45 protein-coding genes and 1 pseudogene (1 of these 46 cut by a window edge) are annotated in these 57,671 nt (G+C 67.4%); 17 read left to right on the top strand and 29 right to left on the bottom strand.

The features are described 5' to 3' along the window. Window positions 1-700: the start of a M14 family zinc carboxypeptidase gene (locus AACH06_RS13260; protein ID WP_341426172.1), read on the bottom strand. The gene continues 1,025 nt to the left of window position 1, outside the view; 700 of the gene's 1,725 nt are visible here — the first part of the coding sequence; its start codon is at window positions 698-700; its stop codon lies beyond the left edge, outside the window. An 85-nt stretch (window positions 701-785) separates the two neighbouring features. Beyond that, window positions 786-1,022, bottom strand: coding sequence for a hypothetical protein (locus AACH06_RS13255; protein WP_341426171.1), 237 nt, complete (start codon window positions 1,020-1,022; stop codon window positions 786-788). Window positions 1,023-1,163: 141 nt separating this feature from the next. Here AACH06_RS13255 and AACH06_RS13250 point away from each other — a divergent pair. Further along, window positions 1,164-2,112, top strand: a pseudogene (locus tag AACH06_RS13250) (IS481 family transposase). Window positions 2,113-2,280: 168 nt separating this feature from the next. On the opposite strand, the gene AACH06_RS13245 reads toward AACH06_RS13250, so the two are convergent. The 4 genes from AACH06_RS13245 to AACH06_RS13230 all read right to left on the bottom strand — a co-directional run bounded on the left by AACH06_RS13245 (window position 2,281) and on the right by AACH06_RS13230 (window position 7,471). Continuing rightward, on the bottom strand, window positions 2,281-3,978 hold the full coding sequence (locus AACH06_RS13245; protein ID WP_341426170.1) for a glycoside hydrolase family 9 protein: 1,698 nt from the start codon (window positions 3,976-3,978) through the stop codon (window positions 2,281-2,283). A 258-nt stretch (window positions 3,979-4,236) separates the two neighbouring features. Beyond that, window positions 4,237-5,088, bottom strand: coding sequence for a carbohydrate ABC transporter permease (locus AACH06_RS13240; RefSeq protein ID WP_341426169.1), 852 nt, complete (start codon window positions 5,086-5,088; stop codon window positions 4,237-4,239). Between the two features lie 13 nt (window positions 5,089-5,101). After that, window positions 5,102-6,028 (bottom strand): carbohydrate ABC transporter permease, encoded by a 927-nt coding sequence (locus AACH06_RS13235; RefSeq protein WP_341426168.1) that lies wholly within the window; start codon window positions 6,026-6,028, stop codon window positions 5,102-5,104. A 117-nt stretch (window positions 6,029-6,145) separates the two neighbouring features. Then, window positions 6,146-7,471, bottom strand: a complete 1,326-nt coding sequence (locus AACH06_RS13230; RefSeq protein ID WP_341426167.1) for an extracellular solute-binding protein — start codon at window positions 7,469-7,471, stop codon at window positions 6,146-6,148. Window positions 7,472-7,651: 180 nt separating this feature from the next. On the opposite strand from AACH06_RS13230, the gene AACH06_RS13225 reads away from it, so the two are divergent. The 3 genes from AACH06_RS13225 (at window position 7,652) to AACH06_RS13215 (ending at window position 13,029) form a co-directional block, all read left to right on the top strand. After that, window positions 7,652-10,357, top strand: a complete 2,706-nt coding sequence (locus AACH06_RS13225) for a TonB-dependent receptor (RefSeq protein ID WP_341426166.1) — start codon at window positions 7,652-7,654, stop codon at window positions 10,355-10,357. 10 nt (window positions 10,358-10,367) lie between these two features. Next, a complete protein-coding gene (locus AACH06_RS13220) occupies window positions 10,368-11,609 on the top strand; it encodes a DUF5009 domain-containing protein (protein WP_341426165.1) in 1,242 nt (413 codons plus the stop codon). 178 nt (window positions 11,610-11,787) lie between these two features. Continuing rightward, window positions 11,788-13,029, top strand: coding sequence for a family 8 glycosyl hydrolase (locus AACH06_RS13215; protein WP_341426164.1), 1,242 nt, complete (start codon window positions 11,788-11,790; stop codon window positions 13,027-13,029). 51 nt (window positions 13,030-13,080) lie between these two features. Here AACH06_RS13215 and AACH06_RS13210 read toward each other — a convergent pair whose 3' ends face one another. From AACH06_RS13210 to AACH06_RS13200, 3 genes are all read right to left on the bottom strand, one after another. Beyond that, window positions 13,081-13,839 carry a GntR family transcriptional regulator gene (locus AACH06_RS13210; protein ID WP_341426163.1) on the bottom strand — a complete coding sequence of 253 codons (759 nt, stop codon included), beginning with the start codon at window positions 13,837-13,839 and terminating at the stop codon, window positions 13,081-13,083. 25 nt (window positions 13,840-13,864) lie between these two features. Then, a complete protein-coding gene (locus AACH06_RS13205) occupies window positions 13,865-14,572 on the bottom strand; it encodes a DUF6445 family protein (RefSeq protein WP_341426162.1) in 708 nt (235 codons plus the stop codon). An 85-nt stretch (window positions 14,573-14,657) separates the two neighbouring features. Beyond that, entirely contained in the window at window positions 14,658-17,294 is a 2,637-nt protein-coding gene (locus AACH06_RS13200) for a TonB-dependent receptor (protein WP_341426161.1), read from the bottom strand. 604 nt (window positions 17,295-17,898) lie between these two features. Between AACH06_RS13200 and AACH06_RS13195 the strand changes: the two genes are divergently transcribed. Beyond that, complete coding sequence (locus tag AACH06_RS13195) at window positions 17,899-20,628, top strand: TonB-dependent receptor (protein ID WP_341426159.1); 2,730 nt, start codon at window positions 17,899-17,901, stop codon at window positions 20,626-20,628. 113 nt (window positions 20,629-20,741) lie between these two features. Here AACH06_RS13195 and AACH06_RS13190 read toward each other — a convergent pair whose 3' ends face one another. The 3 genes from AACH06_RS13190 to AACH06_RS13180 are packed head-to-tail and all read right to left on the bottom strand — an operon-like array spanning window position 20,742 to window position 24,237. Continuing rightward, window positions 20,742-21,419, bottom strand: coding sequence for a glutathione S-transferase (locus AACH06_RS13190; protein WP_341426158.1), 678 nt, complete (start codon window positions 21,417-21,419; stop codon window positions 20,742-20,744). Beyond that, on the bottom strand, window positions 21,416-22,879 hold the full coding sequence (locus AACH06_RS13185) for a sensor domain-containing diguanylate cyclase (protein ID WP_341426157.1): 1,464 nt from the start codon (window positions 22,877-22,879) through the stop codon (window positions 21,416-21,418). Before AACH06_RS13185 ends, AACH06_RS13190 begins: the two co-directional genes overlap by 4 nt. Window positions 22,880-22,929: 50 nt before the next feature. Further along, window positions 22,930-24,237, bottom strand: a complete 1,308-nt coding sequence (locus tag AACH06_RS13180; RefSeq protein WP_341426156.1) for a TIGR03862 family flavoprotein — start codon at window positions 24,235-24,237, stop codon at window positions 22,930-22,932. 53 nt (window positions 24,238-24,290) lie between these two features. Here AACH06_RS13180 and AACH06_RS13175 point away from each other — a divergent pair, with 53 nt between their 5' ends. Further along, complete coding sequence (locus AACH06_RS13175) at window positions 24,291-25,610, top strand: sensor domain-containing diguanylate cyclase (RefSeq protein ID WP_341426155.1); 1,320 nt, start codon at window positions 24,291-24,293, stop codon at window positions 25,608-25,610. 34 nt (window positions 25,611-25,644) lie between these two features. Here AACH06_RS13175 and AACH06_RS13170 read toward each other — a convergent pair whose 3' ends face one another. Continuing rightward, window positions 25,645-26,037, bottom strand: a complete 393-nt coding sequence (locus AACH06_RS13170) for a DUF2917 domain-containing protein (RefSeq protein ID WP_341426154.1) — start codon at window positions 26,035-26,037, stop codon at window positions 25,645-25,647. 149 nt (window positions 26,038-26,186) lie between these two features. Here AACH06_RS13170 and AACH06_RS13165 point away from each other — a divergent pair, with 149 nt between their 5' ends. Beyond that, entirely contained in the window at window positions 26,187-27,704 is a 1,518-nt protein-coding gene (locus tag AACH06_RS13165; protein ID WP_341426153.1) for an aminotransferase-like domain-containing protein, read from the top strand. Between the two features lie 44 nt (window positions 27,705-27,748). Here AACH06_RS13165 and AACH06_RS13160 read toward each other — a convergent pair whose 3' ends face one another. From AACH06_RS13160 to urtA, 8 genes are all read right to left on the bottom strand, one after another. Further along, on the bottom strand, window positions 27,749-27,988 hold the full coding sequence (locus AACH06_RS13160) for a hypothetical protein (protein ID WP_341426152.1): 240 nt from the start codon (window positions 27,986-27,988) through the stop codon (window positions 27,749-27,751). After that, complete coding sequence (locus AACH06_RS13155) at window positions 27,985-28,470, bottom strand: MarR family winged helix-turn-helix transcriptional regulator (protein WP_341426151.1); 486 nt, start codon at window positions 28,468-28,470, stop codon at window positions 27,985-27,987. The genes AACH06_RS13160 and AACH06_RS13155 overlap by 4 nt, the downstream gene beginning before the upstream one ends. Before the next feature lie 87 nt (window positions 28,471-28,557). After that, complete coding sequence (locus AACH06_RS13150; protein ID WP_341426150.1) at window positions 28,558-29,943, bottom strand: Ig domain-containing protein; 1,386 nt, start codon at window positions 29,941-29,943, stop codon at window positions 28,558-28,560. A gap of 127 nt (window positions 29,944-30,070) precedes the next feature. Next, window positions 30,071-30,763, bottom strand: a complete 693-nt coding sequence (urtE, locus tag AACH06_RS13145) for an urea ABC transporter ATP-binding subunit UrtE (protein WP_341426149.1) — start codon at window positions 30,761-30,763, stop codon at window positions 30,071-30,073. Window positions 30,764-31,053: 290 nt separating this feature from the next. Then, the gene (urtD, locus tag AACH06_RS13140) at window positions 31,054-31,935 is read right to left on the bottom strand and encodes an urea ABC transporter ATP-binding protein UrtD (protein WP_341426148.1); all 882 of its coding nucleotides are present in this window, start codon (window positions 31,933-31,935) and stop codon (window positions 31,054-31,056) included. Next, window positions 31,932-33,116 carry an urea ABC transporter permease subunit UrtC gene (gene urtC, locus AACH06_RS13135; RefSeq protein ID WP_423222025.1) on the bottom strand — a complete coding sequence of 395 codons (1,185 nt, stop codon included), beginning with the start codon at window positions 33,114-33,116 and terminating at the stop codon, window positions 31,932-31,934. Before urtC ends, urtD begins: the two co-directional genes overlap by 4 nt. Then, the gene (urtB, locus tag AACH06_RS13130) at window positions 33,113-34,699 is read right to left on the bottom strand and encodes an urea ABC transporter permease subunit UrtB (protein ID WP_341426147.1); all 1,587 of its coding nucleotides are present in this window, start codon (window positions 34,697-34,699) and stop codon (window positions 33,113-33,115) included. Before urtB ends, urtC begins: the two co-directional genes overlap by 4 nt. Before the next feature lie 157 nt (window positions 34,700-34,856). Further along, window positions 34,857-36,149, bottom strand: coding sequence for an urea ABC transporter substrate-binding protein (urtA, locus tag AACH06_RS13125; RefSeq protein ID WP_341426146.1), 1,293 nt, complete (start codon window positions 36,147-36,149; stop codon window positions 34,857-34,859). 381 nt (window positions 36,150-36,530) lie between these two features. On the opposite strand from urtA, the gene AACH06_RS13120 reads away from it, so the two are divergent. The 8 genes from AACH06_RS13120 to AACH06_RS13085 all read left to right on the top strand — a co-directional run bounded on the left by AACH06_RS13120 (window position 36,531) and on the right by AACH06_RS13085 (window position 45,784). Further along, the gene (locus AACH06_RS13120) at window positions 36,531-37,451 is read left to right on the top strand and encodes a response regulator (protein WP_341426145.1); all 921 of its coding nucleotides are present in this window, start codon (window positions 36,531-36,533) and stop codon (window positions 37,449-37,451) included. Window positions 37,452-37,553: 102 nt separating this feature from the next. Next, window positions 37,554-38,483 (top strand): hypothetical protein, encoded by a 930-nt coding sequence (locus AACH06_RS13115; RefSeq protein ID WP_341426144.1) that lies wholly within the window; start codon window positions 37,554-37,556, stop codon window positions 38,481-38,483. 124 nt (window positions 38,484-38,607) lie between these two features. Continuing rightward, a complete protein-coding gene (locus AACH06_RS13110) occupies window positions 38,608-39,420 on the top strand; it encodes a DUF3348 domain-containing protein (RefSeq protein WP_341426143.1) in 813 nt (270 codons plus the stop codon). Window positions 39,421-39,427: 7 nt separating this feature from the next. Beyond that, on the top strand, window positions 39,428-41,932 hold the full coding sequence (locus tag AACH06_RS13105) for a DUF802 domain-containing protein (protein ID WP_341426142.1): 2,505 nt from the start codon (window positions 39,428-39,430) through the stop codon (window positions 41,930-41,932). A 1-nt stretch (window position 41,933) separates the two neighbouring features. Beyond that, window positions 41,934-42,623 carry an OmpA family protein gene (locus tag AACH06_RS13100; protein ID WP_341426141.1) on the top strand — a complete coding sequence of 230 codons (690 nt, stop codon included), beginning with the start codon at window positions 41,934-41,936 and terminating at the stop codon, window positions 42,621-42,623. Continuing rightward, window positions 42,620-43,594: a DUF2894 domain-containing protein gene (locus AACH06_RS13095; RefSeq protein ID WP_341426140.1), complete on the top strand. Its 975-nt coding sequence runs from the start codon at window positions 42,620-42,622 to the stop codon at window positions 43,592-43,594. Before AACH06_RS13100 ends, AACH06_RS13095 begins: the two co-directional genes overlap by 4 nt. Window positions 43,595-43,699: 105 nt before the next feature. Next, window positions 43,700-44,704 (top strand): NAD-dependent epimerase/dehydratase family protein, encoded by a 1,005-nt coding sequence (locus tag AACH06_RS13090; RefSeq protein ID WP_341426139.1) that lies wholly within the window; start codon window positions 43,700-43,702, stop codon window positions 44,702-44,704. Between the two features lie 84 nt (window positions 44,705-44,788). Next, the gene (locus AACH06_RS13085; RefSeq protein WP_341426138.1) at window positions 44,789-45,784 is read left to right on the top strand and encodes an NADPH:quinone reductase; all 996 of its coding nucleotides are present in this window, start codon (window positions 44,789-44,791) and stop codon (window positions 45,782-45,784) included. A 57-nt stretch (window positions 45,785-45,841) separates the two neighbouring features. Here the strand turns inward: AACH06_RS13085 and AACH06_RS13080 are convergent, their stop codons facing one another. Genes AACH06_RS13080 through AACH06_RS13065 form a run of 4 tightly spaced genes read right to left on the bottom strand, consistent with a single transcriptional unit; the run spans window position 45,842 to window position 48,181 of the window. After that, a complete protein-coding gene (locus AACH06_RS13080; RefSeq protein WP_341426137.1) occupies window positions 45,842-46,192 on the bottom strand; it encodes a DUF1330 domain-containing protein in 351 nt (116 codons plus the stop codon). After that, window positions 46,189-46,683, bottom strand: coding sequence for a nuclear transport factor 2 family protein (locus AACH06_RS13075; protein ID WP_341426136.1), 495 nt, complete (start codon window positions 46,681-46,683; stop codon window positions 46,189-46,191). Before AACH06_RS13075 ends, AACH06_RS13080 begins: the two co-directional genes overlap by 4 nt. Then, window positions 46,680-47,126 (bottom strand): GlcG/HbpS family heme-binding protein, encoded by a 447-nt coding sequence (locus tag AACH06_RS13070; RefSeq protein WP_341426135.1) that lies wholly within the window; start codon window positions 47,124-47,126, stop codon window positions 46,680-46,682. Before AACH06_RS13070 ends, AACH06_RS13075 begins: the two co-directional genes overlap by 4 nt. 44 nt (window positions 47,127-47,170) lie before the next feature. Next, a complete protein-coding gene (locus AACH06_RS13065; protein WP_341426134.1) occupies window positions 47,171-48,181 on the bottom strand; it encodes a zinc-binding alcohol dehydrogenase family protein in 1,011 nt (336 codons plus the stop codon). A gap of 94 nt (window positions 48,182-48,275) precedes the next feature. Here AACH06_RS13065 and AACH06_RS13060 point away from each other — a divergent pair, with 94 nt between their 5' ends. Next, window positions 48,276-49,223 (top strand): LysR family transcriptional regulator, encoded by a 948-nt coding sequence (locus AACH06_RS13060; RefSeq protein ID WP_341426133.1) that lies wholly within the window; start codon window positions 48,276-48,278, stop codon window positions 49,221-49,223. 13 nt (window positions 49,224-49,236) lie between these two features. After that, the gene (locus tag AACH06_RS13055) at window positions 49,237-49,662 is read left to right on the top strand and encodes a hypothetical protein (protein WP_341426132.1); all 426 of its coding nucleotides are present in this window, start codon (window positions 49,237-49,239) and stop codon (window positions 49,660-49,662) included. A gap of 41 nt (window positions 49,663-49,703) precedes the next feature. Here AACH06_RS13055 and AACH06_RS13050 read toward each other — a convergent pair whose 3' ends face one another. From AACH06_RS13050 to AACH06_RS13035, 4 genes are all read right to left on the bottom strand, one after another. Beyond that, on the bottom strand, window positions 49,704-50,678 hold the full coding sequence (locus tag AACH06_RS13050; RefSeq protein ID WP_341426131.1) for a response regulator: 975 nt from the start codon (window positions 50,676-50,678) through the stop codon (window positions 49,704-49,706). Next, window positions 50,659-54,243 carry a hybrid sensor histidine kinase/response regulator gene (locus tag AACH06_RS13045; RefSeq protein ID WP_341426130.1) on the bottom strand — a complete coding sequence of 1,195 codons (3,585 nt, stop codon included), beginning with the start codon at window positions 54,241-54,243 and terminating at the stop codon, window positions 50,659-50,661. Before AACH06_RS13045 ends, AACH06_RS13050 begins: the two co-directional genes overlap by 20 nt. Window positions 54,244-54,413: 170 nt before the next feature. Beyond that, window positions 54,414-56,573: a PAS domain-containing protein gene (locus AACH06_RS13040; protein ID WP_341426129.1), complete on the bottom strand. Its 2,160-nt coding sequence runs from the start codon at window positions 56,571-56,573 to the stop codon at window positions 54,414-54,416. 84 nt (window positions 56,574-56,657) lie between these two features. Continuing rightward, window positions 56,658-57,584: a recombination-associated protein RdgC gene (locus AACH06_RS13035; RefSeq protein WP_341426128.1), complete on the bottom strand. Its 927-nt coding sequence runs from the start codon at window positions 57,582-57,584 to the stop codon at window positions 56,658-56,660. Window positions 57,585-57,671: the final 87 nt, after the last annotated feature.

Raw genomic sequence — 57,671 nt, 5'->3', positions numbered from 1 at the left:
CCCGCTCGGCCATGTCGGCGTACAGCGCCGGCAGCATCTCCTCGCGAAGATGCTGCCCGGTGTGGCCACCCAGCTTGTCAGGCTGCGTGGGGATGAGGGTCATCACATGCTGGTAGTCGGCACCGTTCGAGGTATGGGTGTCGACCATCACGTCCGGGTCCCAGCGGGTGAACACCTTGGCGAACGTGCGGGCGTTCAGGCTGTCGGCCTTGATGAAGTCACGGTTCAGGTCGAGGTGGCGCGCGTTGCCACGAAAGCCGAACGCCTCCGGGCCGTTCTGGCTCACGCGGCTGGTGTTGGCGCGGTTCACTGCCCCGTCGACGTTGTAGACGGGGATGTAGATCAGCACCACCCGCCCCAGGGCCGCACGGCGTGCCGGATCGAGGCACAGATCGCGCACCATCGCCATGCAGGCGTCGATGCCCTCAGGCTCTCCAGGGTGGATGCCGTTGTTGTTGAAAAAGACGGGGCGACCTTCAGCCCGGGCGCGCTCGGGGTCGAAGAGCCCTTCTGGGGAAAAAACGCCCAGATGGATCGGAAGGCCACCGTCCGAGCGGCCCACCTCTTCCAGCTTCAACCACTGCGGGAACGCCGCGGCCAGGCGCTGGTGAAACTCGATGCAGGCCTGCCAGGTGGTGGTCTGGTTGCGGTTGCCCTGCTCGAACGGGGTGGACCAATCGGGTGTCGTCGTGCTGCTCATCCTGACATTGTGGCGGCGGCGTTGCTCGGCATCGGTGGCCCGGGCAAGCCGGGTGAGTTGGGATGAACGCCGCGAGCGGGACGTGTCAGGCGCGGCCTGAGCGCCGACTGCGTGGCTGAAGCTTGTCGAGTTCGGCGATCTGCTGCTTCAGCAGGATCAGCAGGGTGCGCGCGTGTTCCACGGGCAGGCGCACCGAGCTGGTGGGCTGGCCTTCGTCGCGGGCCTGGCGCGGCAGCACGAGCGCGTCGACGCCCAGCTCGATCACGCCCTTGTCATGGCGGGCCGACTTCAGCCGCTGCACTTCAATGTCATAAGTCTTCACGGGTTCTCCTGGAGGGCGGTGAGCGGTGATGATCGGCCACTAGTTGTGAAGCTTCAATGGGTTGTATCCGGTGTTCATCCGGGTTGGGTTTGAGAGACTGGAGTCGCCAAACCACGCGATCAACCCAAGACGCCGCACCAGATGAACACCCATAAGCATGCCCGATTGACGTACGCGCGCCGATTCGAGAAGGTCCACCAGATGCTTGCCGGAGCCAGCGCGAGCCAGGCTTGGGGCGGCGCATGGCGTGACCGCCGCGACGGCCAGGAAGTGGTTTACTCGCTATCTTTGTCAGGGCGAAGAGGGCCTGGCCGACGCCTCTTCGAGGCCTGCGCGTTCGCCGCGAACCATCGCCTCGGCCAAGGCCATGCTCATCGTGGAACTGCGCAAGCGCCGCATGACCCAGGCCCGCATTGCTCGCAGCGTTGGAGTGTCTGAATCCACGGTCAGTCGAGTGTTGGCGCGAGCCGGACTGTCCAAGCTCAGTGACCTTGAGCCCGCAGAACCGGTGGTGCGTTACGAGCATGAAGCGCCGGGCGACTTGCTGCACATCGACACGAAGAAGCTCGGACGTATCGTCCGCCCAAGCCATCGGGTGACCGGCAACCGCAGCGACAGCGTCGATGGCGCCGGCTGGGAGATGCTGTTCGTCGCCGTGGACGATCACGCACGTGTGGCCTTCACGGCCATGCATCCCGACGAGACGAAGGAGCAGGCCGTCGCGTTCCTCAGAAACGCGGTGGCGTACTACGCCAAGTTGGGCGTGAGCGTGAAAAGGCTCTTGACCGACAACGGATCGCCGTTCCGCTCGAAGCTGTTCCGGGCCGCTTGCGAAGAATTGGGCGTGAAACACCGCTTCACGCGCGCCTACCGACCGCAGACCAACGGCAAGGCCGTGCGATTCATCCAATCAGCCCTGCGCGAGTGGGCCTATGGATGGATCTATCAGAACTCCGCCCAGCGCACCGAGGCGCTCGCGCAGTGGCAGCACCACTACAACTGCCATCGCCCTCACAGCGGAATCGGCGGCTTGCCGCCTATCTCCAGACTCAGCTCTTCAGGTCACAACGTCTTGACGCCTCACAACTAGCCACCTCGTCGGCGCCACCTTGTCGGCCGGTCGGCTGACTCCATGCCGAGGCGGACAGGGTGCACAGCGCGACAAGCGTTGCCACCAGGCAAGCCAGGAATGGCGGGCGGGAAGGCATGATGGGTGTCGGTCCCCAGGCCCGCGACGCGCGCCGCCCGTTGGTGGCGTTCAGGCCTGTGCGAACGCGAGCGCGAGCATCAGCCACGCGCCGTGCGGCAACCACTGCTCCGTCCAGCGCCAGGAATGCATCGGGTCGGTTTGCGAGGGCCGGCGGAAGTCGATGTCTTCCTCATCGTCGAGACCGGCGGTGATGCCATTGCACACGCCGCCCGGCGCGTTCCAGTAGCGCGGTTCGTAGCGGGGCGCGGGGCCGTTGCCGGCGCCTTGCATCATGCAGATATCGAACGGGTTGCGGCCGAAGATCCAGTCGAGCGTGGCATCGGCGTAGGCCTGCAGGGGGCCCTCGGGGCGCTGGCGAAGCGCCCGGCGGCTCCACAGTGCCGCCGCTGCCAGCGAGGCCAGGCGGGCGTTTTCGCCCTGCCACCAATAGCCGGTTTCGTTGTCGTGCGGCATGAAGAACTGCACCCGCCCGGGCTGGCCCGGCCGCTGCACGAACTGGCGAGGCACGTGAAAGGGGTTGTTCTCGCCTTCAGCGGTGATCGCCATCTCCCACTTCAGGCCACGGTCGAGCGCGGTGCGAAGGGCATCGTCGTCGGCCACACCCGGGCAGGCTTCCAGCGTGCGCAGCAGCGCCACATACGGCAGCCCAGCCTCCACCGCGTGGGTGAAGCTGCGGGTCTTCGCATCGTCGGCCCAGAACCAGCCATCGGCGTGCTGGCGAGCCAGCAGACGCTCGCTGCGGTGGCGCACTGCCGCGCTGTAGATGGCACGCCCCCCGGTGGCGGCGCACAACTCGGCAGCGGCCAGCAGCGCGCAATAGTCGTCGATGATGTTCTCGCGCCCATCGGGCAAATAGCGCACGTTGTGCTTCACCAGATGCGCGAACGCACGTTCTGCGGCCGCCAGGTAGGCACTGCGATGGAAGGCCCCCGAGCGCGGCAGATCGCTCGCGCGGGCCAACGCGGCGATGGCGCTGCCGGCTCCCTGGCGGAAACCGGCCTGCACGGTGGCCAGCAGGTGGCCCTTCTGGGTGGCGTAGGCGCACAAGCGGCGCTGCGCGGCGTCCTTGCTCCATTGGTCGAACACCGTCTGGCAGAAGTAGCCATCGGGGTGCAGCATGCGGCAGAGGAAGTCGGCGCCGTGCAAGGCTTCATCGACCAAACGATCGGCCATCCACACACCGGGGTCTGCCAGGCGAGACCGCGTTTCGAGCAGGTTCCACACCACCTGGGGGGTCTGCTGCGGGTTCAGGTGGTTGGCGTAAGAGAGGTGGGTCAGGTACTTGCTCGCATCACCGGAAGCGTCGTACCAACCGCCGTGCACGTCCAGCCGCTCGGGCGCTGCGGCATCGTCTCGGTGGATGGGGCAGGCCCGGTCCGCCGCATCGAACATGCCCCCGCAGCGCTGCGACTTGATGTAGTGCAGCAGGTCGGACACGTGCTGGGGGTCGTAAAGCCGTTGCGCGATTGCAAACGGTTGCGATTGCAAGGGCAGATCGGTGCCGGGAACGGCCACCACGTAGCGGCCGGGCACGCGCAGTTCGCCGAACTCAGCGGCCCAGTATTGCCAATCGCGCCAGCGCTGGACGGGGCCCAGGGCCTGCCAGGCGCCCTCGAACACGACACGGCGCTCTTCGGCGTGGTAGACGACGAACCGGTCGCCGGGGAGCGCACTGCTGGCTTGCAACAGCACACGCTTGCTCGGCGCCGCCGCGCGGTAGCCGAGGTGGTTGTGCAGGATCTTCATGGTCAAACTTCATTGCCCTCGCGCGGCCACACGGGGCCGCTGGCGTGAGGCGGCCGTGCCGGGCTCACCGGTAGACGCAGCCTCACCCGGCTGCAAGCGGGCAACCCATGGATTTTCCGGCCGCTTCGTCACCCAGCGCCCGCCACCGCCAGCAACGATGTGCAACAACCGGTGATCCCCTTCGACAGCCGAAGCACCACCCGCCACACCATTCGCCACACCACCCACCGAATCACCCGCGGCCTTCATGCCGCCGCTCTACCCCTTCACCGCACCAGCCGCGAGGCCCTGCACAAAGTAGCGCTGCCCGGCGAAAAACACCAGCATCACCGGCAGCGTCGCCACCGCGCCGGCCGCCATCATCAGATCGACCCGGTTCTGGAACTGGTTGATGAACAGGCGGATGCCCACGGGAATCGTCTGCACCTCGGCCGAGCTCGTCAGCACCCAGGCGAAGAACAGCTCGTCCCAGGCGAGCAAGAAGACAAAGGTGGCGGTGGCGATGAGACCGGGCGCACACAGCGGCAACACCACCCGCACGAACGCACCGAGCCGGGAACACCCATCCAGGATGGCCGCCTCTTCCAGCTCGCGGGGCACCGACACGAAAAAGCCCCGCATGATCCAGATGCTGGCTGGCGTGAACAGCGCCACGTACAGAAACACCAGGCCATGCCGCGTGTCCAGCATCGCCACGCCCCACTCGTCGCCGATGTGACGGTACAGCATGTACAGCGGCAAAAAGAAGAGCATCCCCGGCACCACCTGCGTGGTGGTGATGGACATTGACACCGCCTTGGCCCCGCGGAACTGGAAGCGGGCCAGAGCGTAGGCGGCGCAGGCAGCGAAGGCGGTCGAGATCAAAGTGGCCGCGCCACAGACGATGAGGCTGTTGGCAAAGTAGTTGAAGAAGTCGACCTGGTGCCACAGGTCCACATAGTTGCGCCATCGCCATTCGCCGGCGGAGCCGTCCGCCTCGCCCGCCGACGCCTGCTCGCCCGGCAAGTGCAACGACGCCCACAGCAACCAGCCGATCGGCGCCAGCATCAGGCCGACGATGCACCACGTCGCCGCGTCCATCAGCCACGCGCCGGCAGAGCGGGCCCTCATCGCGGCGCGCCCCTCATGATTCCACCGGCCCCAGGCTGCGACGGAACGCCCGCATCCACAACGCCACGACGCCCAACATCACCGCCATCAGCACGAACGACACCGCGGCGCCCTGGCCGAACAACCAGTAGCTGAACGATTGGCGGGTGAGCAGCGGCATCAGCAGGTCGGCCCAATCACCCGGATGGCCGGCCCCCTGGCCGAACATCATCGAGACGATGTTGTACGAGTAGACGTTGTCGATCACTTGGAACAGCGCCTGGATCGCGATCACCGGTTTGAGCATCGGCAGCGTCAGGTGCACGAAGCGTTGCCACCGCCCCGCGCCGTCGATCTCGGCCGCCTCGTAGGGCTCACGCGGCAGGGCCTGCAGCGCCGCCAGGAAGATCAGCATCAACAACGGCGCATTGCGCCACACCGTGGGGATGACGATGGCCCAGAAGCTGTTCGATCCCAGCAACCAGAAGGGGCGCTCGTCCAGCAGATGCAGGCCATCCACCAGCACGCGATTGACCAGCCCCGTGTCGCGCTGGAACAGTTGGCCCCACAGGCAGCCCACCACGTAGCTGGGCACCACCCACGGCAGCAGCAGCAGGGTGCGGGCGACCGACTGGCCCGCAAAGCGGCGGTTCATCAGCAGCGCCAGGCCGAGGCCCAGGCCGATCGACAGGCTGGACACCACCAACGTGAACAGCACCGTGTTGCGCAGCGCCAGCCCCAGGCCGTGGCGCAAGGGGCTGGACGGGTCCATCAGGACACGGCGGTAGTTGTCGAGCCCGATGAACGGCGCATCCAGGTACTGGCCCAAGGTGTACTGATTGAGCTTCAACAGCGACATGTAGAAGCCCTGCACGATCGGCAACAGGTTGACAGCCGCCATCAGGCCGATCGCCGGCAACAGCATCAACCACGGGAACGTGTCGCGAAACCGTGTCTGCATCATGTCAAGGCGTGCGCCGCACCGCCGACCATCCTGTGGCGTGCACGGATCCGGCTTCGCCGGTCCGCTGCGCGAGCCCCCTCGGGGGGCAGGGCCTGGGGGCCCGTGGGGGCACCATCAGTTCGACTCTGAGAGGACCTGGTTCGCCTCGACCGCGGTCGCGTCCAGTGCCTGTTTGACCGCCAGCGGCGAGTACTTGCCGCGAACGCCGGCCACCATGTCGAACATGCTGCCCAGGTTCTTCAGGTACACCGATTCCAGCGGGCCCCAACCGGCCACCGAGGGGTAGTGCCGGCCGTTGCGCACCTGGGCCAGAAACTCGGCGTAGTGCGGATCGGCGGTGAGCACCGGGTCATTGGCGGCGTCGAGCCGAGCCGGCAGCATGCCGGACATCTGGCTGTACTTCACCTGCGCATCACGGCCGGCCAGGAAGGCGGCCAGCTTCCAGGCCTCGGCCTTGTGCTTCGACGACTTCATCACCGCCAGGTTCGAGCCGGAGAAGAAGGTTTGGCTGCCCTTCAGGCCCGCCGGGTACGGCGCGATGCCGAAGTTGCGCGCCGCCAGGCTCTCCAACTGACCGCCTTTGGCCTTGGGCGTCTTCATCTGCTTGAGGATCCACGGCCCCGAGAAGATCACCGCGAACTGGCCATTGAAAAAGCCGTTCTCGATCTGGGTCGAATCCTTCTCCAGCGCACTGGCGGGCACCAGCCCTTCAGCGGCCAGGCCGGTGTAGTACAGCGCCGCCTGAACCGCCTCGGTCGAGTTCACCGCCGAGCGCTTGCGGTCACCCGAGAGGAAGTCGCCGCCAGCGTTCCAGATCCACGGTGCCATGTTGTGCACCACGTTCCAATCGTTCTTGCCAGGGTAGCCCAGCGCAGCGATCTTCTTGCCGTTCACCTCGGTGCCGTTGAGTTTCTGCATCGCCTGCTTGAAGCTGCCCCAGTTGGCAAACGCGTCACGCGGCTCGATACCGGCCTTCTTGAACACATCGGTGCGGTAGAAGGCGGCACGCGCATCGGCATACCAAGGCACGGCATACACCTTGGCGTCGTCGTGGCGATGGGTCGTGCCCCACATCACCGGGAAGAAGGCCGAAGCGCCACCCACCTCTTGCTGCTGCGCCTCGCTGAGCGGCTCGAGCGCCCCCATCGACGAGATGGCGGCCACCCACGTGCTGCCGAGCTCCAGCACATCGGGCCCCTGCCCGGAGGCGGCGGCGGCCGTGATCTTGGCCCAGGCCGATTCCCAGTTCAGCACGGTGACGTTGACGCGCAGCTGCGGCTGTTTGGCCAGATGGGGTTTGAGCAGCTCGCGCATGTCCTGCTGCTGCTGCTCGGTGGTGGCCATGACCCACAAATTCAGTTCGGTGACCTGGGCGCGGGCGGGTAGGCAGGCCAGCGCCACGGCGGCCGCGGCCACGCCGCGGGTCAGGAAAGACAGCATCGACATCCTCGATTTCACAGGCCCCATTTCAGGCCATGGCGCGCCGGCGCACAAGACAGAGATGTACCGCCGACCGTTGGTAGAACTACCGGGGCGGCGAAGTACATCTCAGAATGGCCTCGGCGCAGGTGCAAGGCTCCAATGGCAACCGTCGTCGATGAGGGCATCGAAGGAGTTCGCATGAAGTTGGTCCGCAGTCCGCTCACCCCAATGGCTGCCGCCGTGCTGATCGCTCTGGCCGGCCCGGCCGCCTGGGCGCAGCAGGACGGTTCCGCGCCGCCCGCCCCGGCCGAACCACCCAAGGATGCGCCCAAGGCGGAAGAAGCCGCGCAGCGGGTGGAGGTGACGGGCATCCGCGCCTCGCGCCAGCAATCCTTGAATGTCAAGCGGCAGGCCGATTCGGTGGTCGAGGTGATTTCCGCCGAAGACATCGGCAAGCTGCCCGACAAGAACGTGGCCGACGCGATCCAGCGGGTGCCCGGGGTGAACATCAGCTCGTCGTCCGGGGGTGAAGGCGGCTTCGCCGAGAACGACCGCGTCAGCATCCGAGGCCTGTCGCCCAGCCTCACCCAGACACTGATCAACGGCCACGCGGTGGGCAGTGGCGACTGGTTCGTGCTCGCCCAGACGGAAGCGGTGGGGCGCAGCGTCAGCTACTCGCTGCTGCCGTCCGAGATCGTCAGCCGCATCGTCATCAACAAGAGCATGACGGCCGATCTGCCCGAGGGCGGCGTCTCGGGCGCGGTGGACATCCAGACGCGCAATCCGCTGAGCTTCAAGGAGCCATGGACCGTCGAACTGTCGGCGCAGGCCGTCTACGCCGATCTGTCGAAGAAGACCGACCCGCAGTTCAATGCGCTGCTGAACTGGCAGAACGAGGCCGGCAATGCAGGCGTGCTGCTGCAGGTGTTCTCCGAAACGCGCCACGAACGTCGCGATGGGCAGGAGTTCCTGGGCTACAGCGTCATCGAGGCCGACAGTGCCGTGGCCCAAGCCCACCCCGATCTGGCAGGCGTGATCTACCCCTCGCTGATCGGCTCGGCCTACTTCGAGCAGAAGCGGGTGCGCCAGGGGGGGCTGTTCGATGTGGAGTTCAAGCCGGCCGACAACCTGACGCTGGACCTGAACGGCTTCTATTCCCACATGGCAGCCGACAACTACGACAACAACTTCATGGCCGCCCCGCAGGCCTTGATCGATGGCGGCATCGCCCCGACCCACTACCAGGTCAAGAACGGCACCTTGGTGCAGGCGACCTTCCCGACGGTGGCCTACAACCCGGCGGACCCGTTCACCACGCCAGGCATCGTCGACCGCATCTACCGCCCCGGTGCGGCGGCGCAGACCTACTATGTCGATGCGAACGCCCGCTGGCGTCTGAGTGACGACCTCAAGCTCTCAGGCAAGGCCGGCTACACCCACGGCATCGGCGAAACGCCTGGCGACCTGGGTTATGAATCGGCACTGGCGGGGCATGGCATGGCCTACCAGACCCATGGCTTGTCGAAGCCGGCCGATGTGGCGTTTCCCGGCGGAGACCCGACCGACTTCACCCAGGCCTATCCGCTGGGCGCCTGGTACTCCACCGTGAAGGTGATCGACGAGGAGCGCTACGCCCAGGCCGACGCCGAGTGGGCGATGGACATGGGCGCGTTCGAGTCGCTGAAGTTCGGCCTGCGCTGGAACCAGCACCAGCGGACGCTGAACTTCCCCAACAACGGCGGCTGCGGCTGGGCCGATGGTGGCTGCGGCGCCGTGCCCGTGTGGAACGGGGAACAGTACCCTGGCGATTTCGGCAAGGGCCTGGGAGGCGGACCGGGCTTCCTGTCGCGGGTGTGGCACCTGCGCGGCCCGGCGGTGGAAGACTTCGTGCTGACCTACGCAGCCAAGACCACGCCTTACTGGCCCGGTGAACTCGCGGTGGATGAAGCGGTGACCGCCGGCTACGGCATGGCCAACTTCGAAGGCGAGCAGTGGCGAGCCAATGTGGGCCTGCGTCTGGTGGGTACCCGGCAGACCGTGGACTTCAACGAACCCGACGGCCCGGCACCTGTGGACTCGGAATTCGGCCCATTCACCCATGTGGTGGAGACCCGCCGCTATGTCGATGCCCTGCCCAGCGCGAACGTGCGGTTCAACCTCAGCAAGGATCTGGTGCTTCGTGCGGCCGCCTCGCGCACGATGGCCCGCGCCGACTACAGCGCGTTGGCAGGCGCCATCACGAGTCAGGACGATCTCACCCATTCGGGCACCGGCGGCAACTCGAAGCTGAAGCCCGTCCGCTCGAACAACTACGACGCGACGCTGGAGTGGTACTACGCGCCGAAGTCGTTGCTGTCGGTCGGCGTGTTCTACATGGACATGCCCAGCTATGTGAGCTTCGGCACCTCGCGCCACCTGCTGCTGAACAAGACCACCAAGCAGCTGGAGTGGTACGACATCACGTCGCCGGTGAACGTGAGCGCCCGCAACCAAGGCTTCGAGCTGAGCTGGCAGCAGCCCCTGTGGGGTGGCTTCGGCATGCTGGCCAACTACACCTACGCCGACGGCAAAGAGGGCAATGGCGCGAAGCTGATGGGCTCGTCGCGCGACACCTACAACGCCGAGGCCTACTACGAGAACGACAGCTTCAGCGCCCGCGTGGCCTACACCTGGCGTTCCAGCTTCCTGGTCGGCCTCGATCGTTCGACCAATGAGTACATGGACGCCGAGGCCAACCTGGCGGCCAGCCTGAACTACAAGCTGAACGACCGCTTCACCCTCACCTTCGACGCACTGAACCTGAACAACCCGGTGCTGAAGTACTACGCCGACAACAAGGATCAGCCGCGCGCGTTCTACACGAACGGCAGGCAGTTCTACCTCGGCCTGCGGGTCTCGCTGTGAGGGCCCATCTGTGATCGCCACCACCGCCGCGCTGCCGCGCCCTGCCGTGCTGCCCAAGCTGAACACCTTGCCGACCGGGCGCGTGCTGCCCATCGATGCCTTTCGAGGCCTCACCTTCCTGGTGATGGTCTGGGTCAATGAGATGCATGGCGTGAGCGGCATCTCGCCTTGGTGGAAGCACATGCCGGCCGACGCCGACGCGATGAGCTTCGTGGATGCGGTGTTCCCGGCCTTCCTGTTCATCGTCGGCATGTCGATCCCGTTCGCCATCCATGCGCGCATCGCCAAGGGCGACGGCTGGTGGACCCTGCAGGGCCACATCGCCTGGCGGGCCCTGGCCCTGGTGGTCATGGGGGTGTTCATGGTGAACGCGGAAGAGGGTGTGGTGAACCCTGCCGCCATGCCCTGGCCGGTGGAAGCCTGGTCGCTGCTGTTCTACGCGTCAGTCGGCCTCGTCTGGGGGGTGTACCGGGCCCCCAGCCCCGCCGCCGACCGGGCGCTGCGCGGCGTCGGTGTCGGCCTGATGCTGCTGCTGGCCGGCCTGTACCGCGGCGGGCCGGACGGCACGCAGGGGCTGACGCCACAGTGGTGGGGCATCCTCGGCCTGATCGGTTGGGCTTACCTGATCGGCTGCATGATGTACCAGCTCGCACGCGGGCGCGTGTGGGCCCTGTGGTTGATGCTGGCCGCTTGCACGGCCTACTATGCCGGCCACGCGAGCCTCGGGGCCGACGCCCATGGCATCGGGGCGGTGCTGCTGAGCCAGGATGCCCATGCCGCCCACACCAGCATCGTGCTCGCCGGCGTGATCTGCGCACTGATCTACCACGAGCAGGACCTGCTGCTGTCGCTGCCGCAGCGCCACCTGCGCGCCATCGCCGCCGCCCTGGCCATGCTGATCGCCGGGCTGTGGCTCCGGCAGTGGTTCCCGATCTCGAAGATCTACGCCACGCCCAGTTGGTGCCTGCTGAGCGCCTCGGCCTGCATCGGCATCTATGCGCTGCTGCAGTGGTGCATCACCCAGGCCGGTTTCAGCGGGTGGGTCGCCTGGGTGGAGCCCGCCGCGAACAACCCGTTGGTGACCTACCTCCTGCCCTTCGTCGTCGCCGCCGTCATGGGTTGGGCCGGGTGGTCGTGGCCGTCGGCGCTGCGACAAGGCGCCGCCGGCATCCTCTTCTGTGCGCTGTATGCCGCCCTGGTGCTATGGCTCGTGGCCCGGCTGACGCGCTGGAACGTGAAACTGAGACTCTGAACGAAAGCCCACGATGATTCGAGCTGCTCGCTTCGACTGCGCGACCGCCCTGCCCCTGCACGCCCTGCCCCTGCACGCCCTGCCCCTGCACGCCAGCCCCGCCCACCAGCCGCCGCACACCTGGCTGACGTGAAGACGCCCCGCGCGTGACACCACCCACATCACAATGAGGAGACCCATGAGCATGTTCCGCCCCACCTCCCCCATCCTGGCCCGCCTGGCCTGGGCCTGTGCACTGGCCTGTGCCAGCGCGGCCGCTGTCGCCGGCAACCGCCCGTTCCCGCAGCACGTGAGCTACACCGCGGGCGTGATCAAGCCCACGCATGTGACGCAGGCGCAGATGGACCAATCGGTGCGCAACCTCTACACGGCGTGGAAGTCGAGCTATCTGCGCAGCGACGGCGGCGATGGCAGCTGGATCAAGTACGACAACACGAACTCGACCGTCTCCGAGGCACACGGCTATGGCATGGTACTGGCCGCCTACATGGACGACCAGGCCGTGTTCGACGAGATGCTGCGCTACTTCCGCAACCACCCCACCGATCAATCGGCCGACCTGATGGCCTGGAAGCAGACGCTGCAGGGCGGCAAGATGGTGGATGTGGAGGGCCGCGACTCGGCCACCGACGGTGACCTGGACGTCGCCTACTCGCTGCTGTTGGCCCATGTGCAGTGGGGCTCGGGCGGCAGCCACGACTACCTCGCGGAGGCTCGCAAGGTGATGTCGGCCATCCTGAAGTTCGACGTCAACCCGAAGAAGAACAACCTGACCGTGGGCAGCTGGGTCAGCGGCACCGACCGCAAATACACGCGGCCGTCCGATTTCATGGCCAGCCACATCCTCGCGTTCGCCCGCTGGGACAGCGCCAACAGCGCTCGTTGGGACGCGGTGCACCAGTCGATCATCAAGGCGGTGAACGACCAGTTCACCCACGGCAGCCAGGACACCGGCATCGTCCCCGACTTCATGGTGCTCAAGAACGGCCTGTGGAAGCCCGTGCCCGGCAAGTGGCTGGAGACGCAGCACGACGGCGACTACAGCTACAACGCCTGCCGCACGCCGTGGCGGCTGGCCATGTCGTACATCGTCGATGGCCACACCGGCCTGCTGGCCTCGCAGCAGAAGACTGCCAGCTGGATCCGCACCAAGACCAACGGTGTGGCCACGAATGTGGACGCGGGCTACTACGTGCTCAACGGCACCAATGGCGAATCGTTTCGCAGCTACGACGATCTGCCCTTCACCGCGCCGATGGCCGTCAACGCCATGCTGGGCGGTGCCGCGGCGCAGACCTGGCTCAACAGCCTGTGGACGTCGATCAATGGCGGTGACTACGGCACCACCACTGGTTACTACGGCGACGCCATCCGCCTGCAGGTGATGCTCACCGTGTCCGGCAACTGGTGGCGGCCATGAGAGCCAGCGTGCCGCCCCCAGCGGGGCGGCGCGAACGGCCTCGGAGCGCGATCAGCCGATCGCGCTCAGCTCGGCGATGAAGTCGTAGGTGTCGCCGCGGTAGAACGACTGCGAGAGCTCCACCGCTCGGCCATCGCGCAGATAGCCCAGGCGCTCGACCAAGAGGCCGGCATCGCCCGGCTGAGCCTGCAGCAGCGCCGCCTGCTCGTCGTTCAGCAGCAACGCGCGCAGGCGTTGCAGCGCCCGCACCGGGCGGTGACCATTGGCTTCGAGCGCATCGTAGAGCGACTCTTTCACCGCCTCGACCGCCGGCAGGGCCGACGCGATCACGGTCGCGTACTCCAACGCCATCGGCGCGTTGTCGGCGAAGCGCAGGCGATGGAAGCGATAGACGGTCGAACCCGGGCTCAAGGCGAGCTTCAGCGCCTCTTCAGGCGACACGGTGCCGGTGGTGCGCTTGAGCCACTCGCTGCGCGGCGTGCGGCCCCGTGAGCGCATGTCCTCGGAGAACGAGGTGAGCTTGGCGAAATTCTTGTCGATGCGGGCACTGACGAAGTTGCCCGAGCCCTGGCGGCTGACCAGCAGCCCCTCTTCGGCCAGGCCATCGATGGCCTTGCGCACCGTGATGCGCGACACCCCCAGGTCCGCCGCCAGCTGACGCTCCGACGGCAGCGCATCGTCCGCCGCCAGGAACTGGCTTTCGATCGCATCGCGCAGCGCCCGCTGCAGTTGCTGGTACAGCGGCTGGCTGGCCGACGTGTCCAGGGCGGACAGCAGGCGCTCGATCAAGGAGGGGTGGGGACGGTTCATTGAGCGGGATTGTCGCCGGCCGGCCTCAGAAGTCATAGAAGGTATTCACCGTCAGCCGTCCTCGGCGGGGATCGCTGCTCAAGCTGCAGGCCGGATTGATGCAGGCGCTGTGCAGCAGACTCCCGGGATAGACCACCAGCCGGTTGAAGCGCGCAGGCATCATGCCGAGGAAGGTGAACCGCTCGTCCGATCGGTCGAAATACCGGGCGGCCGGGCGGCGGAGGTTGACCTCCTGATGATAGACGTCGAGGTAGCGCTCACGGTCGGCCGCGGTGATGCGCTGCAACCCGGTGGCGTTGTGACGGTAGAAGCCCGTTCCGCCGTGCTGGGAGTCGCACAGGTACAACAGCACCGCCATGTAGTGGGGGCTGCTGGCATCGAAATGGGGCGTGCACTGCAGGGGGCCGAGTGCTTCCGGCGCGGTGGTGGTCAGCGAAAAGGCGCTCAACCCCACCTTGACGGGCAAGTCCGCCGGGATCGGGAAGTTGGCCTTGATCAGCGGATCGGCCAGCGCGGTGAGCGCCTGGGTGTAAGCCAGCGGCGCCGGCGCCCGTACGCCGGGGTACCCCTTTTTCTCAGTGACCGAGCCGGCCGCCTCGAACGCACTGGCGCATGCGGCTTCGACCAGGGCATGTGGCTGCTGCAGGAAGTCGTCGATGAAGACCACGGTGTGCCCGCCGATGTTCACCGACTGGACATCGCAAGGCATTCGGACAGAGAAGGCAGGAATCATGGTGGCTCGGCGCTGGCCCGAGTATCACGAAAAAAAAGCCCGGCCGAGGCCGGGCTGTGTCGGTGGCTGGAGATCCAGCCCGTTGTCAGAACTTGACGCTGAGGCCCACGCGGTAGGTGGTTTCGCCCTCAAACGACCAGGCCGGGAAGCCGTTCTTCAGCGAAGCGCGCTGCGCCGCTGCGTTGCCCGCCCCGTACTGCACGTCGTCTTCGGCGGTCAGGTTGATCGCCTCCAGCGACAGGCGCAGGTTCTGGTTGATGTTCCAGCCCAAGCTCAGATCCAGGCTGCCGATGGCATCGTGCATGCGATTGCCATACCAGCCCGTCTCGCGGACCATGTACTTCGAACGCCAGCTGTAGGCCAGACGGGCCGAGTAGCTCTCGTTCTCGAAGTAGCCGACCAGGTTGGCGGTGTGGCGCGACGACAGCGTGAACAGGTTCAGCTCGTCCTGGTAGCTGCTGGACGGTGCCTTCGCATCGGCGTAGGTGTAGTTCAACGCCATGCCAAACCCGTTGCCGAAGGCATGGTTGCCCTGCAGCTCGAGGCCGGTGATGCGGCCGCCGCCGGCATTGATGTAGCGGTTGATCGTCCAGCTGTCGACCCCGGTATCCGGGCTGATGACGCCGACCTTCTGGTTCAACGAGGTCTGGGTCGTCACGAAGTTGTCGATCCGCTTGTGGAAGATCGACGCCGCCAGCAGGTTGCCACGCCCGTAGTAGTACTCGACGCCCAGGTCAAACTGGGTCGACTTCTGCGGCTTGAGGCCCGGCGTGCCGTAGTTGAACGCGTCGTTGCTCGCGTTGGTGTCGTCGAAGCCGACCACCGACGTGAGGAACATGTCGTTGAAGTTCGGCCGGGTGATGGCCTGCGCCGCGGCGAAGCGCAGCTTGGTGCTGCGGCTCAAGTCATAGACGGCGTTCAGGCTGGGCAGCAACTCGCTGTAGGTCGCGCTCTGCGTCGTCTTGTCGGTGCTCCAGCCGTTGTTCTGGCCGATGTCGGTCGTGGGCGTGCCATCGAACACATAGCCCGTGGCCGACACCTTGGTGCGCACATAACGCAGGCCGAAGTTGCCGTGCAGCGCATCCTTCTCGAAATCGAACATGCCGTAGATGGCGCTGTTCTTCTCTTGCAGCTGCGCGTAGGCGGAACGGTCTTCCACCCAGTCGGTGATGTTGGCCGAGGCCAGCGACAGCATCGCGTCGATGTTGGGGCGCGGCACGCTCCAGCCGCCCACCACGTCCAGCGAACCGCTGTACAGGTCGGGGGTGTCACCCGGGATGGCGGTGGCGGCGTGCACGCCACGCTCGCCGGTGCGGGTGAAGGTGTGCTTGGTCGCCCGTGCGCCGGTCTTGAACGAGGTCAACGGGCCCCAATTCACGTCGAACTCGCCGTCGGCCTGGAAGAAGTCTTCCTTGTCCGAGTTGGGGCCGCGGCCCGAAGCCCAGGTTTCGGGCGACGAGGTGGCGGGCAGATCGCCCACGCCGATGGTCTGGTCGGACGACGGATTCACCTTGATCTGGTGGCCGCGCGCATCGATGGTGCCTGTCCAGTACGGCAGCGAGGCGCCCGCCGTCCAGCTGCCGTAGGCAAAGTTGGCGGTCTGATCGGTGCCGCCTTCCGCCTTGGTCGAGCCGCCCACGGCGGACACCCGGAAGCCATCGCCGCGGTACGAGCCATCCAGCACCACGCTGTCAGACGACATTGACGCCGAGCGCACCCAGTTCTGCAGGAAGACGTTGTCGGTGGCGGGCGTGGCCACGTCACGGCTGTGCAGCACACACAGGCCCGATTCGTTGGTCTGCTGGCAGGTGCCGGAGTTGCCGGTGAAGATGTAGTGGCTCGTGTTCGAGTTGTTCGCGTCGAGGTTCAGGTGCAGGTAGTTCAGGCCCACATCGAAGCCTTGCGCGGGCCGCGCCTGCAGCGTCACGTTCAGCGCCTGGCGCTCACGCTCTTGCACGAAGGTGGTGGGCGCGACATCGCCCGACCAGCGCATGTCGGCTTCCACGCCGCGGCGGATGTAGTCGCCCTTTTCCCAGGCGCCGGCGATCAGCACGCCGAAGGTGCGCGCCTCGTTCTTCCAGCTGTACAGGCCCGAGACATCGAGCGACGGCTCGCTGATCGAGCCATCGCCGTAGTGGATGCTGCCGAAGACGGCGTTCGCCTCCATGTCCAGCGGCTTGCGGGTCTTGACGATCACCGTGCCGCCGATGCCGCCTTCGGTCAGGTCGGCCTGGGAGGACTTGTACACCTCCATGCCGCCGATCAGTTCCGCGGGCAGCAAGGAGTAGTTGAACGAACGGTCGATGGCCTTCTGGTCATACCAGCCGGTGGAGGCCACGGTCTGGCCGTTCAGCGTGGTGTAGGTCATCTGCGGGTCGGTGCCGCGGATCGACACCGAGGCGCCCTGGCCGAAGTCGCGCCCCACCGACACGCCAGGGATGCGACCCAGGCTTTCGCCGACGTCCGAGTCCGGCAGCTTGCCCACGTCTTCGGCGGACACGGCGTCCACCACCGCATTGGCGTTCTTCTTGACGTTGACCGCTGTTTCGAGCGACGCGCGAATGCCCGTCACCACGATCTTGGTGGCGCCTTGATCGGCGGGTTCAGCGGCGGCCGGTGCGGCGGGCGCGGGCGTTTCCGCCTGCTGCGCCTGAGCGGCCAGGGTGGCACCCATCAGCACGAGCGCAACGGCTGAAGCGATGGGGGTGGGTTTACTTTTCATGCTTATCACCTTCGGGTTGGACCTCTGCATGCACCGCGACCGGGCGATATGACTCCCCAGGGCGCCCCTCGCACCCTGACTGGAGCGGGTTGACGGCGACGGCGCACTCACAACCCTCTACCAGCGATGCATGCCACTATGATACCAATAGATGCCACTTTGGTACCACCTAGTAGAAACGAGCGCATGCCTTTGACCTAACGGGCCAAATGCATGAAACACCTCCAGTGGGTCCATCACACCATCCAGGCTCTCCCTGGGCCCGGCAAACAACTTGCTACAAACCCGCCGACGCTCTTCAAGCCGGCGATGCGACAGTGACATCTTCGGAACACCACCGGGCGACCGGCCCACGCCAACCGGTGGTTGACTGCTTCAGGTGCGCGACAGCACCAAATTGAATACCAATCACGTACCAAACCGAATACCAGATGCACCGGTTTGAGCAAACCGCTCCCAATTGCGATGCTTCACTGGCGCAGTCCACATTCCTCCGCCGCTCTCCAATCAGGCATTCCCCTAGTAGAAAGTGGTAGCTAACTGGCATTCATTGGTAGTACATTGGTACGTATCGGATGTTCGCTTGACAGCTCTGGAGGGGTCTATGAAAGCTCAACTGACACCAATTGCCGCCGCGGCGGCTCTGCTCCTGCTTCACACCGCCACGGTGGCGCAATCGGCGGCCCAGCCCACAGCGGCCGCAGACGACAAAGTCGAGCGCGTCGAAGTGATTGGCATCCGCGCCTCACAGCAGAAATCTCTGCAGACCAAGCGTGACGCCGACGGGCACGTGGACGTCATCACCGCCGAGGACATCGGCAAGATGCCGGACAAGAACGTGGCTGACTCACTGCAGCGCGTGCCCGGTGTGACGATCAGCTCGGCCGGTGCGAACGAGGGCGGCTTTGATGAGAACGACCGCGTCAGCATGCGCGGCACCAACCCCAGCCTGACCCAGACCCTGATCAACGGCCACCCGGTGGCCTCGGGCGATTGGTTCGTGTTGAACCAAAGCGACAACGCCGGCCGCAGCGTCAGCTTCTCGATGCTGCCGTCCGAGATCGTGGGCAGCGTGGTGGTGCACAAGTCGTCGCAAGCCAGCGACGTCGAAGGCGGTGTCGTCGGTAACGTCAACATCATCACCCGCAAGCCGCTGGAGTTCAAAAAGCCCTTCACGCTCGAAATGAGCGCAGGCGTGGTCTACGCGGACCTGCCCGAGCAGACCGACCCCCAGTTCAGCGCACTGTTGAACTGGCGCAACGATGGATCGACCCTCGGCGTGATGGCCCAGGTGTTCTCCGAGAAGCGCCACCTGCGGCGCGACGGTGTTGAAGTCCTCGGCTACAACCAGATCGCCGCAGACAGTGAGGTGGCCAAGGCCCACCCCGATCTGGCCGGCGTGTGGTACCCCCGTTCGACGGGCGTGGCGCTGTTCGAGCAGGTGCGCGAGCGCCAGGGCGGCATGGTCGACGTGCAGTTCAAGCCCCTGGAGAACTGGACCACGGACCTCAGCGGCTTCCTCTCCAAGCTGAACGCCACCAACTACAACCGCAACTACCTGCTGCACGCACCGTTCTTCCTGAACGGTGGTGCGGGGCAGTCCCCCGACGCGGGCTACGTGGTGCGCAACAACACGCTGGTGTCGGCCACGTTCTCACCGGCGCTGAAGCCCGATGGCGTCACGCCCTACTCCTACGGCACTTACGACATGTTGTCTCGGCCGAACGAGCGCGCCGAGACCTCGTTCATCAACTGGGACAACAAGGTCCGCGTCTCGGACGACTTCACCTTCAGCACCAAGCTCGGCCAATCGACCGGCATTGGCGAAACACCCGAGCAGAACCAGGCCTCCTGGGACGTGGGCGGCGGTGGCTCATGGCACCTCAACGGTGTCGACAGCGCACCCAGCTTCTCGATCGGCACGCCGGCGAACAGCCCGGCCGGCTCCGTCCTCGACTGGCTGTGGGGCGCACAGAACGTGCGCATCACCGACACCGACACCTGGGCGCAGTTCGACGGCGAATGGTTCATGGATGCCGGCGTGTTCCGCTCGCTCAAGTTCGGCCTGCGCGCCGCCGAGCACAAGCGCGAATCCGACGGCGTCATTGCGCAAGGCCCCAACTGGGCCGCCGACCCGTTCAACCTCGCCAACTGGCCGCTGGACGACTACAAGAACTACCCCGACAACTTCGGCAAGGGCCTGGGCGGCAACTTCCCGCGCAACGTGTGGTACCTGACGCCGGCCCAACTGGCTGACGCGAACGACCGCCTGGCCAACCGCGACCCGATCGTTCGCGCCTACAAAGAGTGGGATTTCGGTCTGAACGAGAAGAGCAACTCGGCCTACGTGCAAGCCAACCTGGAAGGCGACCACTGGCGCGGGGACGTGGGTGTGCGCTTTGTGGAAACCAAGGAGCACGTGCTGAAGTTCCTGAACATCGGTTTCCCGACCACCCCGCTGCCTGACAACGTGATCACCGGTTCGGCCTTCGGCAACTACGTGCCGACGACCACCGACCACACGTACCACGACATCCTGCCGAGCCTGAACCTGCGCTTCGACATCGCCAAGGATCTGGTCGGCCGCGTCGCCGCGTCCAAGACCATGACCCGGCCCGACTACTCGGCGCTGGCCGGCGCACTCAGCCTGTCGCCGCCGGCGAATCAGGGCGACGTCGGTGGCGGCAGCGGCTCGAACCCGGATCTGAAGCCGATCCGATCGACCAACGTCGATGCCAGCCTGGAGTGGTACTTCGCACCGCGCTCCTTGCTGTCGGCCGGTGTGTTCTACATGAACCTGCAGAGCTACGTGGGCCTGGGTCAATCCGCCCACGAGTACCTGACGTTCGACCAGGCCCATCCGGATGGCTACATGGCACCGTATGTGCTGACGGTGCCGGTGAACAGCAGCGGCAAGGTCAGCGGCATCGAGCTGGCCTACGAGCAGCCGTTCTTCAGCAACTTTGGCGTCGCGGCGAACTACACCTACACCGACGCGAAGGACAAGGACGACAAGCCGATCGTTGGCGCCTCGCGCGACACCTACAACCTGTCCGGCTATTTCGAGAACGACATCTTCAATGCCCGTCTCGCCTACAACTACCGCTCTCACTTCTACAGCGGTCTGGATCGGGCGACGGCGTTCAACCAGGCCGACTTCGGGTCCTTGTCGGCATCGCTCGGCTACAAGTTCAGCGAAGACATTTCGCTCAGCTTCGATGCGCGCAACCTGAACAACCCGAAGCTGAAGTACTACGCGGAGAACCAGGACCAGCCGCGCTCGATCTACATGAACGGCCGGCAGTACTACCTGACGCTGCGCTGGAAGCTCTGATCGTCTGGACCATCACTCCTCGCCCGGTTTGCCGCCGGGCATTTCCAAGGGCGGTTCACACCGCCCTTTTTTGTGGGCGGGCCCAGGCCCGGGGGAAACGCCGAGGCACGCTCTCAGTCCTTGGCGAAGTCGTACGGCCCGCCGCGCTGCAGCGCGCGTTGGTACGCCGGCCTGGCATGGATGCGCTTGAGAAACGCGGCCAGCTTGGGGCGGTTGGCGCCCAGGCCGGCGCGCTGCGCGGCGGCTTCGAGTGGGAAGCTCATCTGGATGTCGGCCGCCGTGAACTGCCGGCCGGCAAACCACTCGCTGCGACCGAGCTCTGCCTCCATGTAGTCCAGCTGGCTTTGGATGTTCGGGTCGACAAAGCTCGACAGCACCTTCTTGGCGATGCCCTTGGCGATCGGCTTGGCAAAGAAGGGCATCGGTGCCGTCATGATGCGGTTGAACACCAGCTTCATCAGCAGCGGGTTCATCGCCGAGCCCTCGGCAAAGTGCAACCAGTAGGTGAACCGCAGTCGCTCGCTCGTACCGGCAGCGGGCCTCAACAGCCCTTCCCCATAGCTGTCGAGCAGGTATTCGATGATCGCGCCGGATTCGGCCACGGTCACGCCGCCATCGGTCAGCACCGGTGACTTGCCCAGTGGGTGCACTGCCTTCAATTCGGGCGGTGCCAGCATCGTGTTCGGGTCGCGCTGGTAGTGCCTGATCTCATAGGGCAGCTCCAGCTCTTCGAGCAGCCACAACACACGCTGCGAGCGCGAGTTGTTCAGGTGGTGCACGGTCAAGGTCATTCGGGAAGGTCCTTTCGTCGGTCGTTCTCGGCATTCGCATGGAACGCCTTCTTCTGCCGGTACATCTGGCCGTCTGCGCGGTGCAACGCCGATTCGAGCCGCTCACCGGGCTGCGACACGGAGATGCCCACCGAAAACCGCAGTGGCTCGCCGCTGTGGAACTGGTTGTTCAGGTCGACCAGTTCGTGCAAGGTCGCGACGAAGTCTTCGGCGGCGCGCTCGTCGCCACCAGGGATGAGCACCGCGAATTCGTCGCCGCCGATGCGGGCCACGGTGGCAGGTGGTCGGGTGGCCTTCGCCAACACCTCACCGACTCGGCGCAACAGCATGTCGCCCGCACGGTGGCCCCGTTCGTCGTTGATCTGCTTGAGGCCATTCAGATCGATGACGACCATGGCCACAGGCTGGGTCTGCTTGCGTTCCAGGCGGTTCAGCTCGTCATCGAAGAACGAGCGGTTGCGCAGCTTGGTGAGCGCATCGTGCTTGCCCAGGAACTCCAGATAGCTCTCGGCGCGCCGGCGGGCCGTGATGTCGGTCAACGACACCTGCACCAGCGACCAATCGTGTTCATGGCCGGGCAGCACCGCGAATTGCAGGTGGACGTGGATCATCTCCCCATCCAGCGCGTAGTTCACCGTCTCACGATGCTGCTGGAGCTTGCCAATCCAGAGATCGATCAACTGCTCGGTGAAAGGCCGCCGCATGTCGTCGCGGAAGATGTCGGGCAGGCGCTTGAGCAGGGTGGCCTTGTCGGGCGCGCGGAACATCGACAGCGTCTGGCTGTTGACATCGACGACTCTGACCTCGGAAATGCACCGGTCGACGAACTCGGGGTGCACATCGGTGAAGACGCGGAAGTCGTCGATGCCTTGGTCTCGCACCTCGTCGATCAGTCGCTTGACGGCACTGAAGTCCTGCACCCACAGAGACACCGGCGAATGCTCGAAGAGGATCTGGGCGTAGCGCTCGCTTCGACGCAGCCGGGCTTGCGCCGCTTCGCGCTCGCTCACATCCTCCAGCGACAGCAGCATGCGCTGCCAGTCTTGCTCATGGCCCGGCAGAACGCGCACTTGCAGGTGGAGGTCGAGCCGCCGGCCATCGAGGGTGTAGTTGACGGTGGGGCCGGCGTAGGTCCGTGCGCCGTTCCACAGCTGCACCAGCTCTTCGACGTGATGGTCGAGCATGTCATCTCGGAACACCCGGTGAAGGTTGGCGACCAAGGTGGCCTGGTCGGCCGCACCAAACAGCTCCAGCGTGCGTCGATTGACACGGACGACCTTCAGCTCTCGGCTGCACAGGGCCACGCGACTGCGGTCGGCACGCAAAAAGGCCCGAAGGTCGTTCACCCCTTCGGCCCGCCATTGCGAGAACAGCCGGGCCAGCCCGCTGAAGTCTTCCAGCCACAGGGACACCGGGGCCAGCTCGAACATCGAGGCAAAGTCGTCATCGTCAGGCTTCATCGCCACACATCCCCGGCCGCCAGGCGCTCAACCCGAGTCTCGCACGCAGGTCAGGGTTCCGTGGCCGCGCGAGCATCGCGCGTGGCCAGCAATCCGCGGGCCGCCACCACCGCGCTGGCGAAGCACGCACTCAGCAAATAGCCGCCGGTCGGCGCTTCCCAGTCGAGCATCTCGCCCGCCAGCGCGATGGTCGGCCGGGCCGGCCAACGCAGTTGCTCATCCAGCCCATCCAGCCGCACGCCGCCCGCGGTGCTGATGGCCTCGTCGATGGGCCTGGCCGCCCGCAGCGTGAGCGGCAGAGCCTTGATGCGGCGCGCCAGCCAGTCCGCATCCCGTGAGTGGGCCTGCCAATCCGCGGCGTCCACGCCCTCGCGCAGCAACCCGGACTTCACGCCATGCAGCCCCGCCTGCTCGCGCAGGTGATTGGCCAGCGACCGCGCGCCTCGCCCCTTTTGCAGCGCTGCGGTGAGATCCTCGAGCGTGCGCTCCGGCAGCAGATCCAGGTGCAGGGTGGCCGAACCGTTGGCATCGATCTCGTCGCGCAGCCAGGCTGACGCGGCGTAGACCAGGCTGCCCTCGATGCCCGTGGCGGTGACGACGCACTCACCCTTGCGCCGGAACTGGTGCCCCAGGCGATCGGTGAATTCGATCGCCACGCCCTTCAACGGCGCGCCGGCATGCTTGCTGGCCAGGTGCTCGCTCCAGCCGATGTCGAAGCCGCAGTTCGCCGGCCGCAGCGGCGACACCGCGATGCCCGCGGCCTGCAATGGCTGGGCCCATCGCCCGTCCGATCCCAGGCGGGCCCAACTAGCCCCCCCGAGCGCCAGCAGCACCGCCTCCGCCTCGCATTCACGCTCGCCCATCGGGGTATCGAAACGAAGGCGATGCAGGGCGCCGTCGGCATGCTGCAGGCTCGCTGCCTGCCACCGGTGACGCATGTGAAAGCGCACCCCAGCCCCCCGAAGGCGGTGCAGCCAGGCCCTCAGCAGGGGCGCGGCCTTCATCTCCGCCGGGAACACCCGGCCCGAGCTGCCGACAAAGGTCGAGATGCCCAGCCCGGCCGCCCAGTCGCGCAGCGCATCGGGGCCAAAGCGGTCCAGCCAGCGCCGCACCTCGTCGGCACGCTCGCCATAGCGCCCGCCGAACGCCGGCAGCGGCTCAGAGTGGGTCAGGTTCAATCCACCTTTGCCCGCCAGCAGAAACTTGCGCCCGACCGAAGGCATGGCATCGAAAAGATCGACGCTCGCCCCGCCGGCCGCCAGCACTTCCGCCGCCATCAAGCCCGCGGGGCCGCCGCCCACCACCGCCACCCGCCAGGGCGCCAGCGTGGACAAATGTGTATTCGTGTGCACTGTCATCAGGGGCGGCAGTCTATGCGCCACGGGCGCCGGCGTCACAATGATTCGATCCTTTGCCCCAGGCCCGAGCCTTGCTGTTGTTCCTCGATGCCTCCACGACCACCGCCCTGCCCGCGGGGCTGGAGGGTGCCGGCGCGGCGGTCGAACGCTGGCCGCTGGCCGACATCTCCGCTGGCGACGCGGGATCGCTGACGGCGGTAGCCGGCCGCCTCAGCCGGCCGGGCGCCGTGATGGTGCTGGACATCACCAACGTCGAGCAGGCCCAAGCCGCGTTGCGTCAGCTGGCCCTCACTCTGGCGCGCCCTGCGCTGTGGCTGGCCTTGTTGCCCGCCGGCCGCGACCACGAGGCCGAGGCCTGGTGGCACCAGGGCGCGTTTGACGCCGTGGCGCGGGATGACACGGCGGCGTTCCTCAGGGCACTGCGCCGCACCCGCGCCCGGCTTCAAGACCCCGTGACCGACGGGCCCGAGTTGGCCACGCTGACCCGGCTGAAGGCGCAGATCCACGCGATGCAGGCCAGCCTCGACAACATTCCCGCCCCGATCTTCGCGAAGGACGCCGACGGGGTGTACACCGGCTGCAACCAGGCCTTTGTGGACTACCTGGGCTTGCCCCGCGAGCAAATCATTGGCAAGACCGTCTTTGACGTGGCCCCGCCTCATCTGGCCGACGTGTACGACCAGGCGGACCGACAGCTACTGGCGAGCGGGGGAAGGCAGGTCTACGAAGCCCAGGTGAAGTGGGCCGACGGCAACCTGCGCGACGTGATCTTTCACAAGGCGGTGTTCCACGATGCCCACGGCGCCGTGGCGGGGCAGGCCGGGGCGATCTTCGACATCACCGAGCGCAAACGGCTCGAATCGGGGTTGCGTGAGCTGGCCCAGACCGACCCATTGACCGGCCTGTTGAATCGCCGCTGCTTCATCGAGCGGGCCGGTGTGCAGCTGGCCGAAGCCCGGCACCTGCGCGAAGCCGTGGCGGTGCTGCTGTTCGACATCGATCACTTCAAGCAGATCAACGACATCCACGGCCACGCGGCCGGCGATGCGATGCTGCGCCACCTCGCGAACCTGGGCCGCCAGCACCTGCGCGGCAACGATCTCTTCGCCCGCATCGGGGGCGACGAGTTCGCCATCGTGCTGGGCGGCGCAAATGACGTGCGTGCGGTGGCGGCCCGACTGCCATCACGGGTGGCGGCCACCCCGCTGTCGTTCGACGGGCGCGAGCTGGCCTGCGGCATCAGCCTTGGCGCGGCCGTGGTCATGGCCGACGACCACGACATCGATTCGGCTTTGCGTCGCGCCGATGCCGCGCTCTACGAAGCCAAGCGCCAGGGCCGCGGCCGGTCGGTGGTGTTCGACGGCCACCGCTGAGTCGGTCTCGCAGGGGCCTGCGGCGCGCCGGCCCTCAGGTGCCGCGCAGGCGGGCCAGCCAAGCGGGCGCCCCGCGGGGCACCTCGGCGACGGCGCCCGGCACCAGCATCACCACCGCGCGCTCACCAGACAGTCGCGGCTCAGCCTCGATCAGCACGCCCTCCACAGTGGCCAGCGGGCTGTTCCAGACCGGCTCCGGCAGCCAGATGCTCTGCCCGGCACGCAAAAAGAGGTCGTCTTCGCACCCCGGCCAGGTGACCCACGCTCCGCCGCGCAGCACCTTGAGCTGGAGGCGTGGGCGTCGGCGAGCCGGCCACCACCGGTGCATCGTCCGGCCAGGTTCACCGTGGGCGGGAGACAAACGCAGCGCACGCCCCGGTGGCAGATGCACGGGCCGCTGCAATGGCGTGGGATCAAACGGGTTCATGGCGCCACGGTAGGCCGGCGGCTGCGGGCCGCCAAGGCACAGAACCGCACAGATGGCGCGCACAGCGGTCACGCCGCCGAGCCTGTACCGGTCGCTCGTGGGGACATCTGTACTGGTCGGGCGGGCGCCGTCCGCCCCACAATCGAGCGATGGAGTTGCCGCCACCTGCCCCATCGGACGCCCCGCTCTATCGCCAATTGGTCGATCGCATCGCGCGCTTGATTCAGGCTGGCGCGCTGCACCGCGGGGACAGGCTGCCCTCGGTGCGGGACATGGCGCAGCAGCAAGGGGTGTCGCTAGCCACCGTGCTGGCCGCCTACCGGGAGCTCGAGGCCCAACGGCTGCTCGAAGCCCGGCCACGCTCAGGCTACTTTGTCGCCGCGCAGTTGCCCCCGCCTGCCCGCAAACGTCCGATGCTCTCGCTGGCGGTGCCCGAGATCACCCAGCCTCCGGCGGAATCCCAAGCTGTGGATGTGACCAGCCTGGTCGAGCGGGTGATGGGCGCCGCGTCAGATCCGAGCATCGTGTCGTTCGGTGCAGCCTGCCCCGGCGGCGACCTGTTCCCCACCGATCGTTTGCGGCGGGCCGTGGTACGCGCCACCCAGCGCCACCAGGCTTCGCTGGCGCGCTATCCCTTCCCGCCCGGTGTGGCGCCGCTGCGAGACGCGATCGCTCTTCGGGCGCTGAATCTCGGTTGCAGCCTGGACCCGAGCCAGATCCTGGTCACCAACGGCTGCCTGGAGTCGATCAGCCTGTGCCTGCGCGCCGTGACCCAGCCGGGCGACGTGGTGGCACTCGAATCGCCCACCTACTTCGGCCTGCTGCAGGCGCTGGAGAGCCTGCACCTGCGGGCACTGGAGATCCCGACCCATCCACGCACCGGCCTCTCGCTGCCGGCGCTGGAGCTGGCGCTCGACACCCAGCCGGTGAAGGCCCTGCTCACCGTGCCGACGTTGTCCAACCCGCTGGGTGCGACGATGCCGCTCGCGGCACGCCGCGCGCTGGTGCAACTGGCGCGCGCCCGGCAGTTGCCGATCATCGAAGACGTGCTCTACAACGAGCTGCACGAGCGGGCCGAGCACCGGCGGGCGTTGAAGTCGTTCGACACCACCGGGCAGGTCATGATCTGCGGATCGTTCTCGAAGACGATCGCACCCGGCCTTCGGCTCGGCTGGGTCGAAGCCGGCCGGTGGTCGGCTCAGGTGCGGCGGCTGAAAGGCGCGCTGAGCGGCGGCCACACCGAGCTGATCGAACACGCGATGACCGAAGCCTTGAGCCAGCCAGGGCTGGAGCAGGCGCTGCGGCAACTGCGCGCCACCATCGGGCACCGCATCCAGCAGGCACGGCGCCTGGTGGCTGCCAGCTTCCCGGCAGGCACGAAGGTGACCTCACCGGAAGGCGGTTTCATCCTGTGGCTGGAGATGCCGGCGGCGCTGAACGCGGTCGAGCTGTTCGAGGCTGCCCTGCGCGAAGGCATCTGCATCGCCCCCGGCCCGATGTTCAGCACCAGCCAGCGCTATCACCACTGCGTTCGGTTGGGCCTGGGCCGCAGTTGGGGCCCCGCCGAGCAGCAGGCGCTGCAACGAGTGGGCGAGCTGGCGCGGCGCATGCTGGAGCAGTCGCGCCCGCCGCTGGGCGACAGCGAGCCCTTGCGCCGCGCGGCGTGAGCGTGGCCTGGGTGGGGCGCCGCCTCTCACCACATCTCGACCCCTCAACTCGCCGCCGCCCGCACCCGGGGGTGCTGCGCCCACGCCGGCATGCGGGCCATGTAGGCCAGCGTGCGCTGCTCGGCCGTCGGTCGGTCGAGTGCGGCGTCTTCACGCAAGGCCCACTGCACCATCCGCTCGAAGCGGGTCTCGAAATCCTGCAGTTGCCCGTGGCTGTCGACGCAATAGGAACAATAACGGCCAGTGTCGATCGACATGCCGCAGCTCTCACACGAATGGCTCATGGTTCAGGGTCTCCGAGGGGTGGGACGAGGGGCACCGGCCGCGCTGCGCTCGAAGGCGGTGGCATGGCCTGAATCAAGTGCTGCATCGCCTGCAGCAGCAGATCGCGCTGCGCCGCGTCGAGCGTCGCGGCGGCGGTGGCCAGGCGGGGCGTGTCGAGCACCTCGATGGCCTCGTCGAGCATCTGCCGTCCCGCAGCGCTGAGCCAGATCTCGGCACGCCGCGCATCGGCAGGGTCGATCTGCCGCGCCAGCCAGCCCTGCGCCTCCAGCGCCGCCACCTTGGCGCTCAAGGTGGACAAGGCCCGGCCAAAGTGCTGAGCCATGTCCGACAGGGTCATGGGCCCGGCCTGCGCCAGGTGCAACAACAGCGCCGTGGTTTCGGGCGAGAGCTTGTCCCGCCCATCGTCGATACGCCGCACGGCCACCCGGTACAGCTCACGGTACAGCGCACCGAACTGCCGCGCAAAACGTTGTTCGTCCATGTCGCGAGTATCGCGACAGCGAATTGCTTCGAACAGACCGAAGCATCGACCGGCGTCGGTGGAAGCACCGACGCCTTTCATCGTCTATCAATCAGCAATGCTATATCCAACGATCGTCGAATGCGACAGCACCATAGAGCCCTTGGTGGCCGTCCATTCAACTTCGACGAGGCAAACGGCCTGGCTTATGGTCGGGGTCCCGGACAGCTGACCGGTCTCCGCATTGATCGTGAAGGGACTGAAGCCACTGCAGGAGCTGCGCGTGTGATCCATCTCGAAGTGCATGACGTATCCGCCATCGCGCAATGCCGTCGGCAGGCTCGGCATCTGAACAAAGGGTTGCCCCACCTTGCCGTTCACGTCGGGATAGACGACCAACGGTGCATCGAACCAGTAGCTGTAGACCGCTCCGACCTCGACCGCCTGACCGGCGTGAGTAATCCGGCCGATAACCGTAACATTGCCGCTTAGGTTGTTGTCGTCAACGGCCATGCCGGAAATCTCGCCGGTCGCTGAATTCAGACTCAACCCGGCTGGCAATTCGTCATTGCCGTACAAGGAGTACTGAATCGAGTCACCGGCCTTCGGCGAATAGCCCGTCCAAGTCGGAGTTACGGGCATCATCGGCTCGCCCCATGCTTGTTGGTCGGTATTCAACTCGTACTTCAGTTCGGGGGGAACCACACGAAACGCCAGGCTGTTCGAAACCGAGCCGTCGAACCCGGACACGCTCAGCTCGATGCCGACGAAGTAGTCTCCCGTTTCCATCGGAACGCCTGACACGACACAACTATGGCGGTCGAGGCTCAGACCGGCAGGCAAGGTTCCGCTGCGAAGCTTGCACGTCGGCTCGTTCCCCTCGAGACCTGAAATGTTCGGACGCATCGTGGTGTCGGACCACAGGTACGCGTCGGACTGCGCAGAATAGCCAAAGTCGACTTGAAGGTCTTGGCTGGCACCGCCACCGCATCCCGACAACCAAAGACCAGAAAAGGAAGTGACAGCAGCCAACGCTGCCCACCGGCGAAAAGAAGGAAACATGCTTGAGAGATGGACATTGCCCTGTCCAGTCCTCTTCCCGAGGACTGCGTGCCGGTGCGCATGGTTCGGCGCACAGACTTGCCTGGCAGGGATTCGCGCGACCGAGATTCTCCCCTGAGCACGACTCAAATGTGACAGATCGTCTGTCGAGAACCGTGAACAGATTGGCCGCCCGCAGGCCGCATGCACAACGATCCAGGGCTTCGTCAGCACCAGCGACAGCGCGTGGGCAAAGCCATCGTTGTAGCTGCCGGCCAGGCGGGTCCTCATCAGCACGACGCACGCTGAGCGTGTACCCGCCGGCGCGGCGGCCACGGCATTGCGCTTGAGCGAGCCAGTCATGCCGCCACCCAAGTAGCCCGACAGCGTGCCACGCACGGTAGCGGCATCGATGTCAGCCGCCAGCGACTTCAGACTCAGCTTGCGGCTCATTGACGACAGGGGGTTGTTTGGCCCGCAGGCAACGAACTGCAGGCCCCGCTCGGCCGGGCCTGGACCGTCGAGCGTGAGGAAATCAGGGGCACCGTAGAGCCCGACCGGGAAGCAGCGGTGCGCGACTTCAGATCGACATCAACGCCCGAACGCCGTTGGCCTCCATCTCGCTGCCACGGCCGCGGGCGATGATCTCGCCGCGCTCCATCACGAGGTACTGGTCGGCCAGCTCGGCGGCGAAGTCGTAGTACTGCTCGACCAGCACGATGGCCATGGTCCGGCGGTCGGCCAGCCAGCGGATGACGCGGCCAATGTCCTTGATGATGCTGGGCTGGATGCCTTCAGTGGGCTCGTCCAGGATGAGCAGCTTCGGGCCCGCCGCCAAAGCGCGGGCGATGGCAAGCTGCTGTTGCTGGCCGCCCGACAGATCGCCTCCGCGTCGGCCGAGCATCTGCTTGAGCACCGGAAACAGCTCGAACAACTCCGCCGGGATCGGTGTGTGGCCCGGCTTGGTGGCCAGGCCCATGCGCAGGTTGTCTTCGACCGTGAGGCGACCGAAGATTTCTCGGCCTTGCGGCACATAGCCGATGCCCCGACGTGCCCGCTCGTAGGAAGTGGCGCGCGTGATGTCGGAGCCGTCGAGCTTGATGCTGCCGCTCTTGACCGGCACCACGCCCATCAGGCTCTTGAGCAGCGTGGTCTTGCCGACGCCGTTGCGACCGAGCACGACGGTGACTTCGCCGAGCTTGGCTTCGAAACTCAGGCCCCGCAGGATGTGCGAGCCACCGTAGTACTGGTTCAGAGAGTCGACACTCAGCACGTCAATGCTCCAGGCCTGCGCAAGCCGATGGTGCCGTGGGACCGGCTCCGTTCATGTCCCCCGCCGCCATCGCCCACCACCGAAGAAGGCCTTGCGTTGAATGGGCACCACCGCGCCGGATCAGGGCAGCGGGGTGCTCTGCGCAGCGAAGTAGAGGAGGAGCTGGCAGCCGAAGGCTGGCGGCGGGGGACACGAGCGGAGCAGAGTGCCCCGCTGCCCCGATCTCGCTGCCACCGCTGCCCACGCCGACTGGCCGGACGCACCCCAGGCGCATGTGCTTTGTCTTCATCTCATCGCCCAAGGTACACCTCGACCACCTGCTGATTCGCCTGCACGTCAGACAAGGTGCCCTCGGCCAGCACACGACCCTCGTGCAGCACCGTCACCTTCTTCCAACCTTCGGTGAGCTGCTCGACGAACTTCATGTCGTGCTCGACCACCACCAGCGAGTGCTGGCCTTCCAGCGAAAGAAAAAGCTCCGCGGTGCGCTCGGTTTCTTCGTCGGTCATGCCGGCCACCGGCTCATCGAGCAGCAGCAGCTTCGGGTCCTGCATCAGCAGCATGCCGATCTCCAGCCACTGCTTCTGGCCGTGGCTGAGCAAGCCCGCGGTGCGCTGCGCCTGCGCGGTGAGGTGGATCAGTGCCATCACCTCGCCGATGCGATCGAGCTGCTCGCCACTCAGCCGAGAAAACAGGCTGGCTCGCACCCGGCGATCGGCGGCGAGCGCCAGCTCCAGGTTCTCGAAGACGCTCAGTTGCTCGTAGACGGTGGGCTTCTGGAACTTGCGGCCGATCCCGATCTGGGCGATGGCGTTTTCGCGCAGGCGCAGCAGATCGATGTTCTGGCCGAAGGTGGCGCTGCCGGCGTCGGGCCGGGTCTTGCCGGTGATGACATCCATCATCGTTGTCTTGCCGGCACCGTTGGGCCCGATGATGCAGCGCAACTCGCCCACGTTGATCGCCAGGCTCAAGGCGTTCAGCGCGCGAAACCCATCGAAGCTGACGGTGATGTCGTCCAGGTAGAGCGCCACGCCGTGCGCGAAGTCGGGCTCGTCGCCCCGCACCGGCCGGCCAAACGAGGCCGAACGGCCGCCCGAGCCACCGCGCGTCTGCTCGTGCTCGCGCCAATGCTGAAGGCGCTCGGCGCCCGCCGTCTGAAGATCGGGGGTCATGCGCCCTCCTCCCCGCGGCGGCCACGAAGCCGCGCTGCCAGACCGATCAGCCCTTGGGGCAGGAACAGCGTCACGGCGATGAACAGCGCACCGAGGAAGTAGAGCCAGAACTCCGGCACCACCTGGGTGAACCAGCTCTTGGCCCCGTTGACGAAGAAGGCCCCGATGATCGGGCCGATCAGCGTGCCACGGCCGCCGACCGCCGCCCAGATCGCCATCTCGATCGACGCCGCGGGGCTCATTTCACTGGGGTTAATGATGCCCACCTGCGGCACGTACAGCGCGCCGGCCACGCCACACATCACCGCCGAGAGCGTCCAGATGGCCAGCTTGTAGGCCAGCGGGTCGTAGCCGGTGAACATGACGCGGCTCTCGGCATCACGAATGGCCTGCAGCACCCGCCCGAACTTGCTCGCCACGATGGCGCGCGCCATGAGAAAGAAACCGATGAGCGTGAGGCCGGTCAGAACGAACAACCCCATGCGCATGCCCGGCGTGGCGATGGGCTGACCCAGGATGCGCTTGAAATCGGTGAAGCCGTTGTTGCCCCCGAAGCCGGTTTCGTTGCGGAAGAACAGCAGCATCGCGGCGAAGGTCATCGCCTGGGTGATGATCGAGAAGTACACCCCCTTGATGCGCGAGCGGAACGCGAAGAAGCCGAACACGAAAGCCAGCAGGCCAGGGACCAAGACCACCAGCAGCATCTGCGCGACGAAGTTGTCCGAGACCGTCCAATGCCAGGGCAGCGTCTTCCAGTCGAGAAACACCATGAAATCGGGCAGGTCGCTGGCGTAGTTGCCATCGCGGCCGATCTGGCGCATCAGGTACATGCCCATCGCATAGCCGCCGAGTGCAAAGAACAGGCCATGGCCCAGCGAGAGGATGCCGGTGTAGCCCCACACCAAGTCCATCGCGAGGGCACAAATGGCGTAGCACATGATCTTGCCGGTGAGGCCAACGGCGTAGTCGCTCAGGTGCAGCGGATGGCCTTCAGGCACCAGCAGATTGGCGATCGGCACCAGCACGGCCACCACCAACATCGCCGCCAGCACGCCCGCCCAGCCCCGCGTCGTCAGCAGCCGCGTGCGGCCGGCGGGCCACGCCACCGGGCCGGGTGTCGGCGTGGCAGCGGGGGCAGCGGGAGCAGCGGCCGCGGTGGGCGTCATCGCGTCGGGCCTCATGCTTCGGCACTCCGGCCCTTCATCGCGAAGAGACCTTGCGGCCGCTTCTGGATGAACACGACGATGAACACCAGCACCATGATCTTAGCCAGCACGGCGCCGGCCCATCCTTCCAGCAACTTGTTCAGCACACCCAGCCCGAGCGCCGCCAGCACGGTGCCGGCGAGTTGGCCCACGCCGCCCAGCACGACGACCATGAACGAATCGACGATGTAGTTCTGCCCCAGGTCCGGGCCCACGTTGCCCACCTGGCTGAGTGCGCAGCCGGCGAGACCGGCGATGCCGGCGCCGAGCGAGAAGGCGTAGGTGTCGATGCGGGCGGTGTTGACGCCCACGCACGCAGCCATGCGGCGGTTCTGGGTGACGCTGCGAACGAACAACCCGAGGCGCGTGCGCGCGATCAGCAGCGCCACGCCCGCCAGCACGAGCAGTGCGAAGACGATGATGGCCAGCCGGTTGAACGGCAGGGTCAGGTTGCTCGTGACGGCCACGCCACCAGACAGCCATGCCGGGTTCTCCACCGGCACGTTCTGCGCGCCAAAGACGGACCGCACGGTTTGCATCAGCACCAGGCTGATGCCCCAGGTGGCCAGCAGCGTCTCCAGCGGCCGACCGTACAGCCAGCGGATCACGCCACGCTCCATCACCGCACCCACCAGCGCCGCCACGGCGAACGAGGTCGGCACGGCGAGCCAAAGATAGTGGTCGAACCACCCGGGGGCGTGCGCCTTGAACAAGTTCTGCACCACGTAGGTGGCATAGGCGCCGACCATCATCAACTCGCCGTGCGCCATGTTGATCACGCCCATCAAGCCGTACGTGATGGCCAGGCCCAGCGCCACCAGCAGCAGGATCGAGCCGAGGCTCAGGCCGGTGAACACCACCCCCAGTCGCTCACCCCATGTGAGGCGGCTCGACACCTGGTCGAGCGATTGGCGCAACACGGCGCGCACATTCGGATCAGGCTCCACGCCATCGATCAGGCGCTCGGCCAGCAGCGCCTTCACGGCCGGCTCGTCGCTGCGGCCCAGCGCACTGGCTGCCTCGATGCGCTTGACCGCGTCGACCGAGGCGACGAGCACGCCGGCCCGCATCAAGCCCAGCCGGGCCTTGAGCGCCGGGTCCGCCTCGCCGGCCCAAGCCTTGTCGAGCAGCGGCAGCTGGCTCTCGTCCAGCGATTGGCGCGCCAGCTCGGCGATGGCCGCCGCCCTCGTCTCGCGCTCGGGCGACAGCAGCTGCAGCGATGCCAGGGCCCCTTGCAGCGCACCGCGCATGCGGTTGTTGTTGACCACGTCTTCGGCATCGGCCGGCACCGGCGCGCCGGCCCCGGTGACGGCATCGACCGCGTGGTCTCCCTCCACGATCAGCACCTGATTCGGCGTCAGCTTGACGGCATCGTCCAGCAGCGCGCGGACGAACCGGGCCAGCGCGCTGTCGCCACTGGCCGCGGCCTCGTTCAGCGCCGCGATGCGTTCGTCCGTCTCACCCGCGGCGATGGCCCGCGCCTGGGGCTGGGTCAAGGCGTGGGCCAGAGGCACCGCCCAGGCCAGCCACAGGCACAGAAGAACACGCAAACCTCTCATGAACACGAGTTCGTTCTTTCATCAGGCCACGCTCGACGCGTGAGACCGACAGCAACGGCAGACAAACGCCCCGGGCGCCAGCAGGGAGGGCTCGCCCCGACGTCTGCCCGAAGGTTGCCCGACGGCGGGATCGGGGGTGCCGAGACCCCCGACCAGATCACTTCGTCGGGACGTTCTTCTTGCCCTTGTTCTCGGGGATGTAGTCGCTCCACGGGTCGGCCTGCACCGGGCCCGGCGTCTTCCACACCACGTTGAACTGGCCGTCGGCGCGCACTTCACCAATGAAGACCGGCTTCCAGAGGTGATGGTTTTCCTTGTCCATCGTGCTGGTGAAGCCACCGGGCGCCTTGAAGGTCTGGCCCGCCATCGCGGCAATGACCTTGTCGGTGTCGGTGGACTTGGCCTTGGCCACGGCCTGGGCCCACATGTTGATGCCGATGTAGGTGGCTTCCATCGGGTCGTTGGTCAGCGGCTTGTCCTTGTGGCCGGCGATGCTCTTGGCCTTGGCGTAGTCGCTCCACTTCTTCACGAACTCGGTGTTGGCCGGGCTCTTGATCGACATGAAGTAGTTCCAGGCGGCCAGGTGGCCCACCAGCGGCTTGGTGTCCACGCCGCGCAGCTCTTCTTCGCCCACCGAGAACGCCACCACCGGCACATCGGTGGCCTTCAGGCCCTGGTTGCCCAGCTCTTTGTAGAAGGGCACGTTCGAGTCGCCGTTGATGGTGGACACGACGGCCGTCTTCTTGCCCTCGCCGGAGAACTTCTTGATCTTGGCGATGATGCTCTGGTAGTCGGAGTGGCCGAAGGGCGTGTACTCCTCCATGATGTCGGCGTCGGCGATGCCCTTGCTGTGCAGGAAGGCGCGCAGGATCTTGTTCGTCGTGCGCGGGTAGACGTAGTCAGTGCCCAGCAGCACGAAGCGCTTGGCCGATCCGCCGTCCTTGCTCATCAGGTATTCCACCGCGGGGATGGCCTGTTGGTTCGGCGCCGCACCGGTGTAGAACACGTTCTTGCTCAGCTCTTCACCTTCGTACTGCACGGGGTAGAACAGCAGGGAGTTGGTCTCTTCGAACACCGGCAGCACCGACTTGCGGCTGACCGACGTCCAGCAGCCGAAGACCACGGCGACCTTGTCCTGGGTGATCAGTTGCTTGGCCTTCTCGGCGAACAGGGGCCAGTTGGAGGCCGGGTCGACGACGACCGGCTCCAGCTTCTTGCCCAGCACGCCGCCCTTGGCATTGATCTCGTCGATCGCCATCAGCACGGTGTCTTTCAGCACCGATTCAGAAATCGCCATCGTGCCCGACAGGCTGTGCAGCACGCCCACCTTGATGGTGTCGGCCGCTTGCGCCCACATCGGCAGGCCGGTGACGGCGGCGGCCAGGGCCACCGCCCCCAGTTGGCGGGCGAATTGGCGGCGAGGACGGGCGAAGGGGCGAGACGTGCTCATGTCGGTGGTACTCCTGCGGGGTTGAACGGGACACCGGCAGGTTAGGTGGGGGGCGCCGACCGTGAAATACGCCGGATGGCGTACAGCCGCGGTTGGGAGTAGCGTCAGGGGTCGGCGGCTGCGGGCCCGAATCGGCGGGCCGCCCGGGGCGAGTGCGAGGGCAGATGCCGGCATCGCCGGCCAATTGACCCTCAAGCCGGACGACAAAGCGGCCGATACCGCGACATGGCCCGGTCGTGTAGGGCCCCATCGAATGCCAAGAATGTCACGTATCCGCTCGAATCACTGCCGTCCCGGCGAGCCGGGAGCCCACCGCGCCCGGCGAATGGCCGGGCCGGATCGTCCGACGGAGCACTCCAGCCGCCGCTTCGGAGGACGAACATGAGCCCAGTCACAAGCACGGTGGGCAGCCGACGGGTGCTGGTGGTGGACGACAGCCGCGCGATGCAGGCCATCATTCGCCGCGTGCTGGAGAGCCAGTCCGGCTACCACACCGAGATCGAGACCGTCGCCTCCGGCGAAGCCGCGCTCGACGCGCTGGAGCGGTTCGCGCCCAACCTCATCGTGTCCGACTGGCACATGCCCGGCATGAGCGGGATCGAGCTGCTGCAAACGCTGCGGCAAATGGGCCATTCCAACCTCGCCGTGGGATTCGTCACGACCGAGACCACCCCGTCGCTGCTGCAGCAGGCGCTGACCAACGGCGCCGCCTTCATCGTTCACAAGCCCTTCCACGACCAGGAACTGCTGGCGGCCGTGGGCAATGTGCTGAGCCGCCCGGCCGTCGGGCAGGCCAACCCGCCCGGGCAGCCGCCTCAAGAGCCGTTGCAGGGCGTGCGCGCCTTGCGCAAGTTCATCCAGGCGTGGATGCCGGGCGTGCCCTTCCGCGTCATCGAGGGCGAGAAGTTCGACAGCACGCACCTGACCTCGCAGAACCTGCTGGCCGTCTATTCGCCCACCCACAGCAACAGCCTGTGCGCCCTGGCGGCCGCCAACATGCCGGCCCTGTGCATGATCGGTGGCAGCGCCATCCAGGCTGACCCGAAGGACATCCGCCGCGCGATCCAGGACGGCATGCCCAACCAGGACATGGTCGACAGCGCCGTGCTCTTCTTCCGTGAGTTGACCCCGCTGCTGCTCAGCCAGGTGGGCGTGGACGACGCCAAGTTCAAGGGCGCCAACATGGTGGCGCGCGACTTCGCCAAACTGCGCGCCGCGGTGGACAGCTCGGTCGGCCGCGCCGACTACCGGCTCTCGATCCCAGGCTACGGCGACGGACGGCTCGTCATCATCCGGGCTTGAGATGTACACCGCTGCGCTGCTTCTGTTCGGTGTGGGGCCTCGGGCCCCCCATGGCATGCCATGCCCGATGGCCGGCGTGCCTGCCATCGGCGGGAGGCCCGCGTGAGCGCGACCGATTTCGGCATCCTCGCCGTTGTCATCTGCAACGTGCTGTTCCTGGTGCTGTGCACCTACATGGCCTGGCGCATGATGACGTACATGCGGGACAGCCAGGCCGATCTTTCGGCCTTCGCCAACAGCCTGAAGGCGCACGCGGGCCGGCTCAACCGCACGGCCGACAACACCCTCGAAGTGTTCGCCGACATGAAGCGCGAACTCGGCAAGCTGATCGAGACGGCGCGTGGTGCCGCCAGCAGCGGTAGCCGAGGCCGGCCTTCTGACCCGTACCACCAGTGGGCACAACGGGACCCGAAGGCCCTCAACCGCCTGATCGACCAGCAAGGCGACATGCTCGACGAGGTGTCGCGCGTCGATGCCAAGCAGTTTGAAGAGTGGCGGCGCGTCAAGCAGGTCGAACTCGACCGACTGCTGCAGCAGAAACAGCATGTGCAGCAGGAGTTCCAGCGCCTGCGGCAGGCCCACGACGATGCTGTGCACAAGTTGCGCGAGCATGAGCTGCGCAGCCGCCAGTACATGAAGGCCAATGCCGAAGCCAGCGCCTTGCGCGGCGAAGTGGCGGCCCTGAAGCAACAGTTGCAGCAAGCGGTGTACGCCCGAGCCACCCAGCCCGAACCCCAACCGTGGGATGCGGACGCCGACCAGATCCACCAGGCCCAGGCGCCATCACCGAAGGTCAAGGAGTTGGCCGCGCAGCTGGCCGAGGCCGAGGCCGACCGCCAGCGCCTGCGCCGGCAGCTCGAGCAGATCCAGGACAACCTGAAGCGCACGCTCACCGAGAAGGAATTCATCGAAGACCGCTTCATGCAGCTCGACGCCGACCGGCAAGAGCCCGCGCCCAGTGCCCCGGCGGCGCCTGCCGCGCCCGCCGCCGCCCCGGCGGAGGACTCGACCATGGTGGTGCTGCCGGCCTGATCGCGGCCGCCGGTGCGGCCCCAGTGCCGCCCAGGGCTGCCGGCCCGCCGCCGGGGCCCCCAGCCCGGCCCTCCCCCGCGGTAGTAGACTGTCGGGTTTTCCCAACTGTGCCTTTGCCGACCGCATGACGCGAGGGACACCGCGCCTAAGTCTCACCGGCTCGCCGCTCATTCGACTGCTCGTTCGCCTCGCCGAGGTCGACGCGCCCGACTCCAAACAAGCCTTCGCCGAACGGCTGAGCCATTGGCTCAGCTGGACCGACGCCATTTCGCTGTCGGCGGCCCTGAAGAGCTCGGAGTCGAGCGCGCACCCGGCGCCCAGGCCGGGCGGCGCAGCTGCGTCCGGCTCGCCGGCTCAGCGTCCAGCGGCAAGCCCCGAGGTGCTGGAGGCCAACCGCCAGCGCGCTGCGCTGGAAAAGACTTTGCCTTTCGAGCCGACCGAAGCCCGGCCCCGCTCCTCGCGCCCGGGCCACCGGCCTGAGCCGGCGCCCGAGGCCGCCGTTGATTTCCCCAGCCACCGCCGCCACTACTTCGCGCGGCAGCAGGCGATGGACATGACGGTGACGGCGCTGCGGTCGCACCTGCGCAGCCTGCTGGCCCAGCGCTCGCCGGAGATGGCGCGCCTGGCCGCCGTCGACGCGGTGATGGAGCAAGCCCTGGGCGAGCGCGAACGCAGCCTGTTGTCGGCCGTGCCCGTGCTGCTGGAGCGCCGCTTCGAACAACTGCGCCGCGCCGCGCTCGTGGAGGCCGAGACGGCCGAATCCTCAGACCTGGCGTCATCGCCCACCCCTTCCATCGTCAGCGACGCCGCCTTCCCGGGCGCGTGGCTCACGACCTTCCGACAAGACATGCACAGCGTGCTGCTGGCCGAGTTGGATCTTCGTTGGCAGCCGATCGACGGCCTGCTCGAAGCGCTCCGTGCCCAGCCCTTGCCCTAGAACCGCCATGATCCGTTTGCTTCAAATCGTCGCCTTCATCACCGGCCTGGCCCTCGTGGGCTGGATCGCCGCGGGCTACCTCGGCAGCCATCCCGTGGCGCTGATCGTCACGTTGATGGTGGCTGCCTTCTACCTGATGGGCGTCAGCGAGCTGTGGCGCTTCCAGCGCGCCACCGCGGCACTGGCGCAGGCGCTGCACGGCCTGTCGACCACGCCGGCACAGCTCGGCCCCTGGCTCGGCAGCCTGCCGCCCGGTCTGCAAAACGCTGTGCGCCTGCGCATCGAAGGCGAGCGGGTCGCCCTGCCCGGCCCGACGCTCACCCCCTACCTGGCCGGCCTGCTGGTGCTGCTGGGCATGCTCGGCACCTTCCTGGGCATGGTCGTCACCTTGAACGGCACCGGGCTGGCGCTGGACAACGCCGCCGACCTGCAGGCGCTGCGGGCTTCGCTGTCGGCACCGGTCAAGGGCCTGGGCCTCGCCTTCGGCACCTCAGTGGCTGGCATCACCGCCTCGGCCGCGCTGGGCCTGATCTCGGCGTTGTGCCGCCGCGAGCGGGTGCTGCTGGGCCAGGTGCTCGATGCCAAGGTGGCCACCGTGCTGCGCCCCTTCTCACGCATCCACCAGCGCGACGAATCGTTCAAGCTGCTGCAGCAGCAGGCCCAGTCGATGCCGGTGCTGGTCGACCGGTTGCAGACGATGATGGACACGCTCGAACGCCACAGCCAGGCACTGGGCGAACGCCTGGCCGCCGACCAGCAGCGATTCCACCAGCAGGCCGAGGTGGCTTACCAGGCCCTCGCCACCTCGGTGGGCCAATCGCTGCAGGCCAGTCTGGGCGAGAGCGCACGGGTGGCCGGTGCCACCATCCGACCAGCGGTGGAAGCGGCCATGGCCGGCATCGCACAGGAGACGGCCGCCCTGCACGACACGATCGCACGCACCGCGCAGGAGCAGCTCGATGGCCTGGCCAGCCGCTTCGATGCCAGCACCAGTGCCACCGCAGCCTTGTGGCAGACGGCGCTGCAAGAGCACCGTGAAGCCCATGCCCATCAGTCGACCGCGCTGCGGGCGACCCTGGATCAGTTCGCCGAGACCTTCGCCCAGCGCTCGGCCACCCTCGTCGACGAGGTCTCTGGCCGCTTGACCGACAGCGTGGGCCAGGTGTCAGCCACCTGGCAAGCCTCTTTGGCGCTGCAGGAGCACCACAGCCAGAGCCTGGTGGAGCAGACGGGGCAGGCCATGGCGCGCGCAGCGGCGACCATCGAACAGCATTCCGCGTCCCTGTTGAAAACGGTGGGCGAGTCGCACGAGCAGTGGCAGGCCCGCGTGGCCGCGGGCGAGCAAGAGCGCCTGCAGCAATGGACCGCCCGGCTCGAATCGATCGCCGCGACGCTCGACCAATCGTGGCAGCGCACCAGCGCCGATGCGGTGGCCCGGCAGCTGCAGATGGCCGACGAACTCGCGCAGATCGCCCGCGACATCGCCAGCCGCACCGAAGCCCAGGCCCACAGCGCCATCACCGAGGTGCAGCGGATCGCAGAGCGCGACGATGCGCGCACCGTCGCCTGGAGCCAGACGCTCGAATCGATGGCCTCGTCGCTCAAGGCCGAGTGGCAGCGCACCAGCACCGATGCGGTAGCCCGGCAGCAGCAGATGGCCGACGAACTCGCGCAGATCGCCCGCGACATCGCCAGCCGCACCGAAGCCCAGGCCCACAGCGCCATCACCGAAGTGCAGCGGATCGCAGAGCGCGACGATGCGCGCACCGTCGCCTGGAGCCAGACGCTCGAATCGATGGCCTCGTCGCTCAAGGCCGAATGGCAACAGGCCGGTGCCCAGACGCTGGCCCAGCAGCAGCAGATCTGCCAGACCTTGGCGCAAACCGCCAACGAGATGGTCGCGCAAGCCGAATCGCATGCCAAGGCGACCATCGCCGAGATCAGCCGCCTGGTGCAGGCCGCTTCCGAAGCGCCGCGCGCGGCCGCCGAGGTGGTGGCGGAGCTGCGTCAGAAGCTGTCGGACAGCATGGCGCGCGACAACACCATGCTGGAAGAACGCAGCCGCATCCTCGACACGCTGGCCACCCTGCTCGACGCGGTGAACCATGCGTCGACCGAGCAGCGCGCCGCCATCGACGCTTTGGTGGGCAGCTCAGCCGAGCTGCTGGAACGGGTGGGCTCGCGTTTCACCGAGCAGATCGACGGCGAGACCGGCAAGATGGCCGAAGTGGCCGCCCAGATCACCGGCAGCGCCATCGAGGTGGCCAGCTTGGGCGAGGCCTTCGGCTTCGCGGTGCAGATGTTCAGCCAGTCCAACGACAAGTTGCTCACCCAATTGCAGCGCATCGAAGCCGCCCTGGCCAAGTCGATGGCGCGCAGCGACGAGCAACTGGCCTACTACGTGGCCCAGGCCCGAGAGGTGATCGACCTCAGCATCATGTCGCAGCAGCAGATCGTCGAAGATCTGCAGCAACTGGCCGGACGCTCGGCCCCGGTGGTGAGCGAGGCCTGACATGCTGGACGACATGGATGCGGGCGCCGAAGCCGCCCTCGACGGCGCTTCGGAATCGGGCGTGCCGGTCTGGGCGGTGTTCGGCGATCTGATGTCGGGCTTGCTGGGCGCGTTCGTGCTGATCCTCGCCTGCGTGTTGGGTGTGCAATTCGAACTGGCTTCGCGGCTGGAGTCCGAGGTGAAGCAGCGGCAGGCCGAAGCCCAGCGCCGCGAAGCCCTCGAAAAGGCGCTTGCGGGCCCCTTGGCCGCCGGGCGCGTCACCCTGAACAACGGGCGCATCGGCATCAGCGGCAGCGTGCTGTTTGCCTTCAACTCCGACGATCTGCAGCCCGAAGGCCGGCAGGTGCTGCGCAGCCTCGCCGCGCCACTCACCGCCTACCTGCAGTCGCGCGACGAAGTGTTGATGGTCAGCGGCTTCACCGACGACCGGCAGGTGCGCAACGGCGGCAAAGGCCGGTTCGCCGACAACTGGGAGCTCTCGGCGCAGCGGGCCCTGACGGTGACCCGGGCACTGATCGAGGAAGGCGTGCCGTCGTCGTCCGTCTTCGCAGCCGCCTTCGGCTCAGAACAGCCCGTGGCGTCGAACGCCGATGCCGAGGGCCGCTCGAAGAACCGCCGGGTCGAGATGGCCCCGACACCGCGCCCCTCTCGCGGTGAAGCCCGGCCCTCATCCAGCCCCCCGGCGCCATGACCGACACCGCCGGATCGCCGGCCGACCTCGAAGCGACGTTGGCCGATTGGCGCCTTCGCGGGGCCGACCAGCGCGACCCCGTGCGTTTTCGCTTCATCGAAGCCATGGCACAGCGGGCAGCCGCTCAGCAAGGGCCGGTTCGCCGCATGCTGGACGCCCGGTTGGCGAGCCTGATGCAGGCCTACGAGGCCGATGCCGGCCGCGCCAGCCCGGCACCGGAAGGCGCAGAGCCGGACGCCAGTGAATCGCCGGCGACGGCCGAGCCACTCGCCGAAGCCAGGGCGGAGCCACAGCCCCTCGCAGAGCACGTCCCCGAAGACGCCGCGGCGCCCACCACGCAGGCCACGGGCCAGCCCGCCGCCGAGACCGCCCCGGAACCCAAGGCCCAGCCGCCGATCGCGCCGGCCCATCCGAAGACCACTCGCCGCGCCCCGCCGTCGAAGTCGCGGGCGGCCGAAACGGCAGGGCACGCCCCGGCCACGCCCACCCGCATGGGAACCGCCTCGCCCCTCACACCCACCCTGCCCACCTTGCCCGCGCGGCCCGCCTCGCCGGGCGCGACATCCGGCAAGGCCGGCGAGGCCGGCGCCTTGGGGGACCTGCTGGCGCATTTGGCCCAACGCCAGATGCCCCTGGCGCCACCCCACCGGCCCGGCGCACCCGCGGCGCCCGGCATGCACTCGACACCCGCTGCGCGCGGCACCGCCCCGCTCGCCGCATCGGCACCGCCAGAGCTCAAGGCCCTGCAGTACTTCCGCAGCACCTGGTCGCGGCTCAGCACCGAGCAGCGCCTGGCGCAATCCGCCGCCAAGTTGCCCGAGAACGCGGGCCCCTTGAACTCGCAGCACCTGGTGCATCAATCGCTGGTGCTGATGCGCGAACTCTCCCCGGGCTACCTCGAGCGCTTCATCGCGCATGTTGACGCGCTGCTGTGGCTGGACCAGGTGACCCACAGCGCCGGCCCTCGCTGACGCGCAGAGCACCCGCAGCCACGCACTCCCGGCTGAACCCCTGCGGCCCCTCCGGTGCGTCGGTGAATTGAACACGGCGCGGTGCGGCTGTGCCACGATGGCGGCATGCCTTCGAACCCCATCAGCACGTCCACCGCCCCACTGAAGCTGCTGGTGCTCGGTGGCACGGTGTTCCTCGGTCGGCACGTGGTCTCGGCAGCGCTCGCCGCGGGGCACGACGTCACCGTGTTCAACCGGGGCCGGCGCGCGATGGAGTTCCATCGCCCGGTCTCAGCGCTGATCGGCGACCGCGATGCCGACACGTCCGCCTTGCGGGGCCACCCCTTCGATGCCGTGATCGATTGCAGCGGCTACCGGCCCGCGCAAATCAGCCGCGTGGCCGAGGCGCTGGAAACACCCTGGCCACATTGGGTGTTCGTGTCGACGATCTCCGTGCTCGAGCGCTTCGCACCGGGACAGGCCTACGACGAATCCGCCCCGGTCACCGCCGCCAGCACCGGTTACGGCGGCGAAAAGGCCCGCGCCGAGGAAACACTGCAGGCCTTGACTGGCGGGCAATGCACCATCGTGCGCCCCGGCCTCATCGTCGGGCGCCACGACCCCACCGGCCGCTTCAGCTACTGGCCGTGGCGCGTCGCCCAAGGGGGCTCGGTGCTGGCGCCGGGCCGGCCTGCGCGCCTGGTGCAGGTGATCGATGCGCGCGACCTGGCCGAATGGTGCGTGCAGCTCGCGGTCGCGCGCACGCCAGGCACCTTCCACGCCGTCGGCCCGACGCAGAGCATGCAATCGGTGCTGGACACCTGCCGCGAGGCCTGCGGCGCGCCGGCTCGCTGGGTGTGGCGCACCGACGCCGAGTTGCTGGCCGCTGGCGTCACCCCGTGGACCGGCCTGCCGCTGTGGCTGCCCGAGGACGACGCCGACTTCGGCGGCATGCTGTTGGGCCGCCGGGACAAAGCCGAGCAGGCCGGCCTGCGCAGCCGCCCTTTGATCGACACGGTACGCGACATCCTGAGCGAGCAGCGCGACGACCCGACCCGCGCCACCTTCGCCCAGACCTTGACGCGCGACGCACAGACGCGCCTGATCGAATCGGCCTCAAGCTCGCATTGAAACTGTCTCAACCTCAGTCGGCTTCCAGCGACGGAATGCCGCCAGTAGAGTCGACGAGCGCAAGGTCGCGCACACGGAGAGACGATGAAAGCCGCTTGGTACGAACGAAATGGGCCCGCGCGTGAGGTGTTGGTAGTCGGTGAGTGGGACACGCCGAGCCCCGGGGCAGGCGAAGTATTGGTGCGGATCCACGCCTCGGGTGTCAACCCATCGGACGTGAAATCCCGCGCCGGACGGCCCCTGGTCGGGCCGCGGGTCATTCCGCACAGTGACGGCGCGGGGGTGATCGTCGACGTGGGGCCAGGCGTGCCGCGCGAGCGCGTGGGCGAACGGGTATGGCTGTGGAACGGCCAGTGGAAGCGCCCGATGGGCACGGCCGCCGAGTTCATCGCCGTGCCGCAGCATCAAGCGGTGCACCTGCCCGATGGCACCGGCTTCGAAGAAGGCGCATGCCTGGGCATCCCGGCCCTGACGGCATTGAACGCCTTGACCACCGACGGGCCGGTGTGGGGCCAGACGGTGCTGGTGGCCGGCGGTGCGGGTGCGGTGGGCGCCTATGCCGTTCAGTTCGCCAAGCTTCTGGGCGCTGGCCAGGTGGTGGCCACGGTGAGCTCTGACGAAAAAGCTGCGCTCGCCCGGGCCTATGGCGCCGATCACACCATCAACTACCGGGAGGGTCGTCTGGTGGAAGCCGTGCGAGAGCTCACGGGCGGCCGTGGCATCGACCGGATCATCGAAGTCGACGCTGCCGCGAACATCAAAGACCTTCCGCAGATCGTCGCCCGCGACGGCCTCTGCGTGGTCTACGGTTCGGGTGCACCGGACATCCCTGTGCCCTTCGGGCCGATGATCCTCATCGGCGCGGCCATGCGGTTTTTCGTCGTCTACGAGTTGACGCCACCGGTGCGCGACAGGCTCGTCGCGAGCCTGAACGCCTACCTTCAAGCCCAGAGGCTCCAGCACAGCGTGGCGGCACGCTACCCGCTGGACCAGATCGCAGCCGCCCATGAGGCCGTGGAGAGTGGCAAGGTGGTCGGCAACGTCGTGCTGACGCTTCAGCCATCTGGCCCGTCGGCCTGACGGCCGCCCGCGGGGGCTGCGGCGCCGACGCTGGCCCCCGCTGCCCCACGCCGCTGGCTACCCCCGCCTCTCAGCAGCGTCAGAGGTCGACACCGGCGGCGATGCCTCTCCGCTCGCCGGCCGGCCTTCGACCAGAATGGCCCGGTAGTCCGCGCCAGCGAACCGGTGCCGCGCGGCAGACTGATAGGCCGGACTGCGGTACCAATCCTCGGCCTCGGCCCAGCTCGGGAACTCCAGCACGACCACGCCTTCGGCAGGGGCTCCTTCGAGCACCTGCTGCCGGCCATAGGTGACGTGGAACCTCACCTCCCGACCGTCAAACGAGCGGCCCACTTGCGCGCTGTAACGGCCGAGTTCAACGGCGTCGCTCGTCTTTTCCTTGATGAACACGATGTACGCGGCGGTCATGGCTTTCCCCCGCTCGAATCGCTGCGGTCAGCCGGCGAGGAAAAGTGGATGTGCCGGATCTTCCAGCCGTCGCCCTGGTGCTGCCAGACCATCGTGAACGGCAGCTGGGCCACGACAGCGGCCGCTTGTGGCGGGGCGATGTAGCCCACGCGGATGCCGGTGACGATGACGGCGGCGTCGCCCACCTGTTGAGCGCGTGCATCGCCCACCCGCAGATCGATGCGGCGCCCGGCGGCAAAGAGCGACTTGAAGGCCTTCATGTCGAGTTGAAGCAGCCGCGGCGACTCGGGCGTCAGTTCGCTGAACCCCTGCTCGGGAACGAAGCGGGAGACGGCGGCGGTGTCCTGCGCCGACATGCTGGCAAAGAAGGCGTGGGTGGCCCGCACGGCATCGTCTTCGACCATGCCGGCCGGCACGCCGACACAGACGGCCAGCAGCGCAGCGGCCACGGACGAAGCGCGCCGGACCGCACGAATGCTCGAGAGGGTCATGACGGGGCCACCTCGAAACCGAGCGACTTCAGCGCCGTGATGGCGGCGTCGTGGTCTTGCTGCGCCGTCCCGCCCGAAATGCCGATGGCGCCGACCACCTGCCCCTGCGCCACGATGGGGCAGCCGCCCGCCACCGCCACCAGGCGCGGCCGGTGCGCCAACTGGGCGATCTGGCCATCCTGGAGGATCCGGTTCCAGACATCGGTTCCGACACCGAACGATGCGGCCGTCCAGGCCTTGTCGATGGCCACCTCCGCCGTCAACAGCCCGGCCCGGTCGGACCGCTCGAATGCCTTGAGGTGGCCGGCCGCATCGGTGATGGCGATCGAGACGTCGATGCCCATGGCCTGGCTGGCGGCACGGGCGGCGCTGGCCAGCGACAAGGCGGCGTCACGAGTCAGCGCGATGGTGGAGTAGGTGAGTGCAGAAGTGGTTGGGTTCATGATGCGCAGAGTCAAGAAGAACGGTTGCAGTGGTGTGCGTGATTTCAGAATCCGACGAGGACGACCTTGCCCTGGGCCGATCCGCTCTCGATCAGCGCATGGGCCTGTCGAAGGTTGGCGGCATGGATGGGCGCCAGCGTGGTGTGGACCGTCGTGCGCAGTTGCCCTGCGTCCACCAGCCGGGCGACTTCAGCCAACAGTTGTCCCTGCTGATCCATGTCCGGCGTTTCGAACAAGGAACGGGTGAACATCAGCTCCCAGTGCAGCGCGATGGACTTGGTCTTCAGTTTCATCACGTCGAGCCCGTGCATGTCGTCGATGACGGCCAGGCTGCCTTGAGGCTTCAGGCTGTCGATGATCTGGTCGTAGTGATCCTGGGTATGGGTCAGCGCGGCCACGTAGTCCACGCCCTCGATGCCCGCGGCCTTCAGACCGGCCGACAGGGGCTGGCGATGGTCGATCACCGCATGCGCGCCCAGATCAAGGCACCACTGACGCGTCTCGGGCCGCGAAGCGGTGGCGACGACCTTCAGCTGGGTCAAGCGGCGCGCCAGCTGGATCAGGATCGATCCGACACCGCCCGCCCCACCCACGACCAGCAGCGTCTGCCCCGCGCCGCCGTTCTTGGGAATGCGCAGGCGGTCGAACAACAGCTCGTAAGCGGTGATGGTCGTCAACGGCAGGGCCGCCGCCTGGCCATCGTCGAGCGTTGCAGGCGCGAGTGCGGCGATGCGCTCGTCGACCGCATGCAGTTCGCTGTTGGCGCCGGGCCGGTTGATGGCGCCGGCGTAGTAGACCCGGTCGCCCACCTTGAACATCGTGGCTTGGGCGCCGGTCTGCACCACCGTGCCGACGGCGTCCCAGCCGAGCACTTCAGCCTGGCCCGCTGCCGGCACGCGGCTGCGGCGCACCTTGGTGTCCACGGGGTTCACGGAGATGGCGCCGACGCGGACGATGATGTCGCGCGGCTTGGGCACCGGCGCCGGCAGCTCAAGATCGACAAGCGCCCGGTCGTCGTCGACCGGCAGGTTCTGGTGGTAGCCAATGGCTTTCATGGTGCGTCCTCGTGAAGAGATGAGTGGTCGGTGTCAGCACTGTAGAAAATGCAGCCTCGTTTGATAATTGGTCAACCGATAGCAACTAATTCAAATGAAGATTGAAAATATCGCGGACCTGCGGGTGCTGGTCCACACCGCGCGGGCCGGGAGCCTGACGGGGGCCGCGACCGCGCTCGGCATCACGCCGGCCGCCGCCAGCGCCACCCTCAAACGGGTCGAAACGCAGCTGGGCGTGCGCCTGTTCGAACGCTCGACGCGGGCGATGCGCCTGACGGCCCCGGGGCAGACCCTGCTGAACTACGCCAGCCGCGCCTTCGACCTCATCGCCGAGGGCGAGGCCCAGGTCTCGGCCGACCGCACCGAGCTGATCGGGCTGGTTCGCATGGCCGCACCGTCCGATCTGGCGCGCTCGGTCTTGCTGCCGTGGCTGGACGAGTTCGTTGCCGCCCATCCCGGCGTGCAACTCGCGTTGTCGGTCGGCGATCGGGTGCTCGACGTGGTGCGCGACGAGCTCGATTTCGCGGTGCGCTACGGCACCCTTGCCGATTCGCGACTGGTGGCGAGGCGCCTGGCCCTCACCGCCCCGGTCGTGGTTGCCGCCCCGGCCTACCTGGCCCGCCGCGGCGTGCCCTTGTCACCGATGGATTTGAGCCAGCACAACTGCCTGGCCTACGACCGCGCCGGGCGGCCCCACCGAACGTGGCGTTTCTTGCGGCAGGGGCAATGGACCGAGGTCCGTGTGCAGGGAGACCGCAGCGTCGATGATGCGTCGCTGGCACGGCAGTGGGCGCTCAGTGGCGCCGGCGTCCTGCTCAAGTCACCCCTCGAACAATTGCCAGACATGGCCGAGGGGCGCCTCGTGCAGCTGTTGCAGGATTGGCAGACCGAGTCTTACCCCCTGCATGCGTTGTTGCCCAGCGGCCGCTTCGTTCCCACCCGGGTGCGGGCGCTGGTGGATTTTCTGGCGCTGAAGTTCGAAGACCTGGTCAAGACACCTCCGCTGATCCCGCCCGATGCAACCCGCCAGACCCCCTCATGAGGCTCGCTGACCCATGACCATCGACACCGACACCCTCGATGCCATCGCGAGCGCGTATGTGGTCGGCATGCCGTCGATCCGCGGGCGCCGGGTGCGCCGCCTGTTGATGCGCGAGTGGGCGCTTTTCGACCACGTGCTGCGCGTCACGACGGACGATGGCTCGGTGGCCCTCCTGGCGCTGGGCGACGATGGCGCGGCGGCCGCGTGCCGCACCGACGGCCGCGGCGCCTCGGTCACACTCGAAGCCTGGGCCAGCCTGCAGGGCGCACGCGTATCAACCTCGTTCGATCTCAGCAAGGACTCATTGCCCGTGCTGGGCTGGACGCTGGAACACCCGGGCCTCGCTCGCCTGGGCGGCGCGTTGATGATCCACGCGGCCGACGTGCCCGCGAACGAGCACGGGCCCGTCACGGCGCTGCTGCGCCGGCTCGGCCAATAGCGGTTCGGCCAGCACCAGCGTGGCCGCGCGGACGGCAACCGTCAGCCACGGGCCTTGCTCATCGCCAGGCTGGCCGCTGCTGTGCGCGTCTCGACGCCCAGCTTGCCGAACACCCGTTCAAGGTGCTTCTTCACCGTGGCCGGGCTGGCGCCGAGGATGTCGCCGATGTCGCGGTTCGTCTTGCCCTGGATCACCCAGTACAGCACCTCGGCCTCGCGGGTGGTGAGTGCGAATGCCTGCACCCACGAGGCGAGCATGGCCGCCTCGGAGGCCTCGCGCAGCACCACCAGCCACTGCCCTTCACTGGGAGCGGCGTCTTCGAGCGGGTGCAGCGAGCACGTCAAGCGGCCGGCGCCGCGGTGGATGGTGATGGTCTGCGGTTCGGCACCGGCGCGATGTCGAATGGCCTGGCGGCCGACCCACGCCATCAGCTCGGGCGGGGTCTGGTGGTCGGGCATCTCGCCAAAGTAGCGCAGCAGCAGGTCACGCGCGAGGGCGGTCTGCCAGCCCCGCCGCCCATCACGCTCTCGCACCACCAAGGTGGCGTGGCCAAAGGCATCCAGCGCCTGGCGGGCCTGGCGCTGGCTGCGGGCGATGCCCAGGTGGGCCGCGATGCGGGCCAGCACTTCGCGCGGGCGAATCGGCTTGGTCACATAGTCGGCCCCACCCGCGCCGAAGCCCTCAAGCACATGCTCGGTTTCGGTCAGGCCGGTCATGAAGATGATCGGGATCGCCGCAGTGGCCGGTTCCGATTTCAGGCGGCGTGCCACTTCAAAGCCATTCAGGCCCGGCATCAGCGCATCCAGCAGCACGATGTCAGGCGGCGCCTTCGCGGCCAGCGCGAGCGCGGCCTCACCCGAAGTGGCGACGAGCACGGTGTAGCCCGATTCATCGAGCGCGTCGTGCAAGACGGCCAGGTTGTCGGGCACGTCGTCCACGATGAGCACGACATCGCTCGCATCGGCCAGTTGCGGCGTGAGAACGGGTAAGAGCGCGTCAGGCACGGGCTTGTTCATCGAGGGTCTGGCTGAGCAGCCGGTTCATCGCATCGAGCTGGATCTCACGCGCCATCGTGCGCAAGCGGCCCACGAAGTCGGCGCAATCCGGCTCGGCACGCTCGATCTCGTCGAGCTGGCGCTTGATGCCGCGCAGGTAGCCGATGCCCACCAAGTCCAGCAGGGCCTGCAGCCGCTCTCGGCTCGGCAAGGTCCAGCGCGCGGGGGTGTCCGCCACCACGGGCACCACGGGCGGTGGCGTGCGGGTGTCTTCCAGCCAGTCGATGTCCAGGCGGCGGCCCAGCCAATCGAGCAGTGCGGGCAGGCGCACGGGCTTGACGAGGAAATCGGCCGCCGGCAGGCCCACGTCGTTGTCCAGCCCCTGATCGAAGGCGTTGGCCGACACCACCGCCACCGGCACGCGAGACAGGGCTGGCGATTCGCTGTCACGCATGCGGCGAATGGTCTCCCAGCCGTCGATGCCGGGCATCGCCAGATCCATGAAGATCGCGTCGGGCTTCAGCTCGGCCGCACGCACCAGGCCGTCTTCGCCGCACGCCGCGCCCTCGATCACGAAGCCCAGCGGCTGCAGCAGGTCGGCCAGCAGTTGGCGGTCCGCCTCTTCGTTGTCGACCACGAGGATGGTTCTGCGCGCGCCGGTGTAGCCACGGCGGCGCCTGGGCAGCAGCGCATCGCGGGCCGCCTCGGTGCGCAATTCGGGCAGGAACAGCCGCAGCGTGAAGGTGCTGCCCACGCCCGGGGTGCTGGCCACACGCATCTCACCGCCCATCAGGTCGGTGAGCATCTTGCTGATCGTCAGGCCCAGGCCGGTGCCGCCGGCGGTGGACGCGCCGGTGCCCCGCGCGAAGGGCTCGAACACGCGCTCCAGCTCGTCTTCGCTCATGCCGGGGCCCGAGTCGATGATTTCGACCAGCGCCATCTCGCGCGCATACCGCAGGCGAAAACGCACCCCACCTTCGGTGGTGAACTTGACCGCATTGCCCAACAGGTTGATGAGGATCTGGCGCAGCCGCCGCTCGTCCGCCCGCACCACCTCGGGCAGGGCCCCCTCGGTCTCGAACGCGAAGCTGATGCCCTTGGAGGCCGCCTGTAGCTCGAACAGGCCGGCGATCTCTTCGATGCTTTCGCGAAAGCGCATCGGCTTCTGATCGAGGCGCAACTTGCCGGCTTCGATGCGCGCCAGGTCAAGCGTGCCCTCGATCAGCCCGAGCAGATGGTCGCCCCCGCGCCGGATCACGCTCACCGCATGGCGCCGGTGGGCCGGCATCGACGGGTCGTCTTCCAGCAGTTGCGCATAGCCGAGGATGCTGTTGAGCGGCGTGCGCAGCTCGTGGCTGACGGTGGTGATGTAGCGCGTCTTGGCCCGGTTGGCCGCATCGGCGCGGCGTGTGGCCTGCTGCAGTGCCAGGTCGGTCTGGGCGTGCGAATCGATCTCGCGCTGCAAGGCCTCGGTCTGGCGCAGCGACTCTTCCTGCGCCACGCGTCGGCTCTGCTGGGCCAGCACCAGCCACCAGGCCCCGATCGCCGAGACCAGCAAGAGCGCGGCATAAGCCTTGAGAAAGCCGGCTCGCAAGGCCGGCTCCAGCCAGGCGGCCGCCTCCGGCCCGCGCTGCTCCATCGCACGCAGCTCCTGGTGGTAGAGCATGCCGAACAAGGCGGCGAGCAGCGGCACGATGAGGGCCATCAGCAGCAGATACTGGCCAAGGCCCGAATCGACCTGCGGCGCAAAACGCCGAGGCAGCAGCCGATGCAGCAACGTGGCCCAGCCGGCCCACAGGCCATCGATGAACCGAGGGACAGGCTTGCAGCGGTCGCCACAGCGCGCATCGAGCGTGCAGCACAGCGAGCAGATCGGCCCGCCGTAGGCCGGGCAGCCGGCCATGTCGTCAGCCTCGTACTGCCGCCCGCACACCACGCAGCTGAGCGGCGCCGTGGACTGCCGCGCCGCCGGGCGCCAGCGCCGGTAGTGGCCATCGCTGTCATCCACCGGGCGGGCCAGGTAGTAGCGGCCACGCGTGGCCCAGGCGATCAGCGGCGAGGCGACAAAGGCGGTGACCAGCGCGATCATGGCCGAGAAGGCCTGCGCCAAGGGGCCGAATGCGCCCAGGTGCGCGGCGACCGACAGCACCGACGCCAGTGCCGTGGCCCCGACGCCGACCGGGTTCACATCGTGCAGATAGGCGCGGCGGAACTCGATGCCGGGCGGGCTGAAGCCCAGCGGCTTGTTGATGACGAGGTCGGCCACCACCGCCATGATCCAGCTGATCGCCACGTTGGCGAACAGGCCCAGCACGCCACCCAGCGCCTGGAACACATCCAGCTCCATCAGCATCAGCGCGATGAGCAGGTTGAACACCATCCACACCACCCGGCCCGGGTGGCTGTGCGTCAAACGCGAAAAGAAGTTCGACCAGGCGAGCGAGCCGGCGTACGCGTTGGTGACGTTGATCTTCAGCTGAGAGACGACGACGAACAGCGCCGTCACCGCCACCGCCCAACCGTAGCTGGGCATCAGGGGCTCCCAGGCGGCGAGGTACATCTGGTTGGGGTCGACCGCGCGGTCGGGCGAGACCATGTGGCTGAGCGCCAGGTGCGCCAACAGGGCGCCCCCCAACATCTTGAGCACCCCGGGGATCACCCAGCCCGGCCCGCCCGCGAGCACCGCCACCCACCAGCGGCGCCGGTTGTCGGCCCGCTGCTCGGGCATGAAGCGAAGGTAGTCGACCTGTTCGCCCATCTGGGTAATGAGGGCGATGCCCACCGTCAAGGCGGCCCCAAAGCCCGCGAGCGTGAAATCGGCCGTGCCCTGCTCGCCTGCATGGCCCACCAACTGCGCGGGCAGGCCCGGGTTCATCCACAGCACCGCGACATAGGGCACCACCAGCAACACCAGCCACAGCGGCTGCGTCCAGACCTGAAGCCGGCTGATCCAGGTGACGCCGTAGGTCACCAGCGGAATCACCGCCAAGGCGCACAGCAGATAGCCCCAGGCGGGCGGGATGTCGAAGGCCAGCTCCAGCGCGTAGGCCATCACGGCCGCCTCGAGCGCGAAAAAGATGAAGGTGAAGCTGGCGTAGATGAGCGAGGTCAGTGTCGAGCCCAGGTACCCGAACCCGGCGCCTCGGGTGAGCAAGTCCATATCCACGCCATGGCGCGCGGCATACACACTGATCGGCCAGCCGGCCAGGAAGATGATCAGGCCGGTGGCCAGCACCGCCCAGAAGGCGTTCGCGAAGCCATAACGCAGCAGCAGCGTGGCCCCGACCGCTTCAAGCACCAGGAACGAGGCCGCACCGAACGCGGTGTTGGCCACCCGCCACTCCGACCACTTGCGGAACGCGCGTGGGGTGAAGCGCAAGGCGTAGTCTTCGATCGACTCGCTGGCGACCCAGGCGTTGTAGTCGCGCCGGATCTTGATCACCCGCTGCGGCCGTGGGCCACCCGGAGCCGGCGCCGGGGCGGCGGTGCCGTCGTGCGGCTCGGCACGCTCGGCCCGCACGGAAGCATCGGCGGCGGAGGCAGCAGTGGTGGCGGTGGCGGTGGCGGGCGGGGTGAGCGAAGGCATGGCGATGGCGGTGCGTCATCGTCGTTTCAAGATCCGCACCCACTCGGCGCACACGCGCCGCACCATGACGGGCCGTTTTGGCTCTTTCCACCACAGGGCCCGCCCCACGTCTCACCGCCACCGTGCGGGGCTGCACCACCCGGGTGCAGCTCGACCGACTCGCCGAGGCCTCAGCCCCGGTCGTCTGGAACGGGGTAGATCGACCCGGCGATGGCGACGAATCCGTCGGCGGCGCCCTGCTCATCCTGCAGCGGCAGGCAGCGCAGGCGCAGCCAACGGGCGGCGCCTGGCGCCGCGGCCACAGGCGCGAACGTCAGCTCTTCGCCAGCATTGGCGCGCTCGATCCAGTTTGGGCCGGGGGCCGACGGTCCGGCCGGCACCATCACCTCGCTGGCCAGGCGCCCCAGCAGGCCATCGCGCGGCGTTCCCGCCCAGGCCTCGAACGCCGGGTTCAGGTCCACACAGCGGCCATCACGATCAACGACCAGCACGGCCATCGGCACCGCGTCGGTCAAGGCGCGCAGCAGCGCCTCGCTGCGATGCGAGGCCTGCTGCGCCGCCCGCTGGACGCTGATGTCGCGCAGAACCGCCGAGAACGCTTCGACCTGGCCATGGCGGTCTTTGTGCGCCACCAGCAGGTGGTGGGTGAGCATCGCGCGGCGCTGCGCATCCCACTGCAGGGTCTCACCCGCCCAAAAGCCCTTCTCCAGCGCCTGGGGCACGATCTCCACGCCGTGGCGTGCTTCCGTTTCCGGCGGCAGCAGCGACAAGGCCTTCAGGTGCTGGATAGGCGCATCGGGCGCCAGCCCGGCCAGCCGCCGCGCGGCCGGGTTCATGTAGATCAGCCGGCCCCAGCGGTCGGTCTGCACCACCACATCGGTCGTCGCCTCGAAAAGGGCCGCCTGCATGCGCAGCGCGCGCTCGCCCTCGATGCGGTCGGTGATGTCGGCCACCGTGCCCACATGCCCCTGCACCCGGCCATCGATCATCACCGGCGCGCTTCTCACCACGAGCACCAATGGCTTGCCATCGGTGCGATGCAGCTTGCGGGTGACGTGCATGCCCACAGGCTCGGTGACGATCTTCTGCCAGGCTCGCCGAGCCTCTGCCTGCCGATCGATCGGCAGCAGGCTCAACCAGCCTTCGGCGGCGTCGGCACGGTGGCTGAAACCGTGAATGCGCAGGTAAGCCTCGTTGACATCGGTGAGGCGGCCATCGAGCGCGGCGCGGAACACGCCGAGCGGCGAGGTGTCGTACACCGCCGCCATCTCGGCGCGCTGCACACGCAGGTCACGCAGCAGGCTTTCAAAGGCGCCCGCCAGGCGGTCCCACTCGTCACCTTCGTCACCTTCGCCACCTTCGTCGACTGCGGCAGGCCTTGGCTTTGATGCCGGCGCCTGCGCAGCGCCGGCTGCCCGTTGCTGCCGCAGGATGAGCGTCAGGCGCTCCAGCGGGCGCATCAGGCGCCCGACACCCGCACTCACGGCCACCGCGCTGATCAGCCCAGTCATCACCAACACCCACAACAAGGCGCGATGGGCGCGCACCAGCGGGCCATGCGCCTCGGTCGCGGGGATCACCACGCGCAGCTCCCACGGCACGCTGCGAAGCGAGCGCCGGGTGATGAAGTCACGCGAGGTATCGAAGTCGTCGAGCGTGGCGGGGTTGGCGGCCGGCGCCAGCAGCATCGATGGATCGGGGTGCATCACATAGACGGGCGTGGTGCCGCGCGTGCTGATCTCGTAGCGTCCCGTCGCGCCCACCCGGCTGCGCCCCCACTGGCTCAGGGCGTTGTCGCTCACCAGATCCAAGCCCCCCACCAGCGCGCCGATGAAGCGATGATCGGCGTCGAACAGCGGCACGGTCATCAGCACCGACGGGTGGCCATTGGCGCGCGATTTCACCGGCAGCGAGATCGTCGGCTGCCCGGTGACGCGGGCTTGCCGAAAGTAGTCGCGGTCACTGATGTTCGCCGGGCCCGCGTTGGGCGTGTCGTTGTAGACCACGATGCCGTCGGCCGACACGATGGCGGCCCCATTGAACGGCGGCTTGAGTGCGCTCAGCTCGAAGAAGCGAACCCGGGCCTCGGGGTAGGCGAGCACGTCCGCATCCACACGCTTGGCCGCACGCACCAGCACGCTCAGGATGCTGGCGAGCTGTTCGTCCAGGTCGTCGGCCACCTCGCTGGCCAGCGTGTCCTGCTGGCCGCGCAGCAGCGCCACGTGGTCGCGCGCCTGCTGGCGGTACAACCAGGCACCGGCGAGCGACACAGTGGCCAGCACGGCCCCGGTCGTCACCAGGGCAGCCTTGAACTTCAGCGTCAGGTTCATGCGAAAGCACGCCCTGCCCCGATGCAAGGGGAAGTGGGAACAAGGCCCCGAGCATAGCGGCGCCGGCGCGCCGCAACGTACGGGTTAGGCCGGAGCGAGTTCGCCGTCCAGCGCCGCGACCAGGTCGGGGATCAGCTGCCGCAGCTCGCCGGTGGCGATCGCGGCGTCGGCATCGAAGCCTTCGTCGCCCCGGGCACTGCCGGCATCGAACAAGCCATCGTCAACGCTGAGCTTCTTGATCTGCAGGGTGTCGGTCAGCACGAACGAGACCCTGCCTTTCCAGGTCAGCGCCAAACGGGTGGGCTGCTTGCCACCGGTCAAGACGTGAGCACGGACCTCCTCCGTGTCCAGAGGATGGCGCGCATAGCGCACGACCGATTTCATTTCATCGGCGGACTTCAGTTCGCATTCGCGGTCGACACTGAATCCGGCTGGGGGCTCGCCCTCGGCCAGCCACGCCGTCATCGCCGCGGCGGGCGACAGCTGCGTCTGCACGAGGCGCAGGGCCAAGCCTTCGAGCGACTGCACCAGCATGGTCGCCGCCTCCTCGGCGCGCTTGGCGCTGCCTGCGTCCACCATCAGCAGCTGCGACCGGGTGTCTATCCACACATTCACCGAGGCCCGCTTGGTGAATGCCTGCGGCAGCAGCGTTAGCACCGCTTCTTCCTTCAGCTCCTTGGCATGCCGTTTGCCGGGTTTGCGCCCAGTGGCTTGTTCTGACTTCTTTGCCAACTCTTCCACGCAACGCTTGACCACCGATGACGGTAAAACCTTCTGCTCGATCATCAAGCGCATCAGCCATTGGCCACCCACCGATTCGACCAGCGGGGCCGCGGCGCCTTCCGGTTCGTCGCCATGGCGCGGCGACACCCAACCCGCGGACAGTGGCTGCGTGGCCGCGCACGGCACGAATCGCGCCTTGGCCAGGCCATCCTCCACCGCCTCCAGCGTCGCCTCCCAGGGCTCGCCGCCCGAGGCGCTGATCCGGTACACCACCAGATTCTTGAACATCAACAAGGCCACTGGGCCCCCTTTTCATGCGTCACGTTGTTTCACCATCTACACGAGCCGTTGCGCAAGCGCATCAACCCGGCGCGG

This window comes from Ideonella lacteola (assembly GCF_038066555.1).
GTDB classification, from domain to species: Bacteria; Pseudomonadota; Gammaproteobacteria; order Burkholderiales; family Burkholderiaceae_C; genus Ideonella; species Ideonella lacteola.
The sequence above is the reverse complement of the archived record's forward strand: the minus strand, read 5'-3'. Positions and strand labels throughout refer to the sequence as shown.

What these genes read in the sequence shown, in the direction of transcription:
- AACH06_RS13245 (WP_341426170.1), bottom strand. Translation starts at nt 3,978, where the DNA reads ATGAAGATCCTGCACAACCACCTCGGCTACCGCGCGGCGGCGCCGAGC.
- AACH06_RS13240 (WP_341426169.1), bottom strand. Translation starts at nt 5,088, where the DNA reads ATGAGGGCCCGCTCTGCCGGCGCGTGGCTGATGGACGCGGCGACGTGG.
- AACH06_RS13235 (WP_341426168.1), bottom strand. Translation starts at nt 6,028, where the DNA reads ATGCAGACACGGTTTCGCGACACGTTCCCGTGGTTGATGCTGTTGCCG.
- AACH06_RS13230 (WP_341426167.1), bottom strand. Translation starts at nt 7,471, where the DNA reads ATGCTGTCTTTCCTGACCCGCGGCGTGGCCGCGGCCGCCGTGGCGCTG.
- AACH06_RS13225 (WP_341426166.1), top strand. Translation starts at nt 7,652, where the DNA reads ATGAAGTTGGTCCGCAGTCCGCTCACCCCAATGGCTGCCGCCGTGCTG.
- AACH06_RS13215 (WP_341426164.1), top strand. Translation starts at nt 11,788, where the DNA reads ATGAGCATGTTCCGCCCCACCTCCCCCATCCTGGCCCGCCTGGCCTGG.
- AACH06_RS13210 (WP_341426163.1), bottom strand. Translation starts at nt 13,839, where the DNA reads ATGAACCGTCCCCACCCCTCCTTGATCGAGCGCCTGCTGTCCGCCCTG.
- AACH06_RS13205 (WP_341426162.1), bottom strand. Translation starts at nt 14,572, where the DNA reads ATGATTCCTGCCTTCTCTGTCCGAATGCCTTGCGATGTCCAGTCGGTG.
- AACH06_RS13200 (WP_341426161.1), bottom strand. Translation starts at nt 17,294, where the DNA reads ATGAAAAGTAAACCCACCCCCATCGCTTCAGCCGTTGCGCTCGTGCTG.
- AACH06_RS13195 (WP_341426159.1), top strand. Translation starts at nt 17,899, where the DNA reads ATGAAAGCTCAACTGACACCAATTGCCGCCGCGGCGGCTCTGCTCCTG.
- AACH06_RS13190 (WP_341426158.1), bottom strand. Translation starts at nt 21,419, where the DNA reads ATGACCTTGACCGTGCACCACCTGAACAACTCGCGCTCGCAGCGTGTG.
- AACH06_RS13185 (WP_341426157.1), bottom strand. Translation starts at nt 22,879, where the DNA reads ATGAAGCCTGACGATGACGACTTTGCCTCGATGTTCGAGCTGGCCCCG.
- AACH06_RS13180 (WP_341426156.1), bottom strand. Translation starts at nt 24,237, where the DNA reads ATGACAGTGCACACGAATACACATTTGTCCACGCTGGCGCCCTGGCGG.
- AACH06_RS13170 (WP_341426154.1), bottom strand. Translation starts at nt 26,037, where the DNA reads ATGAACCCGTTTGATCCCACGCCATTGCAGCGGCCCGTGCATCTGCCA.
- AACH06_RS13165 (WP_341426153.1), top strand. Translation starts at nt 26,187, where the DNA reads ATGGAGTTGCCGCCACCTGCCCCATCGGACGCCCCGCTCTATCGCCAA.
- AACH06_RS13160 (WP_341426152.1), bottom strand. Translation starts at nt 27,988, where the DNA reads ATGAGCCATTCGTGTGAGAGCTGCGGCATGTCGATCGACACTGGCCGT.
- AACH06_RS13155 (WP_341426151.1), bottom strand. Translation starts at nt 28,470, where the DNA reads ATGGACGAACAACGTTTTGCGCGGCAGTTCGGTGCGCTGTACCGTGAG.
- AACH06_RS13150 (WP_341426150.1), bottom strand. Translation starts at nt 29,943, where the DNA reads ATGAGCCGCAAGCTGAGTCTGAAGTCGCTGGCGGCTGACATCGATGCC.
- urtD (WP_341426148.1), bottom strand. Translation starts at nt 31,935, where the DNA reads ATGACCCCCGATCTTCAGACGGCGGGCGCCGAGCGCCTTCAGCATTGG.
- urtC (WP_423222025.1), bottom strand. Translation starts at nt 33,116, where the DNA reads ATGAGGCCCGACGCGATGACGCCCACCGCGGCCGCTGCTCCCGCTGCC.
- urtB (WP_341426147.1), bottom strand. Translation starts at nt 34,699, where the DNA reads ATGAGAGGTTTGCGTGTTCTTCTGTGCCTGTGGCTGGCCTGGGCGGTG.
- urtA (WP_341426146.1), bottom strand. Translation starts at nt 36,149, where the DNA reads ATGAGCACGTCTCGCCCCTTCGCCCGTCCTCGCCGCCAATTCGCCCGC.
- AACH06_RS13120 (WP_341426145.1), top strand. Translation starts at nt 36,531, where the DNA reads ATGAGCCCAGTCACAAGCACGGTGGGCAGCCGACGGGTGCTGGTGGTG.
- AACH06_RS13110 (WP_341426143.1), top strand. Translation starts at nt 38,608, where the DNA reads ATGACGCGAGGGACACCGCGCCTAAGTCTCACCGGCTCGCCGCTCATT.
- AACH06_RS13105 (WP_341426142.1), top strand. Translation starts at nt 39,428, where the DNA reads ATGATCCGTTTGCTTCAAATCGTCGCCTTCATCACCGGCCTGGCCCTC.
- AACH06_RS13100 (WP_341426141.1), top strand. Translation starts at nt 41,934, where the DNA reads ATGCTGGACGACATGGATGCGGGCGCCGAAGCCGCCCTCGACGGCGCT.
- AACH06_RS13095 (WP_341426140.1), top strand. Translation starts at nt 42,620, where the DNA reads ATGACCGACACCGCCGGATCGCCGGCCGACCTCGAAGCGACGTTGGCC.
- AACH06_RS13090 (WP_341426139.1), top strand. Translation starts at nt 43,700, where the DNA reads ATGCCTTCGAACCCCATCAGCACGTCCACCGCCCCACTGAAGCTGCTG.
- AACH06_RS13085 (WP_341426138.1), top strand. Translation starts at nt 44,789, where the DNA reads ATGAAAGCCGCTTGGTACGAACGAAATGGGCCCGCGCGTGAGGTGTTG.
- AACH06_RS13080 (WP_341426137.1), bottom strand. Translation starts at nt 46,192, where the DNA reads ATGACCGCCGCGTACATCGTGTTCATCAAGGAAAAGACGAGCGACGCC.
- AACH06_RS13075 (WP_341426136.1), bottom strand. Translation starts at nt 46,683, where the DNA reads ATGACCCTCTCGAGCATTCGTGCGGTCCGGCGCGCTTCGTCCGTGGCC.
- AACH06_RS13070 (WP_341426135.1), bottom strand. Translation starts at nt 47,126, where the DNA reads ATGAACCCAACCACTTCTGCACTCACCTACTCCACCATCGCGCTGACT.
- AACH06_RS13065 (WP_341426134.1), bottom strand. Translation starts at nt 48,181, where the DNA reads ATGAAAGCCATTGGCTACCACCAGAACCTGCCGGTCGACGACGACCGG.
- AACH06_RS13060 (WP_341426133.1), top strand. Translation starts at nt 48,276, where the DNA reads ATGAAGATTGAAAATATCGCGGACCTGCGGGTGCTGGTCCACACCGCG.
- AACH06_RS13055 (WP_341426132.1), top strand. Translation starts at nt 49,237, where the DNA reads ATGACCATCGACACCGACACCCTCGATGCCATCGCGAGCGCGTATGTG.
- AACH06_RS13050 (WP_341426131.1), bottom strand. Translation starts at nt 50,678, where the DNA reads ATGAACAAGCCCGTGCCTGACGCGCTCTTACCCGTTCTCACGCCGCAA.
- AACH06_RS13045 (WP_341426130.1), bottom strand. Translation starts at nt 54,243, where the DNA reads ATGCCTTCGCTCACCCCGCCCGCCACCGCCACCGCCACCACTGCTGCC.
- AACH06_RS13040 (WP_341426129.1), bottom strand. Translation starts at nt 56,573, where the DNA reads ATGAACCTGACGCTGAAGTTCAAGGCTGCCCTGGTGACGACCGGGGCC.
- AACH06_RS13035 (WP_341426128.1), bottom strand. Translation starts at nt 57,584, where the DNA reads ATGTTCAAGAATCTGGTGGTGTACCGGATCAGCGCCTCGGGCGGCGAG.